The organism is Bartonella sp. MR90HLJMH, from assembly GCF_042194115.1.
GTDB lineage: Bacteria > Pseudomonadota > Alphaproteobacteria > Rhizobiales > Rhizobiaceae > Bartonella > Bartonella grahamii.
In genome coordinates, this window is record NZ_JBHIMM010000001.1 from 1 (window position 1) to 57,671 (window position 57,671).

General features: G+C 38.7%; 50 protein-coding genes and 2 pseudogenes (1 of these 52 running past the window's edge). 20 read left to right on the forward strand and 32 right to left on the reverse strand.

The features are described from left to right. Positions 1-229 precede the first annotated feature (229 nt). The 6 genes and pseudogenes from ACFIJ9_RS00005 (at position 230) to ACFIJ9_RS08740 (ending at position 6,017) form a co-directional block, all read left to right on the forward strand. Positions 230-373, forward strand: a complete 144-nt coding sequence (locus ACFIJ9_RS00005; RefSeq protein ID WP_375635289.1) for a TrwH protein — start codon at positions 230-232, stop codon at positions 371-373. After that, complete coding sequence (locus ACFIJ9_RS00010) at positions 370-1,071, forward strand: virB8 family protein (protein WP_375635290.1); 702 nt, start codon at positions 370-372, stop codon at positions 1,069-1,071. The genes ACFIJ9_RS00005 and ACFIJ9_RS00010 overlap by 4 nt, the downstream gene beginning before the upstream one ends. A gap of 13 nt (positions 1,072-1,084) precedes the next feature. After that, positions 1,085-1,891 (forward strand): P-type conjugative transfer protein VirB9, encoded by an 807-nt coding sequence (gene virB9, locus ACFIJ9_RS00015; RefSeq protein WP_375635291.1) that lies wholly within the window; start codon positions 1,085-1,087, stop codon positions 1,889-1,891. Beyond that, positions 1,891-3,048, forward strand: a complete 1,158-nt coding sequence (gene virB10, locus ACFIJ9_RS00020) for a type IV secretion system protein VirB10 (protein WP_375635460.1) — start codon at positions 1,891-1,893, stop codon at positions 3,046-3,048. The genes virB9 and virB10 overlap by 1 nt, the downstream gene beginning before the upstream one ends. Further along, on the forward strand, positions 3,023-4,084 hold the full coding sequence (gene virB11 / locus ACFIJ9_RS00025; protein ID WP_375635292.1) for a P-type DNA transfer ATPase VirB11: 1,062 nt from the start codon (positions 3,023-3,025) through the stop codon (positions 4,082-4,084). The genes virB10 and virB11 overlap by 26 nt, the downstream gene beginning before the upstream one ends. 945 nt (positions 4,085-5,029) lie before the next feature. Next, positions 5,030-6,017, forward strand: a pseudogene (locus ACFIJ9_RS08740) (integrase). A gap of 1,360 nt (positions 6,018-7,377) precedes the next feature. Here ACFIJ9_RS08740 and ACFIJ9_RS00030 read toward each other — a convergent pair. The 7 genes from ACFIJ9_RS00030 to rimM form a co-directional block, all read right to left on the reverse strand. Beyond that, a complete protein-coding gene (locus ACFIJ9_RS00030) occupies positions 7,378-8,157 on the reverse strand; it encodes a succinate dehydrogenase iron-sulfur subunit (RefSeq protein WP_375635293.1) in 780 nt (259 codons plus the stop codon). 15 nt (positions 8,158-8,172) lie between these two features. Continuing rightward, positions 8,173-10,017 (reverse strand): succinate dehydrogenase flavoprotein subunit, encoded by a 1,845-nt coding sequence (gene sdhA, locus ACFIJ9_RS00035; RefSeq protein ID WP_375635294.1) that lies wholly within the window; start codon positions 10,015-10,017, stop codon positions 8,173-8,175. Positions 10,018-10,023: 6 nt separating this feature from the next. Continuing rightward, positions 10,024-10,410, reverse strand: a complete 387-nt coding sequence (sdhD, locus tag ACFIJ9_RS00040) for a succinate dehydrogenase, hydrophobic membrane anchor protein (protein ID WP_375624899.1) — start codon at positions 10,408-10,410, stop codon at positions 10,024-10,026. Between the two features lie 18 nt (positions 10,411-10,428). After that, positions 10,429-10,830: a succinate dehydrogenase, cytochrome b556 subunit gene (gene sdhC, locus ACFIJ9_RS00045; RefSeq protein WP_015857037.1), complete on the reverse strand. Its 402-nt coding sequence runs from the start codon at positions 10,828-10,830 to the stop codon at positions 10,429-10,431. Positions 10,831-11,302: 472 nt separating this feature from the next. Further along, entirely contained in the window at positions 11,303-11,743 is a 441-nt protein-coding gene (rplS, locus tag ACFIJ9_RS00050; protein WP_375635295.1) for a 50S ribosomal protein L19, read from the reverse strand. A 209-nt stretch (positions 11,744-11,952) separates the two neighbouring features. Further along, positions 11,953-12,651 carry a tRNA (guanosine(37)-N1)-methyltransferase TrmD gene (gene trmD / locus ACFIJ9_RS00055; protein ID WP_015857039.1) on the reverse strand — a complete coding sequence of 233 codons (699 nt, stop codon included), beginning with the start codon at positions 12,649-12,651 and terminating at the stop codon, positions 11,953-11,955. Between the two features lie 286 nt (positions 12,652-12,937). Further along, entirely contained in the window at positions 12,938-13,495 is a 558-nt protein-coding gene (gene rimM / locus ACFIJ9_RS00060; protein ID WP_375635296.1) for a ribosome maturation factor RimM, read from the reverse strand. A gap of 132 nt (positions 13,496-13,627) precedes the next feature. Between rimM and ACFIJ9_RS00065 the strand changes: the two genes are divergently transcribed. Together ACFIJ9_RS00065 and ACFIJ9_RS00070 are read left to right on the forward strand one after the other, a co-directional pair. Next, positions 13,628-14,449 carry a SapC family protein gene (locus ACFIJ9_RS00065; RefSeq protein ID WP_015857041.1) on the forward strand — a complete coding sequence of 274 codons (822 nt, stop codon included), beginning with the start codon at positions 13,628-13,630 and terminating at the stop codon, positions 14,447-14,449. 3 nt (positions 14,450-14,452) lie between these two features. After that, positions 14,453-15,421, forward strand: a complete 969-nt coding sequence (locus ACFIJ9_RS00070; RefSeq protein ID WP_375635297.1) for a tyrosine recombinase XerC — start codon at positions 14,453-14,455, stop codon at positions 15,419-15,421. A 20-nt stretch (positions 15,422-15,441) separates the two neighbouring features. On the opposite strand, the gene ACFIJ9_RS00075 is transcribed toward ACFIJ9_RS00070, so the two are convergent. After that, the gene (locus ACFIJ9_RS00075; protein WP_375635298.1) at positions 15,442-15,714 is read right to left on the reverse strand and encodes a BolA family protein; all 273 of its coding nucleotides are present in this window, start codon (positions 15,712-15,714) and stop codon (positions 15,442-15,444) included. A 124-nt stretch (positions 15,715-15,838) separates the two neighbouring features. Here ACFIJ9_RS00075 and ACFIJ9_RS00080 point away from each other — a divergent pair, with 124 nt between their 5' ends. From ACFIJ9_RS00080 to cobT, 3 genes are all read left to right on the forward strand, one after another. Then, complete coding sequence (locus tag ACFIJ9_RS00080) at positions 15,839-16,459, forward strand: J domain-containing protein (protein ID WP_375635299.1); 621 nt, start codon at positions 15,839-15,841, stop codon at positions 16,457-16,459. 198 nt (positions 16,460-16,657) lie between these two features. Continuing rightward, positions 16,658-17,638, forward strand: a complete 981-nt coding sequence (cobS, locus tag ACFIJ9_RS00085; protein WP_375635300.1) for a cobaltochelatase subunit CobS — start codon at positions 16,658-16,660, stop codon at positions 17,636-17,638. A gap of 14 nt (positions 17,639-17,652) precedes the next feature. After that, complete coding sequence (gene cobT / locus ACFIJ9_RS00090) at positions 17,653-19,548, forward strand: cobaltochelatase subunit CobT (protein WP_375635301.1); 1,896 nt, start codon at positions 17,653-17,655, stop codon at positions 19,546-19,548. A gap of 50 nt (positions 19,549-19,598) precedes the next feature. On the opposite strand, the pseudogene ACFIJ9_RS00095 reads toward cobT, so the two are convergent. From ACFIJ9_RS00095 to rpmB, 8 genes and pseudogenes are all read right to left on the reverse strand, one after another. Further along, a pseudogene (locus ACFIJ9_RS00095) lies at positions 19,599-20,135 on the reverse strand (HaeIII family restriction endonuclease). Beyond that, the gene (locus tag ACFIJ9_RS00100; RefSeq protein WP_375635461.1) at positions 20,122-20,334 is read right to left on the reverse strand and encodes a HaeIII family restriction endonuclease; all 213 of its coding nucleotides are present in this window, start codon (positions 20,332-20,334) and stop codon (positions 20,122-20,124) included. Before ACFIJ9_RS00100 ends, ACFIJ9_RS00095 begins: the two are co-directional and overlap by 14 nt. Before the next feature lie 11 nt (positions 20,335-20,345). Continuing rightward, a complete protein-coding gene (locus ACFIJ9_RS00105; protein ID WP_375635302.1) occupies positions 20,346-20,495 on the reverse strand; it encodes a hypothetical protein in 150 nt (49 codons plus the stop codon). Positions 20,496-20,503: 8 nt separating this feature from the next. Further along, the gene (locus tag ACFIJ9_RS00110) at positions 20,504-20,944 is read right to left on the reverse strand and encodes a DNA adenine methylase (protein WP_375635303.1); all 441 of its coding nucleotides are present in this window, start codon (positions 20,942-20,944) and stop codon (positions 20,504-20,506) included. Between the two features lie 109 nt (positions 20,945-21,053). Then, positions 21,054-21,356, reverse strand: coding sequence for a DNA adenine methylase (locus ACFIJ9_RS00115; RefSeq protein WP_375635304.1), 303 nt, complete (start codon positions 21,354-21,356; stop codon positions 21,054-21,056). Between the two features lie 41 nt (positions 21,357-21,397). Next, positions 21,398-21,577: a transposase gene (locus ACFIJ9_RS00120; protein WP_375635462.1), complete on the reverse strand. Its 180-nt coding sequence runs from the start codon at positions 21,575-21,577 to the stop codon at positions 21,398-21,400. A gap of 337 nt (positions 21,578-21,914) precedes the next feature. Next, the gene (locus tag ACFIJ9_RS00125) at positions 21,915-22,598 is read right to left on the reverse strand and encodes a VUT family protein (protein ID WP_375635305.1); all 684 of its coding nucleotides are present in this window, start codon (positions 22,596-22,598) and stop codon (positions 21,915-21,917) included. Positions 22,599-22,717: 119 nt separating this feature from the next. Further along, positions 22,718-23,035, reverse strand: a complete 318-nt coding sequence (rpmB, locus tag ACFIJ9_RS00130; protein ID WP_015857048.1) for a 50S ribosomal protein L28 — start codon at positions 23,033-23,035, stop codon at positions 22,718-22,720. A 297-nt stretch (positions 23,036-23,332) separates the two neighbouring features. Here rpmB and ACFIJ9_RS00135 point away from each other — a divergent pair, with 297 nt between their 5' ends. The 3 genes from ACFIJ9_RS00135 to ACFIJ9_RS00145 all read left to right on the forward strand — a co-directional run bounded on the left by ACFIJ9_RS00135 (position 23,333) and on the right by ACFIJ9_RS00145 (position 26,964). Then, positions 23,333-24,115 carry an SURF1 family protein gene (locus ACFIJ9_RS00135; RefSeq protein ID WP_375635306.1) on the forward strand — a complete coding sequence of 261 codons (783 nt, stop codon included), beginning with the start codon at positions 23,333-23,335 and terminating at the stop codon, positions 24,113-24,115. Between the two features lie 727 nt (positions 24,116-24,842). Beyond that, positions 24,843-26,462, forward strand: a complete 1,620-nt coding sequence (gene purH / locus ACFIJ9_RS00140; protein WP_375635307.1) for a bifunctional phosphoribosylaminoimidazolecarboxamide formyltransferase/IMP cyclohydrolase — start codon at positions 24,843-24,845, stop codon at positions 26,460-26,462. A gap of 349 nt (positions 26,463-26,811) precedes the next feature. Then, a complete protein-coding gene (locus ACFIJ9_RS00145; protein WP_375635308.1) occupies positions 26,812-26,964 on the forward strand; it encodes a DUF1127 domain-containing protein in 153 nt (50 codons plus the stop codon). 911 nt (positions 26,965-27,875) lie between these two features. Here ACFIJ9_RS00145 and ACFIJ9_RS00150 read toward each other — a convergent pair. The 3 genes from ACFIJ9_RS00150 to htpX all read right to left on the reverse strand — a co-directional run bounded on the left by ACFIJ9_RS00150 (position 27,876) and on the right by htpX (position 32,144). Then, entirely contained in the window at positions 27,876-29,621 is a 1,746-nt protein-coding gene (locus ACFIJ9_RS00150; protein WP_273787605.1) for a heparinase II/III family protein, read from the reverse strand. 64 nt (positions 29,622-29,685) lie between these two features. Continuing rightward, positions 29,686-31,050: an RsmB/NOP family class I SAM-dependent RNA methyltransferase gene (locus ACFIJ9_RS00155; RefSeq protein WP_375628103.1), complete on the reverse strand. Its 1,365-nt coding sequence runs from the start codon at positions 31,048-31,050 to the stop codon at positions 29,686-29,688. A 47-nt stretch (positions 31,051-31,097) separates the two neighbouring features. Continuing rightward, entirely contained in the window at positions 31,098-32,144 is a 1,047-nt protein-coding gene (htpX, locus tag ACFIJ9_RS00160; protein WP_273787603.1) for a zinc metalloprotease HtpX, read from the reverse strand. Positions 32,145-32,227: 83 nt separating this feature from the next. Between htpX and ACFIJ9_RS00165 the strand changes: the two genes are divergently transcribed. Then, positions 32,228-32,443: a DUF1674 domain-containing protein gene (locus ACFIJ9_RS00165; protein ID WP_015857055.1), complete on the forward strand. Its 216-nt coding sequence runs from the start codon at positions 32,228-32,230 to the stop codon at positions 32,441-32,443. Between the two features lie 136 nt (positions 32,444-32,579). On the opposite strand, the gene rpsP is transcribed toward ACFIJ9_RS00165, so the two are convergent. The 4 genes from rpsP to ACFIJ9_RS00185 all read right to left on the reverse strand — a co-directional run bounded on the left by rpsP (position 32,580) and on the right by ACFIJ9_RS00185 (position 35,780). Further along, a complete protein-coding gene (gene rpsP, locus ACFIJ9_RS00170) occupies positions 32,580-32,954 on the reverse strand; it encodes a 30S ribosomal protein S16 (protein WP_273787601.1) in 375 nt (124 codons plus the stop codon). Between the two features lie 16 nt (positions 32,955-32,970). Then, positions 32,971-33,300: a chorismate mutase gene (locus ACFIJ9_RS00175; RefSeq protein WP_273787741.1), complete on the reverse strand. Its 330-nt coding sequence runs from the start codon at positions 33,298-33,300 to the stop codon at positions 32,971-32,973. A gap of 24 nt (positions 33,301-33,324) precedes the next feature. Further along, positions 33,325-34,893 carry a signal recognition particle protein gene (ffh, locus tag ACFIJ9_RS00180; RefSeq protein ID WP_375635463.1) on the reverse strand — a complete coding sequence of 523 codons (1,569 nt, stop codon included), beginning with the start codon at positions 34,891-34,893 and terminating at the stop codon, positions 33,325-33,327. Positions 34,894-35,123: 230 nt separating this feature from the next. Beyond that, the gene (locus tag ACFIJ9_RS00185; protein WP_375635309.1) at positions 35,124-35,780 is read right to left on the reverse strand and encodes a carbonic anhydrase; all 657 of its coding nucleotides are present in this window, start codon (positions 35,778-35,780) and stop codon (positions 35,124-35,126) included. 275 nt (positions 35,781-36,055) lie between these two features. Between ACFIJ9_RS00185 and ACFIJ9_RS00190 the strand changes: the two genes are divergently transcribed. Next, complete coding sequence (locus tag ACFIJ9_RS00190) at positions 36,056-40,765, forward strand: NAD-glutamate dehydrogenase (protein ID WP_375635310.1); 4,710 nt, start codon at positions 36,056-36,058, stop codon at positions 40,763-40,765. Between the two features lie 861 nt (positions 40,766-41,626). On the opposite strand, the gene ACFIJ9_RS00195 is transcribed toward ACFIJ9_RS00190, so the two are convergent. From ACFIJ9_RS00195 to ACFIJ9_RS00210, 4 genes are all read right to left on the reverse strand, one after another. Beyond that, on the reverse strand, positions 41,627-42,682 hold the full coding sequence (locus tag ACFIJ9_RS00195) for a DUF2125 domain-containing protein (RefSeq protein WP_375635464.1): 1,056 nt from the start codon (positions 42,680-42,682) through the stop codon (positions 41,627-41,629). A 422-nt stretch (positions 42,683-43,104) separates the two neighbouring features. Continuing rightward, positions 43,105-43,851 (reverse strand): glutamine amidotransferase, encoded by a 747-nt coding sequence (locus tag ACFIJ9_RS00200; RefSeq protein ID WP_375635311.1) that lies wholly within the window; start codon positions 43,849-43,851, stop codon positions 43,105-43,107. A 145-nt stretch (positions 43,852-43,996) separates the two neighbouring features. Then, a complete protein-coding gene (locus ACFIJ9_RS00205) occupies positions 43,997-45,556 on the reverse strand; it encodes a heme biosynthesis protein HemY (protein WP_375635312.1) in 1,560 nt (519 codons plus the stop codon). An 11-nt stretch (positions 45,557-45,567) separates the two neighbouring features. Then, the gene (locus tag ACFIJ9_RS00210) at positions 45,568-46,752 is read right to left on the reverse strand and encodes a mitofilin family membrane protein (protein ID WP_375635313.1); all 1,185 of its coding nucleotides are present in this window, start codon (positions 46,750-46,752) and stop codon (positions 45,568-45,570) included. Between the two features lie 385 nt (positions 46,753-47,137). Between ACFIJ9_RS00210 and tsaD the strand changes: the two genes are divergently transcribed. The 3 genes from tsaD (at position 47,138) to ACFIJ9_RS00225 (ending at position 50,750) form a co-directional block, all read left to right on the forward strand. After that, the gene (tsaD, locus tag ACFIJ9_RS00215) at positions 47,138-48,232 is read left to right on the forward strand and encodes a tRNA (adenosine(37)-N6)-threonylcarbamoyltransferase complex transferase subunit TsaD (protein ID WP_015857065.1); all 1,095 of its coding nucleotides are present in this window, start codon (positions 47,138-47,140) and stop codon (positions 48,230-48,232) included. Positions 48,233-48,841: 609 nt separating this feature from the next. Continuing rightward, the gene (locus ACFIJ9_RS00220) at positions 48,842-49,276 is read left to right on the forward strand and encodes an EVE domain-containing protein (RefSeq protein WP_375635314.1); all 435 of its coding nucleotides are present in this window, start codon (positions 48,842-48,844) and stop codon (positions 49,274-49,276) included. 793 nt (positions 49,277-50,069) lie between these two features. Then, positions 50,070-50,750: a response regulator transcription factor gene (locus ACFIJ9_RS00225; protein ID WP_375635315.1), complete on the forward strand. Its 681-nt coding sequence runs from the start codon at positions 50,070-50,072 to the stop codon at positions 50,748-50,750. 143 nt (positions 50,751-50,893) lie between these two features. Here ACFIJ9_RS00225 and ACFIJ9_RS00230 read toward each other — a convergent pair whose 3' ends face one another. The 5 genes from ACFIJ9_RS00230 to argH all read right to left on the reverse strand — a co-directional run bounded on the left by ACFIJ9_RS00230 (position 50,894) and on the right by argH (position 57,349). Then, positions 50,894-51,664 (reverse strand): class I SAM-dependent methyltransferase, encoded by a 771-nt coding sequence (locus ACFIJ9_RS00230; protein ID WP_375635316.1) that lies wholly within the window; start codon positions 51,662-51,664, stop codon positions 50,894-50,896. Between the two features lie 223 nt (positions 51,665-51,887). Continuing rightward, the gene (locus ACFIJ9_RS00235; RefSeq protein WP_375635317.1) at positions 51,888-54,317 is read right to left on the reverse strand and encodes a TIGR02302 family protein; all 2,430 of its coding nucleotides are present in this window, start codon (positions 54,315-54,317) and stop codon (positions 51,888-51,890) included. Positions 54,318-54,433: 116 nt separating this feature from the next. Next, a complete protein-coding gene (gene lysA, locus ACFIJ9_RS00240) occupies positions 54,434-55,708 on the reverse strand; it encodes a diaminopimelate decarboxylase (protein ID WP_375635318.1) in 1,275 nt (424 codons plus the stop codon). A gap of 9 nt (positions 55,709-55,717) precedes the next feature. Further along, positions 55,718-55,897 (reverse strand): LPS translocon maturation chaperone LptM, encoded by a 180-nt coding sequence (locus ACFIJ9_RS00245; protein ID WP_375635319.1) that lies wholly within the window; start codon positions 55,895-55,897, stop codon positions 55,718-55,720. Positions 55,898-55,948: 51 nt separating this feature from the next. Continuing rightward, positions 55,949-57,349, reverse strand: coding sequence for an argininosuccinate lyase (gene argH / locus ACFIJ9_RS00250; RefSeq protein WP_375635320.1), 1,401 nt, complete (start codon positions 57,347-57,349; stop codon positions 55,949-55,951). Positions 57,350-57,381: 32 nt separating this feature from the next. Here argH and ACFIJ9_RS00255 point away from each other — a divergent pair, with 32 nt between their 5' ends. Next, positions 57,382-57,671: the 5' portion of a TlpA disulfide reductase family protein gene (locus ACFIJ9_RS00255; RefSeq protein WP_375635321.1), read on the forward strand. It continues 406 nt past the right edge of the window; only the first 290 of its 696 coding nucleotides appear in the window; its start codon is at positions 57,382-57,384; its stop codon lies beyond the right edge, outside the window.

The following is a 57,671-nucleotide window of genomic DNA, read 5'->3' on the forward strand; positions in this document are numbered from 1 at the left end:
AATGCTGCTCGTAACAGATGCCCTTAATATCCATATGACAAAATAACGAGGATATCCAATCCTAAAGTAAAAAATATTCGCACTAAAATTGAGCTATTTTCATAAATTAAAAAATGAAATTAAGAAAAGATCAATTATCGCAAACTATACACTTTACTTTAGTGTCAAAATTATAATAATGACAATAAATATTAAGATGCATATAATGGTAAAAAAGAGTCATATTAAAATGAAAAATATCATTCTTGTAATTTTGATTGCAAACCTTTTATCGGCTTGTGTATTAGCACCAAAGCTCAAACAGCCCAATGATAGGAACCGTGTGCCTATTAATAAAACAATCCCTGCCGAAATTAAGCGAGGAGACAGATGAAAACAAAACAAGTAAAACCAGTGAAAGCCGAACAACTTAGCAGTTATTATGAAGAAAGCCGTGGCTTAGAACGTGATCTTATTAATGAATTTATAAGATCGCGCAGAACAGCATGGCGTGTAGCGAGTACTGTTGGTCTTTTTGGCTTATTCGGTATGATATGTGGAGTCGTTGGGTTTTCTCAACCAGCTCCAACTCCCTTAGTATTGCGCGTTGATAACACGACGGGTGCAGTTGATGTTATCTCAGTCATGCGTGAACACAAAGAAAGCTATGGTGAAGTTGTAGATAGATATTGGCTAAACCAATATGTGCTTAACCGCGAAAATTACGACTACGATACGATTCAACTGAACTATGACACAACAGCACTTTTAAGTGCGGCATCTGTTCAACAAGAATATTATAAAATCTATGATGGAGAAAATGCACGGGACAAAGTGCTTTCCAATAAAGCACGTATCACAGTCAAAGTACGATCAATCCAGCTTAATGGACTCGGTCAAGCAACTGTACGTTTTACGACTCAGCAACTTGACAGCAGCGGTGCTACTACCGGACCAAAACAGCACCAGATTGCAACAATTGGTTACACCTATGTCAGTGCACCCATGAAATCATCTGATCGATTGCTTAACCCCCTTGGTTTTCAAATAACAAGTTACCGTTCTGACCCAGAAATACTGTTAAATGATTAAGGAATTGATTGTTATGAAAAAACTTGCGTTCGTTGTTCTATTGTCTTCGTTTTCTTCTCTTTATACGGTACCTGTGCAGGCGCTCAAAAGTCCATCAAATTCACAATATGATCACCGCATTCGCTATATAACATATAACGAAGCCGATGTGGTTCAAATTGAAACAGTTCTTGGTGTGGCAACACATATTATTCTTGAAGAAGGTGAACAGTATATCACTCATGCCTTTGGCGATTCAGAAGCCTATGCCTTTGCTCATAAAGGGCGGCATATTTTTATTAAACCAAAAGCAGAACTTGCCAATACCAATCTCATCGTTGTAACTGACAAACGGAGTTACAAATTCCGACTACAGTTTCGAAATGACCGTGCAGGATCAACATATGAATTAGCTTTCCATTATCCCGATTCAAATGATGAAAAGTCAGAAGAAAACAACCGACGCCTTGCGATTGAACGTGGTTTTCACCAAAGCGTCAAAGGCTATAATCTCAGTTATACTATGAGCGGTCATCAAGATATTGCTCCGATAAATGCTTGGGACAATGGGCGTATTACTTACTTCAAATTTCCCGCTAACATGGATATGCCATCGATTTATGTCGTAGATGCTGAAGGCAATGAAAGCTTAATACCACGCACCGTTATCGGCAGTTCTAATGATATTATCGCCGTTCATAAGGTCAATCCTAAATGGCTCATACGACTTGGTAAACGCGCTCTAGCTGTTTTTAATGAAGCCTATGACCCCAATGGCGTACCAAACACAACAGGGACAGTATCTTCGGTGGTTTATCGTATCAATAAAGGAGGAAAATGATGTTTGACAATAAGGAAGGAGAGGGAAAAGGTACAAAACTGGATAACGTCGAGCAAAAACATATTGAAGGTACTTATGGAGGGTCGGAACTAGGTTCTGAACGTCGTCCGACAATTCCAGGTACCCGTGCATTGTTAGTGGTAGGACTTATTGTCATAGTAACGATACCGATTGCCTTGACTTGGAAAGCTTTTAAAATGCGTAATACCGTGGAAGTTGAGGAAGAAAAACCACAACAAATAGTACAGCAAATTATACCAAACTATGTCCCTCGGATTATAGAAGAGCCGAAGATTGTAGAAGAAGCAGAAAAATCAGCACAAATAGAAGATTCAAACCTGGATATTCCACCGGCTTTGAGTAAGCTTCTTCAAACAGCCATTCCTCCACATATGCTCCAAGATTCTGAAGAATTAGCACGCAAACGTATGCTCAGTTCTAGCCTTAACAGCGGTGGTAGCGAAGGATCTACAGATACAAATAACAAAGCATCGAATAATGATAGAGGTAGTGGCGTATTATTTGATAACCTTCAGCCCGTACGTTTAGGTCAATCACATGCGGTGCAAATTCGTAACCGTGACTTTTTGATTACGCAAGGAACACAAATAGATTGCACGTTAGAAACAAAGATCATTACATCACAACCCGGAATGACGACCTGTCATTTAACACGCGATATTTATTCCACAAGTGGTCGTGTTGTTTTGCTTGACCGTGGTTCTAAAGTCGTTGGTTTTTACCAAAGTGGCATACAACAAGGACAAACGCGTGTGTTTGTGCAATGGTTACGCATCGAAACGCCTTCTGGTGTTGTTGTCAATCTTGACTCACCTGGCACAGGTCCTCTGGGTGAAGCGGGTATTGGTGGCTGGGTTGATAGACACTTTTGGGAGAGATTTGGTGGTGCAATTATGGTAAGCATTATCGGTGATTTAGGAGAATGGGTAAAAGGAAAAGTTAGTAAAATCAGTAAAGAAAATAAAGAGAACTCACAAAATAAAGGTGCTCAGAATGCTGAATCTATAGCAATCGATGTTCTTCAAAACTCCATCAATATCACACCAACACTTTACAAAAACCAAGGCGAACGAGTAAATATTTTTGTTGCTCGTGATCTGGATTTCAGCGATGTCTACAGTCTTGTCACACGTTAACCCGATACAGAAAGATCAAGCAGTTTTTCAGCTTCTACAACCGCTTGATTGTTTCTTAGAAGATCCCTCGATCACTGAATTATCGATTTGCCGCCCCTGTGAAGTATGGACGAAAAGCTTTAAGGGTTGGCAAGTACATAGCGTACCAGAGTTAACAACCACTTTTTTGCAAACGCTCATTACAGCTATTATCGTTTATAACGGTATGGCTCCCAAAAGTATTAATTATGTGCTATTGCCTGGTGGACAACGTGGTACAATTATACAAACGCCAGCTGTCGTTGATGGTGCTCTTTCCTTTGTAATTCGTAAACATTCTCTTATAGTTAAGACGTTAGAAGAACTCAAAGAAGAAGGTGCATTTGATGATTTCTCCGACGTAAGTTTTAACAAACCTTCGCAAAAAGAAGCAAATAACTTGTTATCGAAGCAGGACTTCACACGGTTGGAGCCATTTGAAGTTCAACTTTTGCAACATAAACGTGATGGAAAAATTCTTGACTTTTTACAAGAATGCGTCTTTCACAAACGCAACATTATTATTGCAGGTAAGACAGGATCTGGTAAAACAACATTTGCTCGCTCTTTAATTGAAAAGGTCCCTGTAGAGGAGCGTATTATCACAATTGAAGATGTTCATGAGCTTTTTCTACCCAATCATCCCAATCATGTACATATGATTTATGGTAATAATGTAGGCCGTGTTTCAGCTGAAGAATGCCTAGATGCGTGTATGCGTCAGTCGCCCGACCGAATTTTTCTCGCTGAATTGCGAGGTAATGAAGCATGGGAATATCTCAATTCACTCAACACTGGTCATCCCGGATCGATTACAACAACGCATGCCAACAGCGCTTTGCAGACATTTGAACGATGTGCCACCTTGATTAAAAGATCAGAAGTTGGCCGGCAACTCGAGTTAGAAATGATAAAAATCGTTCTCTATACAACAGTTGACGTAGTGTTGTTCTTTAGAGATAGAAAACTCTCTGAAGTCTTTTACGACCCGATTTTTGCCAAATCAAAAATCGCTTAAGGGGAACTTCCTCTCTCGGTAATATGATGCGAACAAAAATAGCCGTCACTAATTGTTACGGCTATTTTTTAACTTTTCCTATTCTCTTTACTTCTCCAATGCATTTTCTACACTCTTCATGAATAAAAGAAGAAAAAAGTTAATATACAAAAACTTTACGAGAAAACCAAATTATACATAAGGCTCTCTCTATTTTCTTACCTTTAATCATTTTTTCCATTTATCTTTTGATAAAGGTATGTTTGATGCAAAAAGAAATAGCTATAAAATAAATATTTCAACAAAAGAAAAGAATAAATTTTGATTCACCTATCAATGAAAGCTTTGTAAAATAGGTACTTTCGATCATCACAAATAATTATCGTCATCAAGACCAAAACTTATCGTTTAAAATTCTAAGTGCTATTTTCAAGTGATTAATAAATATGTTTTTTAACCAAACAATCTCCAGATACGGAAAACCTCATACGAAATAAACTATCATTTCGATTTAGCATCTATAAACCACATTCTATTTGGTAATAAAAAGTATAGTGGCATATCAACGTCTTCTTCGGACGAAGAAAGATTCTTAACCTCCGACTGTTCGTAAACAACCAAATTTCTCTTAAGCAAGCTTTGCTAACCATATCACGTGGCTTATGTCCCCATCCTAAAGACGATATCCATAGATTACACAAGGTAAGCTCTACTCTGAATATTCCTGCTCTCTTCTCTGCGCCTCAAAAAACGAAAATTCCTAAAAGCACAGATCTAAAATCCCACTTCTTAAGATGCATCACATTGATTTATAAAGAGTGTTCATTATTTTGCATGTTGGATAAAAGATCTTAGTACCGTAGGATTCTCTCATTTCATGTCTCTTGCACATTACAAATAAATAAAACCGTGTAGAATGAAACTGTATAAAAAAGCACTAAAAATGCCTCTTATAAACCGTCCCAAATGCCAAAAACTGTCGCAACATTGGGAGTTGGCAAAGTGTATAATGGCGCCCAGCTTGCTCTTTTATGAAGTGTAAAGATAGAAATGCTCTACAAATTTTATATTGTTCATCGGGACTTTACCATTATACCATCCACAAGCCCTGTCGCGAAATGAGCTTGGGAACTTTAAAGAGAGGGTTCTTTAAAACAAGCGCGTAAATTGACAAGCCAAATGTATTTGGTTTGGGCGTTCTGTTTTGCATAAGGGTTATGATCTTTTTAAAGAACGAAAGAAACAAAAGCGTAAAGCAATGCGTAATCTCTATTATTTAAAAGGCATTACTCTAGACGCTTTTGAAAGTCATAAAACTGAACTAAAAATGACGACCAAAATGCAAACTGGTTTGCACCTTTACAGCTTCATATTCCCCAAAAATTAGGAGGCTGTATACCGGTTTCAGAGATTACGCCAACAGAGAGATAAGTAATACTCTTAACTCCCATCTGATAGGTAAAAGCTACAACAGCAAAAGCTCTTTTAGAGAAACAACGCCATAAAGTCATTAATAAACCGACAATGAATTGGAGAAATGTTCTAGATTTTTATCAAACACTCTGCAAAGCAACAATAATGATACAACTGGCTTTGCGTCTGCTTATTCTTACAGGTGCTCGTACCCATCTCTTGCATCAATTCGTGAAGATCAGATTGAAGGGGATATATGGACAATTCTTGGCTCGAGAATATGAACGGTCTGCGTGATACTACAGGAGATTTTCGCGTGCCCTTATGATCAGAAGCATTAAAAATTTTAAAACAAGCACGCTTGTTTTTTCGCAATGATTTCTTTTTTCTGTAACCGATCGTGGTCCTTATTAATGTGAATTTCCTATCACAATATATAAGAGAGATTAGACTAAAAACCTGTCCACGTAGATTTCGCTCTAGTTTACGTAATTGGCTAACAGACTCCACCTATCACACCTCAAAGGACGAAGCCTCTTAACACGCAAAAACTAATCTGCAAACAATCCGCCCCCTCGCCTAGCAGATTTCAAACCACTTTAATTACCACATCCTAAATACGATAGTGTTTTATGGCACAATAGAATAAATACCAAAACAATGACTGATTATACCGTTAATACTTGGAAACCTCTTTTTCATGTTAAGAAATATCTTTTATGCTGAAAAATAAAAAACACTTTTACTGCTTAAACAACTTTCTTAAGCATACATACAAGAACAATGAAATACCCTAACATAATAAATAAGATCTAAATCTAGAAATCTCTATTTTTGATAGATAAAAACATATAACATCAAAACCTCCGAAACTCGTCAAAATACAACATATTTTCTTTGATGATTGAATTTATTCAACTCAAACGAACCTACAAACACCGCTTATTCCACATTCGCAACATGTGTTCTTAGAATTCTTACTATCGTTTTCTAAATTTTTAGAGAAACCTATAAATTTGCTATTTTTTCAAACGTCTTATCTGCTCTTTAATGAATTTAAATCTATGACGTTACAATAATTTTAAATTACTTCCCCCTTAACTGTATGATCTATCTCTACAATAGATAGGAATTTTAAGTTCTCCATTTTTTAAGAACTATAAATTTTGTTTTTTAATGCTATTAACAATCCAATCTTTAAAATAAAAAATATGACCTTTAAATATATAAATGATGTTATCAAAAATTCCTAATCCCTGAATATTCGCAATGTTTTCGATATTATAATAAACGTATCGTAAAATGACAAACTGTCATAATGATCACTTCTTTGTATTCCATATGAATAATTTACATTCGTTATAATATTTGTATCAGCATTTATTTTTTGTGCTCTATTTATACAGAGTTATATTTTTATAAAAAATGATTAATTGAATCTGCATTAAAATAAAAACTTTGATACGAATTTAATAAAATAAAAACACATGGCATATTGATTTTATTGTTTTTACACAGAACACTATTTAAAGTATAGTTTACCCGAAAGACTAATGCCTTTTTAAAGGCAATAATAACTATGGTAACCACCTCATAAAAGCCAATAAATTTTTAGAGATTAAACCTCAAGAAGCGCAAAAAACACGCACAATTTTCTGTTTTTCTTTTTACTGTTCGTTAATCGGTCAATTTTCAAAGTAATATTCAACTATGAGTTTTCTGCTCAGCCATTGCAAGGATTGCTTCTACAAGGATTGCTTAATTTTTAGAGATTACTTCGCTTTTAGAATGATTATAGCTACTGCACCCTCATAAGCAGCCGATCTTCTTTTAGAGATTTAATTGCTAAAAGGAGATACAATTTTCTACCTTGCGCTTCATTTTCATCAAGCAATAAATTTTCAAAGGCGGCGTTCAACCATGAGTTTTTTAATTTCAGCAATCGCTTTCGCTGGATTTAATCCCTTTGGACAAGTTTGCGCACAATTCATAATCGTATGGCAACGATAAAGGCGGAAAGGATCTTCTAAATTATCAAGACGTTCACCACACATCTCATCACGTGAATCCGCAATCCAGCGATAAGCTTGAAGCAAAACAGCGGGTCCCAAATAACGATCACCGTTCCACCAATAACTTGGACATGAAGTCTGACAACACGCACACAAAATACACTCATAAAGGCCATCGATTTTTTGGCGATCGGAGTGACTTTGTAACCATTCTTTCGCAGGTTCAGGAGAAACTGTTTGCAACCAAGGCTCAATGACTCGATGTTGCGCATAAAAGCGCTTCAAGTCAGGAACCAAATCTTTAACAACCGGCATGGAAGGCAAAGGATAGACTTTAATGGGGTGTTTTACATCATCCATCCCTTTGGTACAAGCCAATGTATTGATTCCATCAATATTCATCGCACATGAACCACAGATGCCTTCACGGCAAGATCGACGAAGTGTCAAAGTTGGATCAATATGGTTTTTAATAAACAAAAGCCCATCAAGAATCATTGGACCACAAGCAGAACGATCTACGTAATAAGTATCCAGACGAGGATTATTCTCATCATCTGGTGACCAACGGTAAACATGAAATTCTGTCAGCTCTGTCGCACCTTCAGGTTTAGGCCAAACCTTCCCCGGTTTGACTTGAGAGTTTTTGGGAAGCTTAATTTGTACCATAATTCGTGTCTCCCCTTAATAAACCCGTTTTTTAGGTGCAATGCGCTTTAAATCGATCCCACCATCAGCTTCAGATGTTAACGGGTCCACATGGACAGGTCGATATGATAACGTCACCTTACCCTCTTTTGACAAATGTGAAAGCGTATGTTTACGCCAGTTTTTATCATCACGCTCTGGATAATCTTCACGAGCATGAGCGCCACGGCTTTCTAAACGAGCTTGTGCAGAATGAACAGTCACAATTGCATTCGCCATGAGATTTTCAAGCTCTAATGTTTCAACCAAATCAGAATTCCATATCAGAGAACGATCTGTAACTTTGAGGTCAGACAATTCCCCCCAGATTTTATTCATCCGTTGACATCCTTGTTGCAAAGAATCTTCTGTACGGAATACTGCCGCATCTTCTTGCATTGTGCGTTGCATTTTTTCACGCAATAGAGCTGTTGGTATCGCCCCTTGTGCAAAACGTAAACGATCAAAACGCGCTATAATTTCGTCAACAGCTTCTTCATTGATGGGTGGAATTTCTGCATTCCGATCAATAACTTCGCCCGCGCGAATGGCAGCAGCACGACCAAACACCACAAGATCAATTAATGAATTTGACCCCAAGCGATTAGCCCCATGAACAGAAGCACATCCTGCTTCTCCTACCGCCATCAGCCCTGGTTGAATACGATCAGGCGAATCAGCCGTCGGATTGAGAACTTCCCCATAGTAATTGGTAGGAATCCCACCCATATTATAATGAACCGTTGGCAAGATGGGGATAGGCTCTTTTGTTACATCCACACCTGCAAAAATCCGTGCTGATTCCGAAATTCCCGGTAAACGTTCGTGCAAGATTGCAGGATCAATATGATTGAGAACCAAATGAATATGGTCCTTCTTAGGTCCAACGCCACGTCCTTCACGAATTTCAAGTGTGATACAACGCGAAACCAAGTCACGTGAAGCTAAATCCTTAAAGGAAGGTGCATAGCGCTCCATAAAGCGTTCACCTTCAGAATTGATTAAATAGCCTCCTTCACCACGAGCTCCTTCTGTAATTAAGCAGCCAGAACCGTAAATCCCTGTCGGATGGAATTGCACAAATTCCATATCCTGAAGTGGCAATCCAGCGCGTGCGACCATTCCACCACCATCACCCGTACAGGTATGCGCCGATGTCGCAGAAAAATAAGCCCGTCCATAACCACCGGTTGCAAGCACAACCATTTTGGCAGAAAAACGATGTATTGTACCATCATCGAGATCCCATGCCACAACCCCCGTACAAACCCCATCCGTCATGATAAGATCGAGTGCAAAATATTCAATAAAAAATTGCGCATTATGCTTTAAGCTTTGTCCATAAAGCGTATGCAAAATGGCATGGCCTGTACGGTCAGCTGCTGCACAAGTACGCTGAACAGGTGGACCTTCACCAAATTGTGTCGTATGTCCACCAAAAGGACGTTGATAAATTTTGCCTTCTTGCGTCCGCGAAAAAGGAACGCCATAATGTTCTAATTCGTAGACAGCAGCAGGTGCATTACGCACCAAATACTCCATTGCATCGGTATCACCCAACCAATCAGAACCTTTCACGGTATCATATAAATGCCACTGCCAATTGTCAGGTCCCATATTTGAAAGCGATGCAGCAATCCCCCCTTGTGCTGCAACCGTGTGTGAGCGAGTTGGAAAAACCTTCGTAATACAAGCTGTCTTTAATCCTTGTTCCGCCATACCAAGTGTTGCACGTAATCCTGCACCACCTGCCCCAACAACAACAACATCAAATTTATGATCTACAGTGCGATAAGGGGCGTTACCTGCTCTAGCGCCCAGAGATGATCCTGTACCCGCCATACTTGTTTAACCCCCTAATGCAATTTTCAAAAGAGAAAAAATAATGACACCACCTATAAGAAAACAAAATGAAATATTTAACGTCAAAAAGAATATTCGGAAACCTTCACGTGGAATATAATCTTCAATCACCACTTGCATACCAAGTTTCATATGATAAAGGACTGAAAAAGTCATCAATCCCATCAAAATAGCCACAACGGGATGTGCAAGCCGTGCACGCACAATACTATAATCCTTGCCTACAAGCGAAAGAATAAGAACAATAAAAAATATCAAAAGCGGCAGATTGACAAGCCCAGTCAAACGCTGTAGCCAAAAATGCTCTGTTCCTTCATGAGCACTCCCATGCCCCCGTACTTTTCCAAGTTCCGTTCGAAAGTCTTTTTTCATATCTCTTTTCACCCCCAGCTAAACAACGCTATATCCAATAATCCAAATTACAAAAGTAACAATAAGAGAGATAAACACTGTCGCCCAAGCAGTGACTGTTGCCTTTTCTTTTGCCAAAAGGCAAGGCATCATATCCCAAACAATGTGGCGAATACCACCAACCATGTGATGAACCCCTGCCAAAGTATAAAGAAACAAGATACACAATCCAAACCAAGAACTATAAATCTCGTGAACCGTTCTGAATGTCTCCTCCCCACAAGCAATAGCAATTAACCAAACAGCAAGAAAGACCATTCCAACATAAAGTGCCATACCCGTAACGCGATGCGCAATGGACATAGCCATAGTAATTGTCCAACGATAAATACTTATATGAGGGGAACGAGGGCGCTCTTTTATCCTAGTTGTTTCTGTCATAAAATATCCTGACCTGGTTTTTACTGCAACCGCAATGAACGAGAAAGTCCGCATAAAACGACTAAATATATTATCTCGTTTTTACTTGTTTGGCATCTCAAGATACCAATATTACAGGTCGGTTGTCTCAAATAACGGATTAAAGGTCACGCATAAAAAAACCGATTACTCCACGGATATAATCCGCAAAACTCGCCTTAATCTAATACAATTTTATCTTCACGTCAAAGGTCTAACATCTTTTCTCAAATATAAATAGGCATTTTTTCAGATTAAACTTATCTTTTTGAGTATCCACGATATATGCAATGATATCTAAATTCACCCGTTATTAAGAATAAAAAGAGGCAAAAATTGATAGATTAAACATTTTTATGTCCCCTCCAAGCCTTTTAAAAGACAAAACGAATCACAAAAGACACAAAAAGCGACTTTTATGCCGCTTTTGCATAAAGTTTAGCCGATATAATCTTTACTCAGCAACTTGCTTTTCAACATCTGTGCTTACAGCTGCTGCTTCTACTTTCTCAACAACCTTTTCAGCTTTTTTCCGATAATCTCTCTTTTCAGCGATACGCGCAGCTTTACCTCTCAAACCACGAAGATAATAGAGTTTTGCACGGCGCACTTTACCACGGCGCACCAGCTCAACACCTTCAATCAACGGAGAATAAACAGGAAACACCCGTTCTACCCCTTCACCATAAGAAATCTTGCGTACTGTAAAGGTCTCATTCAACCCACCGCCTGAACGCGCAATACAAACACCTTCGTAAGCCTGAACACGCGTCCGCGTACCTTCCGTCACACGCACCATGACACGGACTGTATCTCCTGGCTGAAAGGCTGGAAATTGGCGCTTTTCTTCAATTTTTGCACATTGTTCAGCTTCAAGTTGTGCGATAATATTCATTTCTTTTATCCTTCATGTTCTTTATCGAACAGTCAGAGCGCTCAACTCTTACCAAAAAAGCCTTTATTAAGAATAAGGAGCTCTTTAGGCTATGCCTTACACAGGAGCGAATACACCATTCCTTCATTTAATTTTGGAACTACAGAAAACCTTTTATAAAAAAACTCTCTAAAAAGAGAGCCATGCAATACACCACCTTATCATATGAATCAAGTTTTCTGATGATTTTTATCATAACGCGCATAAAGATCAGGACGACGTTGACGTGTTAACAATTCGGCTTGACTTTGACGCCAATCTGCGATCGCTTTGTGATGACCTGAGAGCAACACAGGCGGAATACCCCGCCCTTCGAAAAGGGAAGGACGTGTATATTGCGGATGTTCCAGCAAGCCATTTTCAAAACTTTCACTCTTCGCAGAAGCTGCATTCCCCATCACTCCAGGCAAAAGACGTATAATAGCATCTAAGATAACCAATGCAGCTGTTTCACCCCCTGAAAGAATATAATCACCTATAGAGACTTCTTCTAATTCTCGTGCTTCTATGACTCGCTCATCAACCCCTTCAAAACGTCCACAAACTAACGTTACACCCGTATCACGAGCCAAGCTATGCGCATAAGCTTGGTCAAAAGGGCGCCCACGTGGACTCATCAACAATCTTGGCGAATCCTGTGGACAAAAATCAAGAGCAGCCGCCAATACATCCGCCCGCATTACCATACCAGCCCCCCCACCAGCAGGTGTATCATCAACGCTATGGTGTTTGTCCAAAGCAAAATCCCTAATCTGTACCGTCTCCAGTGACCAAATTCCGCGCTCCAAAGCTTGCCCTGCTAAAGAATACCCTAAAAAACCAGGAAACATTTCAGGATAAAGGGTTAAAACGCGCGCCTGAAACTTCATTTTATTTCTCATCCTTATTTTCTTAAACAGACTCTAATAATAGCAAAAATAGCACAAACAAGACTTTTAACGCTATAGCGTTAATATAAATCTCCTTGATCTGCGTCATATTCAATACGATCCTTCTAAATACTTGCACTAAAAAAAGACTCTAAAAATTCAGGACTATCTCAAGATAAAGTGTTTACAATATCTACTCAAAAGTACATTTTTAATATTTCCACACTCTCCACTTTTTATTGACGAAATTCATCGGTTATTTTTCCCTTCATCTTTATTTTTAGATTCAAGCTATTTCCTTTTTATCATTGTCTCCCCCATCACTTAAACCAGCTGCCATGGGATCAACAACAAGAAAACCAGAATCCATACAAATTTCTGGTACCGCCACCTTACTAAAGGGAATAAGAACTCTTTTACCCGTATTCAAACGTATTTCAAGCAAATCACCAGCCCCGAAATTAAAGAAACCACACACTTCACCCACGACTTTTCCCCCAAAATCTTGAACACGCAAGCCTATTAAATCAACTTGATAAAACTCATCCTCATCCAGATCATCAATTAATTGATTACGCATCACATAAAGGCGAATACCTTTTAAAGACTCAGCAACATTACGATTTTCTACCCCTCTAAAACGTACAATCGCCTTATTTTTTTGTATACGAAGAGTTACAATTTCATAAGAACGCCCCATATCATCATAAAGAGTGCTGTAGGACTTGAAACGCTGTGGCTCAGCACTTAGAATTTTAACAAAAACATCTCCTTTTATACCATGAGGCATACCAATAATGGCAAGATAGACTTTATTTTTAAGCTTTTCTTTATTATACTTCATGCAAAAATATTATCTCTCAAAAATGAACCCTTTAATCTTATAGTTTTCTATTCAATCTTGTTGCCATATGAGACAATCTTCTAAAAGAACTTTCTTGGTAACAAAAAACAAATTAATAAAGGAGAAAGTCTTATGGCAAATATTATGCTATTTTACAAAGATATCACACCAATCAACAAAGTTTCCCATAAAAATCTAAAATTTGCTCCTCCAAGTGATATGTCTTTTGCCAAGGATACTCACTGGGTTCCTTTAGCAAGTACTGAATATTTTCAAGCAGCACTAGACTATCCCATTTTATTTATGTGCGCCGAAGATGAACAAAAAAAACGGCACTACACATCCGCGGCTCTTGTCGGTCTTTCTAATGACGAAAATGACTATATCGCTTCTGATAAAAGTTGGAAAACCAATACTTATGTCCCTGCTTTTGTCCGTCGCTATCCTTTTGTTCTGGCACAAATTAGCAATGAAAAAGAACTTTCTGTTTGCTTTGATCAACAGTCAGGTATGTTTAATGAAGTTGCAGGAACAGAACTTTTTAATTCCGACGGCTCTATTTCTCCTTTTATGGAAGAACGTATTCGTTTTCTTGAAAGTTTTAAAATCGCTATGGAGAAAACCTCTGAGTTTATTGATGCTCTTGTGGAAATGGATCTTCTAAGCCAGAAATCTATCAATGTGAAAAACGATAAAGGACTCTCAGCGCAATTGGAACATTTTTGGGTTGTTGATGAAGAAAAATTGAATAAATTATCAGCAAGCCAACTTGCCAAACTTCATAAAAATGGCTTTTTAGGATTAATTTTTGCGCATTTGATGTCAACACACAATCTCTTAAAAATACTCTCTCTCAAAGGTGAAAAGCAACTTATCAATCGTGAAGAGCAACCCCAAAACAAGAATGGTCATTCTAACGATGAAAAATCTAAAAAGAAAGAAACTCTCAACTAGATAATGCCTATCAAAAACGACAAGAGAAAAGATGAAAATATTCCTCTCATTCCAGCAGACCATGCAATTTTAAACGCAAGGAAAAATTGGTTAGAGTGTCTCGTCCAAACACGTCGTATGTCGGCACAAACAGTGCAAGCCTATGAACGTGATACGCGGCAATTTTTGTCTTTTCTCTGTCAACACTTAAGCCATACACCAACCCTTACAGATCTTGCTCTTTTACGCATCAGTGACTTGCGTGCTTATCTTGCTTATCGGCGTACAAACAATGTAAGTGCTCGCTCTTTAAGCCGCGGAGTGGCAGGCATACGTTCTTTTTTCAAGTACCTATCACGTGAAGGAATCGTCAATGTTCCCGCGGCTCAACTTATCCGAAGCCCCAAACACCCAAAATCACTCCCAAAACCTTTAGCGATCAAATCAGCACTTCACATAGTCAAACAAGAAAACCAGCTAGAAAATGAACCTTGGATTAACGCTCGTAATGCGGCTGTCCTCATGCTTCTCTATGGCTGTGGAATGCGAATATCAGAAGCCTTAAGCCTCACACCAGAACAATTTTCTGATCCTGAAAAAACAAGTTTATTTATAACAGGAAAAGGCGGCAAAACACGCCTTGTTCCTCTCATCAAAATTGTTTACGAAGCTGTACAAAATTATCTCAAATGTTGCCCATATCCTTTAGTGGATAACCAACCCATATTTCGCGGGGCACGAGGCGGCCCCCTACAGCCCGCCATTATTCAGAAAACTGTACGCAACTTACGAGCAAGCCTTGGTTTACCAGAAACTGCAACGCCTCACACACTGCGCCATTCTTTTGCCACCCATCTTTTATCACGGGGAGGAGATTTACGCACGATTCAAGAACTTCTTGGGCACGCTAGTCTTTCCACCACACAAATCTATACCCATGTCGATACAGACCATTTGTTAGAAATTTATCAAAAGGCCCATCCCCGTTCCTAAAAAACGTCTCATCAAAAAAATTAGAGTGTTTCAACCTCAAGTGCCAAGGCATGGACACAAGTAGCTAACTCTTTTTGTAAAACTTTATAAATCGCTCGATGTATTTCTACGCGTGTCATATTGGAAAAAGAAGAAGATAAAATTTTCACTCGAAAATGTGTTTCTCCTTTACCATCAAAAGCATGTTCATTGTGAGGATGCCCCTCATGAAGATGACTTTCGTTAATCACTTCAAGCTTTTGCGGATGAAAAGCATCCTGAAGCTTTCTCTTGATTATTGTTTCTATAAACATTTTTCATTCCTCAAACAAAATGAACGTGCAAAAATACACCTTTTTCATAATAAAATAAGTGTGAAAACAAATTTTTCAAAAGTCAATTCTTGTAAAATTAATCAATTTTGCATAAACCAAGAGTATGACAATAACATCTAAATTATTCGATTCAATTCGCATAAGCTCAAATAAAAAACAAAAAGCTGAGCCAGAAGCGCAACAGTGTCAGTGGGAAGGTTGTGAAAAAACAGGGTCCCATAAAGCACCAGCAGGTCGAAATCACGAAGGACAATATTTATATTTTTGTATTGAACACGTACGCGCCTATAATAAAAATTTTAATTACTTCTCTGGTCTTAGCAATAAAGATATCGCAAAATTTCAAAAGGATGCTCTCACAGGACATCGTCCGACATGGCCTACAGATCTGAGCAATGGTACATCGAAAAAAACAGCCGCTAATTATGCAAAGATTCGCTCTGGAACAGCTGCCTATCAAAATCGCATGCGCGATCCCTTCACGCTTTTTACTGAGCGGCATTCAACCAATAATTTCTCACGAAAATTAAAGCCCTTAGAAGCAAAAGCTTTTGATACACTGGGACTACAGGCAAACGCTTCAGCAGAAGACATCAAAATGAAATATAAAGAGTTGGTAAAAAAGCACCATCCTGATTCCAATGGTGGTAATCGTGCTTCAGAAGAGCGCTTTCGTGATGTTTTACATGCTTATAATTTGCTAAAAAAATCTGGTTTGTGCTAAAAACATGTACTTATATGAGCCTATTTTCATTTAGACCATCATTATTTGCGCAAGATATTATTTTTTTGCAAAACATTATAGAATACGTAAAAATCTTCCTTCACATCTAAGGCTTTCATTATAGAGCATTGCATAAATGCTCTAACTCTTGTATCGTTTTCTAATGAATAAATAGCGTCCCTCCCTTCTAAAAACACAATGACAAATCTTACCGTTGAAAATTTGCCCGATATTACACTTTGTGCTCGCGATCTATTTCATATTGAAACAGATATGGAAATCCCTGCTTTTAGCACAAAAAGTTCCCATGTTCCTGATATCGATCCTGATTATCTTTTTGATCAGCAAACAACTTTAGCGATTCTCGCAGGTTTTACCTTTAACCGTCGTGTAATGGTTTCTGGCTATCACGGTACAGGGAAATCAACGCATATTGAACAAGTTGCTGCACGTCTCAACTGGCCTTGTCTTCGCATTAATCTCGATAGTCATGTAAGTCGTATCGATCTTGTAGGAAAAGACGCTATCGTTTTAAAAGATGGTTTACAAATCACTGAATTTAAAGAAGGCATTTTGCCATGGGCTTATCAAAATAATATTGCTCTTGTTTTCGACGAATATGACGCGGGGCGTCCCGATGTTATGTTTGTTATCCAACGCGTTCTTGAAACTTCTGGAAAACTAAGCTTACTTGATCAAAGCCGTGTCATCTCTCCACATCCAGCCTTTCGTCTTTTTGCAACAGCAAACACCATTGGTCTTGGTGATACAACCGGTCTCTATCATGGTACCCAACAGATCAATCAAGCTCAAATGGACCGCTGGTCTATTGTTACGATACTCAATTATTTACCCCATGATAAAGAGGTTGATATCATTTGTTCAAAGGTCAAATCTTTTCAAACGGCTGAGGGGAAAAAGACAATTTCACAAATGGTTTATGTTGCTGATATGGTACGCCAATCTTTTATCAATGGAGATCTTTCAACTGTCATGAGTCCACGTACCGTTATTACTTGGGCAGAAAATACAACAATTTTTCAAGATGTCGGCTTTGCCTTCCGATTAACCTTTCTCAATAAATGTGATGAACTCGAACGTGCCACTGTTGCAGAATTTTATCAACGCGCCTTTGGACAAGAGCTTCCCGAATCACTCATTCATGGTGTTTCGCCTTAAGGAATTTGTCACTCATGGCTACCAATATTGGCGACAACAAAAATCCGGTAAAGGACTCTTCCAACAACACTCTTAATGCTGAAGCTTTTAAAAAAGCACTTTCCACCTGTATGCGTGCAATTGCAGGCACAAACAACCTTGAAGTTTCCTTCAGTCATAACCGACCATCTTTAAGCGAAAGTTGTGCACGTTTACCAGAATTACCTCAATACGCAACGAATAAAGACATCACCATTACTCGCGGATTAGGTGATTCCATGGCTCTACGCAAAGCATGGCATGATAACCGTATTCACATGCAATTTGCTCCACTAGAATCAGAAGCACGTGCTGTCTTTGATGCCCTCGAACAAACACGTGTTGAAGCAATTGGCACTTTAGCCATGGAGGGACTTGCAAAAAATCTTGATATCATGCTCGCCGATAAATACAAAAGAGCCCATTATGATAAAATTAGCAACCAAAGTGAAGCCCCCATCCAAGAAGCGATTGCACTTTTATTACGTGAAAAAGTAACAAAGCGCACAGCTCCAAGAGAAGCAGGTCCTGTCTTAGAATTGTGGCGTCAAGAACTCGAACAAAAAGCAGCGGCAGAACTCAATGAGCTCCCACATCATATTTACAACCAACAAGCTTTTGCGCAGATTGTTCGCCAAATGCTTGTTACACTCAAAATGACAGTGCAACAAGCTGAAGCTTCTAACAGTAAAAACAATAAAAAATTAAAAAACGAATGTGCACCTCAAGACCAAGCAGAAGAAGAGAGTAAAAACAAAAAACACGCTCAAAGTGAAGAACAAACCAGCACTGAACAAGAAAGTGATGTGCAAGACGACGGAAAAACACAAGCGACACAATCAAACAACAATGATCAAGCTGACGGCGAGCAAAAAAATGGACCTTGGCAAGAAAAGCCGAGCAGACCCAAACACCTTTTTTCCGATTCGGAACAAATGGAAAGACTTGGCAATTATAAAATCTTCACCCATCAATTTGATGAAATTTTGGAAGCAACAGATTTTTGTTCTGAAAACGAGTTAGATCACTTACGCCGTTATCTTGATAAGCAAATCAATCATCTTCAAAACATCGTTGGACGTTTAGCAAACCGTCTCCAGCGCCGCTTGATGGCGCAACAAAATCGCAACTGGAACTTTGACCTTGAAGAAGGATATCTTGATACAGCACGGCTTCCACGTCTAATTATTGACCCCATGCAACCCCTTTCTTTTAAAATGGAAAGCAACACCCAATTTCGGGACACGGTTGTTTCACTCCTCATTGATAATTCGGGCTCAATGCGCGGACGCCCCATTAGCGTTGCCGCAAGTTGTGCTGATATTTTGGCACAAACTCTTGAACGTTGTGGTGTCAAAGTTGAAATTTTAGGTTTTACCACTAAAACTTGGAAAGGAGGAAAATCGCGCGAACAATGGCTTACCCAAAACAAACTCCATAATCCTGGACGCCTTAATGATTTATGCCATATCATCTATAAAAGTGCTGATACCCCATGGCGTCGCGCACGACGCAATTTAGGTTTGATGATGCAAGAAGGATTATTAAAAGAAAATATCGACGGAGAAGCTTTAATTTGGGCTCATCAACGCCTTTTATCGCGGCGTGAACAACGTCGCATCCTCATGGTCATTTCTGATGGTGCTCCTGTTGATGATTCGACACTATCGGTCAACGCCAGCAATTATCTAGAAAAACACTTACGCGCAGTGATTCAAGAAATTCAAACACATTCCCCCATCGAACTCATTGCCATTGGAATTGGTCATGATGTCACACGTTATTATCAGCGTGCTGTAACAATTATGAATGCTGAAGAACTCGCCGACGCCATAACAAAACAATTAGAAATACTTTTTAGTGATAAAATGCCTCATATTCATAAGAAATAAACCTAACTTGAAACAGCCAACAGTTACATCTTAAAAAATTATTTCTATCATTAAACCATCGGAATTTGATGACTAACAACCTGGGAAGATAATTCCACAAATTGAACATCAAACTTTAAAGAAGTTTCTACTTTACTGGATGCATTATGAATTCTAAAAGAAATGCTCTAACCATCTTCAAAAATTATAATGAGTTTGTTTTTACTTTCTGGTTTTAGTGCAACTGATAAAATTTTGCTTGGAATTTTCCATTTACGATCATATCCCAGAGTGCCATTTAAATTAAAAGACTGAATAATAACCCGTTTTTGTTTAGATCTTGTATCTATCATAATCTTATAAAAATCATAAGAACCTATAACATACTAAAACAATAGCTTCACAAATTTATCTTGATAATCTAAACAAAGCCTTTAAAGTTCTTTAGAAAAAGCTTCCAGGATTGGAAGATAAACTCTTCTGTCTTTATCCTCTATATATCTAAAAAACATCTTCTTATCTCTGAGCTCTGCTAAATAATCAAAAATAGGTCTAACTTCATTGAAATAAAGGCTGCTACAGGGGGTAACCTGTCTATTCTTTACCAAAATCTATTTTACCGGAAAGGTGAGGATGTTTGATAGCGCTATGATTATGTTTTGCAGAAATACCAATGTGATTTTCAGGAACTTTTAAAATAATATCACGGACATCTCCTTTGATCCCAACAAAATCTTCCTGAAGAACAATAGTTTTCGTGTTTCTAATATTTTTATCATGTAACTGTAAGAAAACAACTGCTTCAATAGAAGCAAGATTTAAAAGCCTTTTTCAGTATCATTAAATAAATTATAAAAAGACTCGACTATTTGAAAGGACGAGTTAAACTCTATAGAAGCCTTTGTTGCTTTTTTAAAACCCATAGCCAAAGCATATTCAAAGGCTTTTCCATTTTCTACCTGATTCATGCAATTTCCTAAAGATCCTTACTTAAAGTTACGAGTTCATTTGATTTTTTATTGTTTCCCATACCGTCAGTCCATTCAGGGTTAAGTATTGTATGTCCTTTATAAAGTTCTCTAACTTCCACACAATCATTATAAGATAAAACCCATCCTTGACGCTTTCTTAAAAGTTCAGCAAGAGATTGATGATCAAAAGAATTATGTTTATCGCCTTTTTGACCATAAAGTTTTTGATTAATAAGATATGGAGGATCACAATAAAGAAAATCGTTAAAGTGTTTAGGAATACTTTCTGTAAAATCTCTATGTTCCACTGTGAAATTTTCAATCTTAAAATCTTTAAGCCGTTCAATAGAACGATAATTGAATCGAAGATGTCTTGGAGACATACCGCCAGAAAGTGTTGTTCCTGAAAAAGAAGAGCGATTAAGAGTAAGAAAAAACGACAGCAATTTCTAATTGATTTTTAATATTCCCAAAAGTTTTTTGGAGATTATAAAACATTACGGGAGTCATATCTTCATATTCTCTCACTTTTTCTGCAAGAGCTAAAGCATCTCTCTAAAGCATCTGCCAAAAAATAACAAGCGGCTTAAAAGCATCATAAGCATAAACCTTTGTTCCTCTTTTTGCTAAGGTTAATTCAATTGCCCCTCCTCCTACAAAAGAAGAACATAAAGTTTTTTGTTTCCTTATATAGTTATTAATAATCATAGGAACAGCACGACTTTTCCCTCCCGGATAACGAAGAGGTGATTTTACAATAGGCAACTCCCTAGTCTCTCTCTGTTTTTTCGAGGAAGTTAATACCAAATTATCCAATAAAGCCTTTGTATGATCTCTTTGATTTATCATTTTGTTCATATTATCAGCTCCAAGTATCGCATTTTCTAACCTACAATTATCTAAAATAAATACTTGAAGCGTTTGCCAAATTCTACAGAGATCGCATTATAACGAATTGTAAATTCATTAACATATCTGCACAAACATTTGTTACTAAAATAATGATAAATAGCAGTATAGCCAAATTTTAAAACTGTCAAAAAGGACTTGATACCATTGGTATTTATTTTTCTATTTATATACTACCCAAATGTATATCGAAATGTTTTTTCCTATATAAGAACCAAGTTTCTTATAGCTCAAATAATCATAAGTAAGACATCAAAATTCTTAACAAGACATTTTTTGGCCTTTATAAGAGCTTTATTACCTGTTTTTAATACTGATAAGATGCTCTTATCTCATACTGAATCAGTCAAAAATATCTCCTTACACATCATAAGCATAGATGATGTATGGATAAATACAACTTGAGAAAAGAAGCAAAATCCCTTTTTTGAATCCACTCAAATTCTATTCTTAGAAGACATAACGCACAACCTTTTCTTCTTTAGCAAAACAAAAGGACAAAGATCATTATTTGTTACAAACAAAAGAAGAATCATCCTTTGAATGACTTTGATAAAGAGGAAGCTTTACAATATTAAGAATTGTTCCATAGGGAATCAACATAAACAGGCTCATAACAATTTTTACCGAAAAATCACCAAAAGCAAGCGAGAGCCAAACTGGCATGCCTACCCCTCCCAAAACAGTACTCTCCACCAGTGAACTATCAGCATAGCCTGTTATCTTATCAAGAACAGTAAAAGAGCTAGAAAAAGCAAGAGCAAAAAACAGTACTGTATCCAAAGCCGAACCAACCAACGCTGCTGCTAAAGGTGCTTTCCACCATGTTTTACGTCGCAAAGGAGTAAAAACAACAATATCAATGAGTTGCCCAAATAAAAATGCAAAACTAGAAGCAAGTGCAAGCCGTGGTGTCGCCAATATCCAAGAAACAAAGACACCCGCAAAAAAACCAGCATAAACCACACGCCGCGCAGCAGATGGACCATAAAAACGATTGGTCAAATCATTGATCAGAAAAGCAAATGGATAGGTAAAAGCCCCATAAGTCAACAGCTCATTTAAATCAAACCAGTAGACAGGATATTGAACAAAAATATTAGAAGCAGTGACAGCAAGGCACATTGCTAAAATAGAAAAAACAATGTACCTCTTCTTTTGCTGTTCTCGTAAAGGACTGCTTGAGGGCATTTTTTTTAACCTATGATACGGAACCAATAAAATTAAACGATCAACCTGAAAAAACTTAACTTCTAGAACAGAAAACCGGAATAAAAGCGTCAATAAACCAAAAAGAATGGCGCTAATAATTACGCTGCTTGTTCAGCCTTTTGCTCACCTTCTTGCTCAGCTTTTTTCTTAATGATTTGTCGTTTTAGCAAACGCGCACGTTGCGACAACTCTTTATCATCTGCTTTGACCAAAAAAGCATCAAGGCCACCACGATGCTCAACAGAACGCAATGCACTTGCTGAAATGCGCAAGCGATAACTTTGCTGTAACACTTCTGAAATCAATGTCACATTGCAAAGATTTGGTAAAAAACGACGCCGAGTCTTATTATTCGCATGGCTAACATTATTACCATACAGAACCGTCTTCCCTGTCAATTCACATGCACGAGACATAAACTTCACCCTTAAACTCTAAGAAACTTTCAAATCCCCATACCCAAAGGACACAATGAACGCAAAACACGCACAATGCAACCTTGAACGGGCATCATTGGGAAGTCTCTTTCTAATAGGGGGTCGACAACAAAAGGTCAAGTCTTTTATAAAACCTTTTTCATATCTTACTGGCTCATTCTTCATCTTTTTCCTCAATAAGGCGTGCAAATTCCACCAAAAAGCGTACAAAATGTTTTTTTTAAATACATACCATGTTAGAATAAAAACTTATTGTCCCGAAAGGAAGCATAAATCATGAGCAAAAAAGAGCCCCCCATGACAAAGCTTCAGGAAGATTCTTGCCGTTTTTCTTCTTTTTTGTTTGGAACTTTATGTATTTGTTTTTTTCTTCTCTTCAGTGCATTAGGTATATGGCAAGTACAACGGTTGAACTGGAAAACAAATCTCATCACCAGTGCCAATCAGCGCATTCATTTGCCCCCCATAAAAGCCCCCCCAAAAAATCAATGGTCAGATGTTACTTTTGAAAAAAACGAATATCAACCTGTTGTTACCACAGGAAAATTTTTAACAGATAAAAATATTTTAGTCACTGCTGCCGCTCAAAATACTACAGGCTATTGGGTTTTGACTCCTTTACAAACTGCTGATAATACACTGATCTTTATCAACCGTGGCTTTATCCCTATGGATGAACGTAACAATTTTCGAAACTCAGAGCAATCGCATACCAATGCCTCATCTCAGCGAAATTCTACCACGGACACAGAACAAACAACGATTATAGGTTTATTACGCATGAGTGAAAAAAATGGATTTTTCCCGCGTAAAAATAATCCTGATAAAAATTTATGGTATACACGCGATCTCCCCGCTATGGCACAAAAACTTGGTTTGTCCACTGTTGCCCCTTATTTCATTGATGCCAGCAAAACATCTCCACAAGCAAACCTTCCTGTCGTTGGTCTTACGATTGTACATTTTCGAAATAATCATCTCGTTTATGCAATCACGTGGTTTATTTTAGCTGCTGGTGTGTTAGGAGCTTTTCTTTTTCTGCTACGGCAAAAAAACTAAAAAAAGACCTCTTCCATCTCAAGTAACAAAAATTTTTAGAATCTTGGAAACTGATAAAGAGAATAAAAGCTACCAATTTGCGCCTTTGTTAAATAAAGATCATAGGCATACAATGGACTTTATACCATCCACAAAGGATTTACGCGATACTCTTCAAAAAACCATCATAAAACGAGGGCTTTAACAGGTTAATTCATTAAAAATTGTAATGCACAAAAATGTGAAGCAATGCATTATCTCCACTCTTAAAAAAATTCACTCTAAAACATTATCATAAACGCTTTTGAAAAACATACAGCCAAATTTAAAATGATAGGAAAGATAGACACTCATTTTTACCTTTATAATTTTATATTCTTGCTTCGTTAGGTTGTTTCCCATTTCAGAGATTACTCCAATTGATATACGCAATACTTTCGCCTTCATCTAGCATAAAAGCTAATATAGCAGAGAACATACGGATGCGTTTTTTGTTTCAAAACTGCTATGAAGATAAAATATTGAGTTATAAGCAACAAAAAAACATTTAATGTCTCAATGAGACTTTATACACCCACCACCACACCCCAAATGAGAGTGTTTTTACAGGATAATAGAAAAAGGTGAGGCATCCCATATTCTAAAAAGACAGTTTATCCTTTCAGTGTATTTTGCTAAAGGCTTATGCTATAAATCTATAAGCGTGTTTTACTAGAATTTTAACTCTTTCATTTTTAAGGCTTCTGTTATGGGTGTTATTGCCAAAAATTTTCCCATACCTGATCTTCATCGGGTTCGTCGTGTTCTCTTTTCTGTGTCTGATAAAACGGGTGTGGCTGCTTTTGCACAAGCCCTTCATGCTACTTACAATGTTGAATTGATTTCAACAGGGGGAACAGCCAAAACCCTCATAGCAGCTGGTTTACCCGTAAAAGATGTTGCTGAAGTTACCGGATTTCCTGAGATAATGGATGGGCGTGTAAAAACACTCCATCCTTTGATTCATGGTGCTTTGTTAGGGGTAAGAGAAGATCCTAGCCATAGGGAAGCTATGGAAAAGAACAGCATTCATGGAATTGATCTTTTGGTGGTGAATCTTTATCCGTTTGAAGAGACGATCTTATCGGGAGCCGATGGGCAAACGATTCTTGAAAATATTGATATCGGTGGACCGGCGATGATTCGCGCCGCGGCAAAAAATTATGCTTATACTGGTGTTGTAACAGCGATAAAAGATTATGATTCGATTCTAGCTGAATTAAAACAGCATAATGGATGTTTAAGCTTATCTATGCGTCATCAGCTAGCAATGCGCGCTTATGCACACACCGCCGCTTATGATACGGCAATAGCATCGTGGTTTGCACGGGATTTAAAAATTGAAATTCCATCGTGGCAGAGTTTTTCTGGTCATCTTGAGAATGTTATGCGCTATGGGGAAAATCCACATCAACAGGCAGCATTTTATCGCAATAATGGAAAACGTTTTGGTATTGCAACAGCAAAACTTTTACAAGGCAAAGCGCTTTCTTATAACAATCTGAATGATACAGATGCAGCCTTTGAGCTTGTGGCAGAATTTGATCCGCAAAAAACCGCTGCTGTCGCTCTTATTAAACATGCCAATCCTTGTGGTGTTGCGGAAGGAGAAAATTTGAAAGAAGCTTATTTGAAAGCTCTTATGTGTGATAATGTATCGGCATTTGGTGGAATTGTTGCTTTAAATCAAACCCTTGATGAGGAATGTGCTGAAGAGATTGTTAAAATTTTCACAGAAGTGATTATTGCTCCTGATGCCACAATGGCGGCACGTGAAATTATTGCCAAGAAAAAAAATCTTCGTTTGCTCATTACAGGTGGAGTTCCTGATCCACGCTGTGGAGGACTTCTTGCGAAAACACTTGCAGGAGGCATTTTAGTGCAATCGCGTGATAACGTGGTGGTTGATGATCTTAAATTGCAAGTAGTGACAAAGCGTGCACCAACTCAAGATGAAATGCGTGATCTTCAGTTTGCTTTTCGTGTAGCAAAACACGTTAAATCAAATGCTATTGTATACGCGAAAAATAGCGCAACAGTTGGAATTGGAGCCGGACAAATGAGCCGCATCGATTCAGCAAAAATTGCTGCAAGTAAAGCAGCAGAAAGTGCGCAAAGAGCAGGCTTAACAGAAACTCTCACAAAAGGATCGGTTGTTGCATCAGATGCATTTTTTCCTTTTGCAGATGGTTTATTAGCAGCAGCTGAAGCAGGAGCAACAGCAGTTATTCAACCAGGAGGCTCCATGCGTGATGAAGAAGTTATCACGGCTGCTGATGCGCAGGGTTTAGCGATGGTTTTCACAGGAACACGACACTTCCGCCATTAATAATTTTGCTGATTCTCTCTATTATATGAGACAAATGTTTCAAGGAATTTTTCATAATCATCGTATGACTATTGATCACTATTGAAATGGAAGCAGTTATTCAATCCAAAGAATCTACTCGTGAAGACGTTTATCACCACAGAAAATGCACATAATTTAACCATTATTTAGGGATAAGATATTGTTGTTGTTAATACTTTAATGGCTTCCCTTTCACATGAGCAAAATGTTAAAGGGATATTATCTTGTATGTAGATGCATACCTGTTATGATATTATAACACAACTCTTTTTAGTAATATGCTCTATTCTTAAACCAAAGAGTGAAATGAAAAGTTTGAGTAGAGGATATGAATATTCTACGTTTTTATAGTAATTGGCGCCGTTATCGTCGAACAGTTAATGCATTAAGGTGTCTTTCAACATATGAACTCAGCGATCTTGGAATTTGTCGCGGTGATATTAATTTGATTGCACGACGTTATTCGCGTAAATCTTTATAAACGTTGTTTGAAGCATTTGAGAGAGTGCTTTGCTGTGAAAAAACGTGCATTTTGTGGCTTGTTATTATGACTTCATTTATAATAACAAAGAGCAGAAGGGTTGTTTTTCTCGGACGTTGCTATGTGTTGTTTCTTGAATTCTCAGTGCTTCTATGATGTAAAACATTTGATTTATAATGATAATTTAGCGTTATTCATATTGAATTAGAACCCCGAATACCGTAAGATTCTCCCATTTAAAATCTATGTATGTTGAATACAAAAACCATTCGCTTGCACGTTACAAGCGGGGGATCCTGTGTGGATAAAAACTATTAAGAAAAGGCTAAAAATGCCTCTTATGAATCATCTCTAGTGCCAAGAGCTGTTACAAAAATTGGGCACTAATAAATAGTGTGATGATGCTAAATTGCTCCTTGCGTAAAGATGGGGTGCTTCATGGATTTACCGTTATACCCATCACAGACATCATCACGAAATAGGCTTGGAAGTATTAAGGGATTTTTCTTTAATATACGTCCGTGAATACGCAATAAATAGCGCTCTGTTTTTCGTGAGGGAGCGTAACCCTATTAATGCAACTCTCTCAGAGATAAATATTAATCCCAACAGCACACTTAAGAACTTATCGAAGATAAGCAACAGCTTTATTTTCTCTCCACATCTTTAAAGAATGAAGATCCTTAACCAGTACTCATCTATCAACAGTGGTCTGTCAAAAACTCTTTTTTCGGGAGCCAATCCCTCTTAGCATCACCTCATGAGATTCTATGAGCAAACCTTGCCTAAAAACATCCAACCTATACTCTAATAAAATGCTTCATGTATAAAATTTATATGATCTTCAAATTTTGAGAATATTACCACAATAAACGATGATGTTTTGCGACACGAAGATAAAACGCAATATACTATGGGTTGGAATAATGTTCTGATTTTTTATCAAACGCTTTACGGATAAAACGCCAACGAACTTTTTCCTGAAATGCAGGACGAAAATATAAAACAATCTGTTGTGTCCGCTGTGGACCTGTTAATTCTGCAAAATCAATCGAATCTTCAAGACAAATATCTGCGTCAGGCGATACAAAATACCATACTTGTTCGCTCTTCACGTTCTCGTTCTTTACAGCTAAACACACACGTTTGCCATCATAGTTAACTTCAACTTGTGGATGAAGATGAAACCGAACAGCAACATGATCTTGTTCATTTTGCACACTCTTGTGTCTCTTTCCCCCTTTATTTGGCATAAAAAAGCGATCAAAACCTTCGATCATATCTCCATTTGTTGCCAAAATAAGACCACGCTCATGAATAAGATTAAAGGGTCGCACATAACCATTATGACTCGCAATAAAACCCGTCTTCTCTGAATCCTCTATACGGCGCACTTGAACATCCGTTGGTCCATCAAACAAAAATGGCGCGCCATTTTTCTTTTTCTGATAAAAAGCACCCACTGAACAATCATTAAGCGTAGCTGTTGAATGTGCTGCAGTAACACGCCCTAAATGTCGATAATCTTCCCGACCATCAGGATTAACACCAGTATTGATAATAAAACGGTGCCCTTGTGAAGACATTTCAAAAGACAAACATCCCGAACAAGCCTGCTGTGCTACAAAGCGGGGTGGAAACTTTCCTGTATCTGCAAGCACTGTTGTTTGATTGGCTTTTAAGCGCTGAAATCCTGAATAACGGGCATAACTAAAAGGATGCCCTCCTGTTTCATCAAGCTCCAAAAGGGACGATAACCGTTCCGACACAAGGGGACCAACCCCATTAAAATGAGCCAACGTTTGATCCTCATGGATAAAGAATCGTAAAGCTGGCAACATACGCTCAACAGAATCAATCAAAATACGTGGTGCTGTTTCATTGCTACGCATAAAAAGATGCCGTAACGACAATAAATCCGATAACAAATTCAGCAAAATAACAGGACTACGAGAAATATGCCCACCATCAACTAGGATTTGACGGGAAAGCTCTTTTATAAGTGTGGTTTGTACCTTTTTTTTCACTGCCACAGAAACAGGCAAAGCAAGAGATGCGAACGTCAAAGCCGCTGCTGCTTGTAAACGTCGGTCATCATGCTCCATACTGCAAATTGTTACGCGCAAATAACGAAATTGCAAACCAAGCGCACGTAAAAAGCGTTTTTCAAACCGCTCACTTGCTCCTTCTAACAACATTTTCGAGTGACAAATCCATGAAATCAAGCGCCGCGCCACAACAGGACCACTCCAAGCAAGCCCTTTTACCTTCTTGCCAGCATGGTCAAACCAATCTTCTAAAAGAGAACGTGCGTGTGCAGAAGCTAAATCACTTCCTGCTGCCTCCATATGGCGCAACCAATGAAAATCATGTAGAGCTGCTTCCCATTCTAGCGTTGGTGGAACCAATGCAAACGGCGAAACAGCACCAGAATGAACAATGTGACCAGCAAAAGCAAAACGACCATGATAAAATTCATGCGCCATCATAGGATCAGCCACATGCAAATCCATGGGATGCGCTAAAATTTTATGAGGACGAAACCCTGAAAACCGCCAACGAAACAATGGTCCAACCCATAAACGCCGCATAACATTCTGTATCGTATCGATACAGGCTGCCACTTTTACCTGAGGAGCTTTTACCGCAACCGCCAAAATTTCATCTCCATTTATGCTGATTCAAATACAATTTCGACCATTTTTGTAAATGAAGCGTTAATTAAGCAATTTTTCGTAAGCGTGCAGCAAAAAAACCATCCATTCCTAAAAATGCGGTTTTCTCAGCATCAAAATTTTTATGACAAAAATCCGCAGGCGTTGTACGTAACATCCCCCCACAAAGCAAATGTGCCAGTGCTCCCATTTCCTCTGGATAAATAGGTTCTAAAACAATGTCATTGCGTGTCGATAAAATTTTTTCAATAAGATCTTCACCTTCTTCTCTTGCCAATGAACAATTGGAAAAAATAATCCGTCCCCCCACCTTTACCAAGGAAATTGCTGCGACAAGTAAATCATTTTGCAACGCCGCTAACTTGACAATATCATCCCTCGATTTCGTCCATAAAATATCTGGATGACGACGGATCGTTCCAGTAGAAGAACAAGGAGCATCGAGAAGAACCGCATCAAAAAGCTGTGTGGGATGGAAATTTCTCACATCGCCCTGCCAAATGTGAACTGAAAAATGAAGCCGTTCCATATTTTCTTTTAAACGCTTTACGCGGTTAGCAGAAAGCTCAATTGCTGTCACCTGCGCTCCTTGTAAAGCCAATTGTGCTGTTTTTCCCCCAGGGCTCGCACAAAGGTCAGCAACTCGTTTACCCCGAAGTGTTCCTAATAAACAAGCAGGCAACGCTGCAGCAAAATCTTGAACCCACCAAGTTCCTTCACTATAGCCTGGTAAATCAGAAACAGAACACTCCAGACGATTCAATCGAACAGAACCATTGGGCAACACCACACCACCAAGCCTTTCAGCCCATCCAACACTATCAGATTTCACTGTCAAATCAAAAGGGGGTTCCACACTTTGAATTGCTATAATCTGATGCGCCTTTTCTGTTCCATAAGCTGACATTAAAAGCTGTCTAAACCACGCTGGCACACCTTCAATGGAAGGAATTTGTTGGCGTAAAGACACCGCCTCACGTGCAATATTGCGTAAAAGAGCATTCACCACCCCTGAAAAACGGCGCATTCGAGGGTCAAGTTTCGCCACACGCACAGCTAAATCAATAGCCGCATGATCTGGAATATCAAGATAAAGAATTTGTGCAACACTGATATGCAAAAGATGCTGGAGTGAAAGTGCTTGTGAAGGCAAAGGACGCGCTAAAAGGCGTGAGAGAGCTGCCGTAATCTGCCCTCGATGACGCAATGAAGCTGTTAAAATAGCCCGACATAACAAACGATCTCGTTGTGAAAGCTTTAAATATTGTGGATGTCCGTGTTCATTATCCGTCAAACCAGACAAAGGCGTGTGCTTATCAACTACCGCCCCCAAAAGACGCACACACACCTGCCGAACAGCTAATCCTGGAACATTTTTTTCAGACACATGCCCCGCTTTTTTGTGTTTCAAAACACCACCTTTATATCACTGTTTCCTTAAAAACTCCCTCAATAACTCTATGAACGAGATCTTTTTGAATTTTCATAACGAAGCCAAGAAGGACGTTTTGTAACACGCTGAAAAGAACTGTTTTCTTGCTCACCTAATGCATGAGCCTGACCACTATGAAAATCTCCATAGTTCATCCCGTTGCTTTTTTCATGTATAGTGTCTTCTTTATTCCATCCCACACTTTTGGCAAGAGCTCCTTTCATCTCTTCTGCTTGCTGATAAAGAGCAGCAATACGATTTGCAGTTGCTGGATGTGTAGAAAAAAGACTATCCGCTCCCTCACCGCTCAAAGGATTAATAATAAACAGATGCGCAGTTGCTGGATTATGCTCTGCTTCTTCATTATATACTCCACGTCCCCCATCAGCAATCTTACGCAATGCCGAAGCCAACCATAAAGGATTACCACATATTTCAGCCCCTCTCCGATCCGCAGCATATTCACGCGTACGACTAATCGCCATTTGCACCAGCATCGCTGCAAAAGGTGCCACAAGCAGTGCAATAAATCCTCCAATTGCCCCAGCGCCATGAGAATCTTCTGAAGAGTTACGCGGTCCTCCCATAAAGAAAGCAAAATTACCAAGCATTGAAATTGCCCCTGCAATCGTTGCTGTTAGAGTCATTGTTAAGGTATCACGATGCTCAATGTGTGCGAGCTCATGCGCCATAACGCCGGCAATTTCCTCTGAACTCAACCGCTCTAACAATCCAGTACTTGCAGCAACAGCAGCATTTTGCGGATTACGTCCCGTCGCAAAAGCATTTGGCTGTGCATTCTCAATAACATAAACCTTTGGTTGAGGAAGAGAAGCCCTTTGCGCTAAATCGCTTACAATCTTATAATAAACTGGTGCTGAATGCTGATCAACTTCACGCGCCCCGTACATGCGTAAAACGATTTTATCCGAATTCCAATAAGAAAAAAAGTTTAAACCACTTGCCATCAAAAGAGCAATGACCATGCCACCGCCCCCTCCAACAAGATAACCAACTCCCATAAAGAGAGCAGTTAAAAAAGCCAAAAGCATGGCTGTACGCATTATATTCATTACTCAAAAAACTCCATGATAAAAGTCAATCAATATTATATGATGGTGTTTTCTTTCTGCTTCTTCAATGGAATAGGTGTAAAATGAATAAAAAAGATGAGAATACAAGCAAAAAAAATGCAACTGTCGTTAAACAGCAATCTCTTTCTCCCGCAGCACAACGCGCCCTTAAAGAAGCTGAAGAAAGGCGAAAAAGCGCAGCAAAAAAAGAACAACCTTTAGAAAACGGCGGACGCGGCGGAAAAGACCCTTCCCGCTATGGAGACTGGGAAATTAAAGGCCGCGCTATTGACTTTTAAAACCATTGATTTTTAAAAAACCAGCGCTGTTTAAACAAGCAGCTTTTTAAAGAAAATCCGTTTTTGATAGACAAAAACGGATAATATTTATTTTTCTAAAGCTTTTAAAGACACGTTGATTAAACAATCATGCTTCTCATGCTGAAGCAGATTCTGCTTCAGCCGCTGCCGCTGCTTCTTCTGCCGCTTGCTTTGCCGCTGCTATACGTTCTTGTGCTTTTTTACCCGGTTCACCTTTATGTGGATTATTACGGGTTGGACGCTTTTTCAAGCCAGCTGCATCTAAAAACCGTAAAACGCGATCTGTTGGTTGAGCCCCTTGTCCAAGCCAATATTGGATACGTTCTTCATTAAGTTTTACCCTCGGTCCATCTTTAGGCAACATTGGATCCCATGCACCAACACGTTCAAGAAACCGCCCATCGCGCGGACTACGAACATCTGCAACGACGATATGATAGTAAGGACGTTTTTTTGAACCTCCACGGGACAAACGAATTTTCAATGCCATATTTTATCTCCTATTGTCAGCTCTGGCTTTCGTTTAAATTAACTTTTTTTGTTTTTTGCTCTTCAGCAATAACTTCATGATGACGCACAACTTCTTTAATAATAAATTTTAAAAATCTTTCAGCAAAATCAGGATCAAGATGACTATCTATAGCCAATTGCCGCAAACGCTCTACCTGATATTGCTCACGCAGAGGATCTACTTTAGGCAAATCATAACGCGCTTTTAAGCGCCCAACAGCTTTCGTACAACGAAAACGCTCTGCTAAGATATGAATCAAAGTTGCATCAAAATTATCAATAGATGCTCGTAAATGTGCCAATTCGTTTAATACTGTTTCCTGCATCATATTCCTTTCCCTCTTTACATCTTATTTTTTCTTAGGATGCTGAGGAAATTTTCCCCTATCAGCAATGTCATTGGAAAGACCAGGAAATGTAGGTCCACGCTTGGGAAGTCCGGGTAAGAGCTTCCCTCCATTACCATTTTCAATTTGCTTTTGAAGTGTTGAGAATTGCTTTAGATCCAATCCCGACAAATCAGGCATAGCTGGAGAATCCCCCCCCAAATTTCCCATACCACCAAAACCCATTTTGGAACCAAGTCCTCCCAACATTTTTCCCATAAAACCACTTTTTCCTTTACCACCCATAGCTTTCATCATATCAGCCATTTGGCGATACATTTTCAAAAGTTTATTAATATCAGCTGCCGTTGTACCAGATCCCTTAGCAATTCGTTGTTTGCGGCTATGTTTTAAAAGCTCTGGATTCGCCCGCTCTTGCGGTGTCATAGATGAAATAATGGCCAATTGACGATCAAACAAACGATCATCAAGCCCCGCGGCCGCAATCTGCTCTTTGACCTTCCCCATTCCTGGCAACATGCCCATAATACCGCCCATTCCACCCAGTTTTTTCATTTTCTGCAACTGTTCTGCAAGATCATTCAGATCAAATTTTCCGGCTTGCATTTTTTTTGCAAAAGCAGCAGCTTTCTCATGATCCATTGTTTCAGCAGCTTTTTCAACCAAAGAAACAATATCCCCCATTCCGAGAATACGATCAGCAATACGGCTGGGATGAAACTCTTCTAAAGCATCTATTTTTTCACCAGTTCCAATTGCTTTAATTGGTTTACCTGTAACCGCACGCATAGAAAGAGCAGCACCACCACGCCCATCACTATCCATACGTGTTAAAATAATCCCTGTAATCCCTACACGCTCATCAAAAGAACGAGCAAGATGAACGGCATCTTGCCCTGTCAAACTATCAGCCACCAACATAATTTCATGAGGAAGGGAACATGCTTTAATTTCAGCCAATTCGAGCATCAAAGCTTCATCAATATGATTACGTCCTGCTGTGTCAAGAAGAAGCACGTCATAACCACCCAATTTAGCAGCCTGCACGGCACGTGATGCAATATCAACGGGCAGCTGTCCCGCAATAATAGGCAAGCTTGCAAGTTTCGCCTGTTCTCCCAATTGGCGCAACTGCTCCTGTGCAGCGGGACGACGTGTATCTAATGACGCCATAAGAACTTTTTTATTGTGCTTATCAGTGAACCGTTTCGCAAGCTTTGCTGTTGTAGTTGTTTTTCCGGAACCTTGCAAACCAATCATCATGATAACAACTGGAGCTGGTGCATTTAAATCACTCAGAACGCTTTCATTTCCAAGAATATGAACCAATTCATCATGAACAATTTTAACCACCATCTGGCCTGGTTTAATTGATTTAACGATTTCGGCCCCAACGGCTTTTTCCCGAACCCTATCGGTAAAAGAGCGTACAACATCAAGAGCAACATCAGCTTCCAATAAAGCGCGACGAATTTCACGCAGCGCCTCTACAACATCCTGATCCGATAAAGCGCCACGTCCCGTCAAATGAGACAGGATAGAACCAAGTCGCTCTTGCAAGGATTCAAACATCATTTACCTCATTGTTGCATAACAAACAAACCAAAATAGCATCCGAGAACGCATCGCGCCGTCGGATGTTGACCTCTGAGATCTCTTTATACCCTTAAACTGGGGTCTCAGTCGGTGGCTCCAAGTTAATTTTGTCACTGAAAGCTTGCTCCTTCAAACAATAAAACCCCAGCTTTGTCAAGTTTTATCATAAAATGTCTTTTTATACGAAGAAATAAAAACAGCAAATACTATACTTCAAAACTTTCAACTTCAACACGCATAAAACAACCTGTTTCCTGTTCCATACTCCATAATTTCCCGCTAGAGATATCAAACCAAACCCCGTGTAATGTCAAAAAACCTTGATCTTTGCGAAGCTTTATCCACGGAAACGTCTCTAAATTTCTCAACGAATGGCGAATAGAAAGCTGCTCTAATGCCGTCTGTTTTTCTGGCCAAGACAGCGACTTATTATTCAAAACGATTTCTGCTGCTGGTGCTAAGAGACTTATCCATTGACCAATAAAATCATTTGATGATAAAGATTTACATGTCTCTTTAAGAGCAGTACGAATGCCTCCACAATGGGCATGACCAAAAACGACAATATGTTTCACCTCGAGCAATTGCACAGCATATTCAAGAGCTGCTGATGTTGCGTGATATTGATCATCAGGAGAAAAAGGAGGAACCACATTTGCCACGTTGCGCAAAGTGAAGATTTCCCCTGGCTTAGCATCAAAAATCATTTCTGGCACTGCACGCGAATCACAACAAGCAATGACCAAAACTTCAGGTTTCTGCCCTTCAATCACCAATTGCTGATAATGTGCTATTTTATATAAAAAATGATTGTTTATAAAATTTTGGTAACCACTTAAAAGTCTTGCTGGTAAACGCGCCATTCTCTCTTTACTTCTGCTTCTTTTTTTACTTTACATTTTGTATATTTAAAAAAACAAACTATTAACATACAAAAATACTAAAAATGCCCTTTCTCTGACGCAAAATATTTCTTTAAAGTACAAACTATTACTAAAAAATAGCAAAAACAAACTCATTCTTTCCAAATAAAGAGCTGTTTTCTTCAGGAAGAAGGTGTTACAGTATACGAAAATATGATGGTCAGCTTTCAATAAAGAGAAGAGAAGACCCCTAAGAGCAAAAAGGGAGAGTGGATGTGTTGCAACCAAAAAAAACAGAAACAAAAAACACCCAAGATAAAATAGAACAAATCCTTTTTGCTCAAACCGATGAAGAAGATATTGTTTATTACGAAAATAAAGAACTTCAAAAAGCCGCAGCCGTCGCAGTAAAAGCTTTTAATCTCCATCAGACGGGAAAAAATACTATCTACTTTGAACAAAATTTGACCCGTAATAACAAGCCTATAACCGCTATCACGCTTGTCAATGATAACAAACCCTTCCTTCTCGATTCTATTTTAAATGTTTTCAATCAACACAAAAACCATATCTATTTGATTGCGCATCCTATTCTTGATTGTGCTTCTGGAAAACGCATCAGTCTGATGCAAATTCACATCGAGTCATTAAACAAACAGCAAATACAAAAACTTGAAAATGAACTCACCTTAGTTCTTGGACAGGTGAATGCTGCTGTACAAGACTGGAAGCCTATGCTTGAAGAAGTTAAAAAGCATATTCATGCCTACCAAATAAGTCTTCCCCCGCACTACAAACAAGAAGGCGAAAAAGCTATTGAATTTCTTCACTGGCTAATGGACGATAATTTCATTTTCCTTGGTATGCGCACCTACAACTTCATCAAAGACCAAAAACCCCTAAAATCCTTTACAGCGAGTAATATTGAACTTGGTATACTCACGGATGCTTCTATTCATATTGTTGACGATGAAAGTATGAAAGAACCTCCTCAAGAAGTTTTATCCTTCATGGAAAGCGATAATCTGTTTATCGTGACAAAAGCTAACAGCCGCTCCAAAATTCACCGTTCTGTTTGGCTCGACTATATTGGTCTTAAAATCTTTGATAAAAAAAACCAACTCTGTGGAGAATTACGCATTGTAGGGCTTTTTACCTCCTCAGCTTATACACGTTCTATTTTGCAAATTCCTTTCTTAAAAGAAAAAGCCCAAACTATTATTCAACGTCTTGGACACAATCACGCCGATTATTCAGGAAAAGCACTTATCAGTGCTTTAGAAACCTATCCAAGAGATGAAATGTTTCGCTCTGATGTTGATACATTGACAGAAAACACCAAACTTATTCTACAATTAGATGAGCGCCCACGTTTACGGGTTCTTGCCCACACTGATTCTTTTGGGCGCTTTGTTTCTATACTTGTCTACGTACCGCGTGACCAATATAGCAGCAGCCTGCGTGAAAAAGTTGGCGAACATTTTGTTGAGCTCTATAAAGGCGACTTTTTTGAATCTTATCCGCTATTTTTGGAAAGCACCCTTATACGTGTCTATTATATCATCCATCGCAAAGGAAACGAAACTGTTCCCCTTCACGAGCGCTCCACACTTGAACAACATGTACGTTCGATTGCACGAAGTTGGGAAGACAGCGTTCAAGCCATCGCTCTTGCCCAGAAAACAACAGAGCAACAAACACGTCTAGCCAGCGAATTTCCCAACAGTTATCGTGATTTATTTTCAGCTGAAGACGCTATTAACGATGCCGGACATATTTTAAATCTTCATGATGAGAAGCCCCTTTTCGTGAACTTTTATCACGCACAAAACAAAGAAAAACGTACCATTTCTCTTCGGCTTTTTCACCGCCATGAAGCTCTTGCCCTTTCCAAACGTGTACCACTCCTTGAAAATATGGGATTTCGCGTTATCGCTGAACAAACCCTTGAATTACCAGATGGCTATGGGCACTCTGTGTATCTTCATGATATGCAGCTAGAAAGCACTTTCCAACTCTGTATCGATTTTGAAAAAAACGGTCAAAAACACGCCGAAACCTTTGAGGCCATTTGGGCACAAAATGCTGATAATGACGCTTTTAACGCGCTCACCCAAACAGCTGAACTTGATTGGTATGAAATTGTTATTTTGCGCCATTATGGGCGCTATCTCCAGCAAGCTGGTATTCCTTATTCGCAAGATCGCGTTGCCCAAACTTTAAATGCTTATCCTGACATTACCCAAGATCTTTATACTTTATTTCATTTAAAATTTCACCAAAGCCATACAGAAAAAGAACGGGAAAAAAGCCAACAGGTTATTCAAAAGCGTATTGGAGAAAAATTACGGAAAGTATCTGGTTTAGATGATGATCTCATCTTACGCCGTTATTGCAACCTTATCGATGCGAGTTTACGAACAAATGCCTTTACGCCTCTTGACGATGGAAGTCCACGGCGTATTTTAGCCACCAAATTAAATCCGCGCCAAATTGAGGGTTTGCCTGAACCACGCCCTTACCGAGAAATTTTTGTTTATGGACCGGAAGTTGAAGGGGTGCATTTGCGTTTTGGACCTATCGCTCGTGGCGGAATCCGTTGGTCTGACCGTGCATTAGATTATCGCACCGAAGTCCTCAGCTTAGTCAAAGCCCAACAAGTTAAAAATGCGGTTATCGTTCCTGCAGGTGCAAAAGGTGGTTTCTATCCCCATCGGCTTCCCCAAACAAATGACCGTGCTCTCATCGTAGAAGCAGCACGACAAGCTTATACAGACTTTATCACAGCTTTGCTCTCCATTACAGACAATCTGATTAACGGCAAAATAAGTTCTCCCCCCAATGTCATCTGTCATGATGACCCTGACCCCTATTTTGTTGTCGCAGCAGACAAAGGAACAGCAACTTTTTCTGATACCGCCAACGCCATCAGCCAAGCAAATCACTTTTGGCTCGATGATGCTTTTGCCTCTGGAGGCTCAGCAGGTTACGACCACAAAGCCATTGGTATTACAGCCAAAGGTGCATGGGAAGCTGTCAAAAGACATTTTAGAGAAACATTTGATCAGGATATTCAAACAACGTCCTTCACCTGTGTCGGTGTTGGAGACATGTCTGGCGATGTCTTTGGTAATGGGATGCTGCTTTCCAAACAAACAAAATTGATTGCCGCTTTTGATCACCGCGATATCTTTATTGATCCAGATCCAAGCATAGACGAAAGCTATGCAGAGCGTATGCGCCTTTTTAAACTTCCTCGCTCCAGCTGGCAAGATTACGATCAAAGCAAATTATCAAAGGGCGGTGGCATCTTCTCACGAAAAGAAAAAACCATTACTCTCTCACCTGAAGCAGCACAAGCCATTGGTTTTGAAAAACAAACAGGAACACCCTTTGAAATTATTTCTGCTCTTCTCAAAGCCCCTGTTGATCTTTTATGGTTCGGCGGCATTGGTACTTATATCCGCGCAGCAACAGAAAATGATGCCCAAGTAGGTGATCGTGCAAATGATGCGATACGCATTACCGGAGAGCAAGTGCGTGCAAAAATTATTGGCGAAGGGGCTAATCTTGGTGTTACACAACGTGGACGGATTGAATATGTCTTAAATGGTGGTCGATGCAATACGGATGCCATTGATAATTCTGCTGGTGTGAATTGTTCTGATATTGAGGTCAATCTCAAAATTGTTCTTGCATCAGCACTACGCGCCAAAACATTAACCCGCGAAGAACGCAATAAGCTCTTGAAAAAAATGACACCTCAAGTCGAGCAACTCGTCTTGCGCAACAATTATCTACAACCCCTTGCTCTTTCTTTGGCGGAAAATCAAAGCACTACTGATTTGCCCTATCAAATACGCTTTATGCACGATTTAGAACAAAAAAAGCTTCTAGATCGTAGAGTTGAAATACTCCCTGATGAGCAAATTTTACGACAAAGAACAACCCAAGGCAAAGGTCTTCTCCGTCCAGAACTCGCTGTTATTTTTGCGTATGCTAAATTAACCTTAAAAGAAGAAATTGCTAATAGCCCCATTGTTGATAATCACTATTTCAATACAACCTTGCTGAACTATTTTCCAACACAAATTCAAGAAAATTTTAAGAAGGAAGTCATTAACCATCAATTGCGTCGTAATATTATAGCAACGCTGATTGCCAACGATATTGTAAATCGTGGAGGCCCCACTTTTGTTAATAGACTACACGATGCAACAGAACAAAAAGCTGAAAATATTATTCGCGTTTTCATTGCCATTCGCGATGGTTTTGAAATTCCTCAATTGTCTGAGCAAATTGATAAGCTTGATAATAAAATACCCGGTCTTGTCCAAAACAAATTCTACGCAGCAATGACCCCAATGCTCTTTGAAACAACCAATTGGGGTTTACACAACATAGATCTCTCACGTCCATTAGAAGAAATTGTAAAAACAATAAAGCAAGCCCGTAGCGTTATTGAACAAGAGCTTATGCATTCTCACGACAACGATATTAAGCAAAAAATTGAAGAAAAAGCATTACACTACAGCGAAGAGGGAGCACCAAAAGCATTAGCGAAACAATTAGCTCTCTTAGAAGCTGCTTCAACAATCTGTGATATTTCTTTAATTGCAAAAAAAAGCAACAGTGATCTTATTAAAACCGCAGAGATCTATTTTTCACTTGCGCAAATCATTCGTATAAACCGCATTAACGAAGCAAGTCGTATAATTCCTGTAGTAGATTATTATGATAGTATGGCTTTAAGCCAAGCAAAAGAAAATGTTTCTGAAAGCTTACGGCAAATCGTTATGAAAATCCTCAAAAATTATGGAAAGAAAAAAGATCCTTTTGACACTTGGAAAAAAACAGAAGAAGATCATATTCACAAAATTACAAACCACATTAGTGCCCTTATTGAAAATGATCTCAATATTTCTCGTTTTACTTTTGCAGCAGGATTGATTTCTCAACTACAAAATACCGGCTTTCAAACCTAAAGCAAATACAAAACGACCCACTCAATCTCCCGTTCTATCCATCCATGACTAATCAGTAAGGAAAGAACGGAAGCGCTATCCCGCATTTTTAGACAAAGCACTTAAAATAAAAAATAAATTCAAATTTTACTGTCAAACATCCTTCAACATAAAAATATAATATATTGATTTACAATCATAATTTTATTATTTTTATGTTGAAGGAGAAGCTGATATTCTAAGTTTGTCTCATTTCAAATCTGTTTATATTCAATCAACTAAACGCATTTCCCCTTGCATATTGCAAATGGGAAAACCGTATAGATAAAAAATATTAAAGAAAGAACTAAATGCCCCTCATAAACCACCTCAAATGCCAAAAGCTGTATAAACATTAGGAGTGGGAAAATATAAATATGATGGTGCCCCCCTTAGCTTCTTACTCCATAAATGAAAAGATGGACGTCCATTTTCCCCTTTACAACTTCATATTCTCATCCAACTAGGCTGTTTTACCTATTTCAAAGGTCACCCTAAACAGACATATGCAATATACTCAAATTCCATACATAAAGAAAAAAGGTTCCTAACACGGCACCACACTACCTGTATAAAAAGGCAATTCAGCATACTTTAAAATGCCACTTTTTCCACACAAACACTGTTGCTATATGTAGTTTGACATAAGATTTTGTACTAAGTGAAAAGAGGTGGGATTAGTTAGGAGTAAGTGGTAATTTTTTATTTTTACAGCTATTTTTTTACCATTAAATACGCATTTTGTTAAAATAGATTTTGACACTCTAAAATTGCAAAAAAGTGTGAAAATCAGAAAAAATCGAAATTTGGTGGTAAAAATGAAAAAAGGCTTGGGTATAAAACCTAAAGTGGAGCGAGACGACCAAGTTTTAAAAAACCTAATTTTACCCACCCATTGTTAATGAGCAAGGGGAGAACGGGAGCGCCATCGGCATTTTTAGGCAGTGCACCCAAAATAAAAAATAACGCTTGAAGATTATTGTCCTGCGCGGGAAATAAGCGCTGCAAAGTGTTAAGAAGCTTCATGGGCTGAATATGGACAAGTTCGAATTCTGCTGTCAAATATCCTTCTTCATCAAAAGAAAAAGGTCCACTAATACGTAACCCACCGCCTGTATGAAAAGTCAATTCACCTTGCTTTAAAAGCCCACTTTTTCCATACAGTCGCTGTTGCCAATTTTTTCCTTCATCTTCAGACAAAAAAGAGATGTCATTTAAAATCACTTTCAAGTTACCATCAATTTTTGGGACATCAACAAAAGAAGATGTAAAAACCAGAGAAACATCAAAACCGTCAAAAGTTATATTTCCCAATAAATCATTATTTTCATGTTTCAGATCAAAGCGCAAAAATTCTGCCGTTATTTTTTGAGGCGTATCTTTTGTCTCTAACGGCTGAGTAATCATGTCATGCGTATTTTGCAAAGATGCCTGATCTTCTACATTTTCCTGTGTCGTTTTTTTATCTGTTGTTTGTGCTCCTAATGCTTCTTGAGGTTTTTTATCTTCAAGGGAAGAGGAAAGTGGTGAAATTTCAAGCCCTTCAGCTATAAACTTCAATGTTTTACCCGTTTTCCAATAAGGTTCTGTTTCAATAACCAAATTGCGCCAACGCGATACTATAGAAGTTTGTCCGGAAAAAACAATGGATGCAGGAGAATGAACATTAAACTCGACCAAATGAGGTGCATAAATTGGTGCACCAGCCGTCAAACGCCCCGTCGATAAAGAAACCCCATGTAAAGGCCAAGAAAATTGAAAATTGTCGCAAACAACACCGATACGTAAAGGATAACCATCCTTGCGCACATTCTCACATACCGCCGCCATATTATAGGAAGACGCTTTTGCAAATATATCAGAAACTTGCTCTTCTATTTTACGTGAAAAAAAAACCAGAGTGCGCTATAAATAAATATCAGAGCAAGACAAACGAGCCCACAAATTAAATAGCTCAAAGAAAATCTCTTTTGTGATGACGGTATTTGAAAGGATTTAGACAACATTAAAACTTTCTTTATCTCTTAACTTCCTCCCCACCCTAAAAAGGACAAAGATTCTTAACCACAGTCAGTTTATAAACAATACAACTTCTTAATCGACCGGATTTTATCTACTGATCACTTCAAGGAGTTCCTATACATCGTTCTAAAGTACAGTATCTCATAAGCCTAATCAGCAAGATCTTTTTAAGAAAATCCGTTACACTTTCTAACAAAAAATACCTCATGTGTAAAGTTTTACATGAGTTTTCTATCTCTACCTTAAACGATACTGTTTTACAGCACAACAAGAACGATAATGAATAGTGTTTCTAACACTCACACAAATGCGGGCGGTACACAAAAAATCTGTCGTAATGCACCTTCAAACCATTGGCTTAAAGCTTGATCATAAATTAAACGACCTTTCAAATGTGCACAAGCAGGTTGAGCACCTTTTTCAGTCAATTTATGTGCCGAACGCACGACCAAACGCCGCATCATAGCACGTGTAAACTCAGCATGAAATTGCAAACCCCATGCATTGTTTCCATAACGAAAAGCTTGTGTAGGATATGTATGCCCTGTTGCCAAAAGCATTGCCTCTTTCGGTAAATCATAAATACCTTCCTCATGGAAATGGTAGACCATTTCTGGCCAATTCATCAATTCCTTCCCTTGAGGGGTTGCTTCTAGTGGATACCAGCCGACTTCTACAGTCCCATCACTTCTTGTACCAACGCGCCCCCCTAGATTTCGCGCTAACATTTGTGCTCCAAGACAAATACCCAAAAAAGGCTTATTTTCCTTTAGTGATAACGAAATCCAATCAATTTCCTCACCAATATAGGCTTCGCTGTCATTCACACTCATCGGTCCCCCTAAAATAACAACACCGGCATAATGCTCTAATGTATCAGGGAGTTTTTGTCCAAAAATAGGACGATAAATATCAAGAACAAAACCATTTTGTTGTAAAAATTTTCCTAAACGACCAGTATAGGTAGACCGCCGATGAATAACAACAGCAATCCTTGGTTTGTTATTTTTTTGTTTTTTATCAAGACATCTCTGATTTAAAAACATTTTTTAACCAATCACCTCTGCAACTAAGCAAAACTTCATTTTTAAAGCATAAGAGAATAATTTTATTGGACAAGACTAATGATGTTTTTTCTTCTAGGTTAATTATTTCTTCTTAGAAAACACTCATATATCACATTGGCGCAATTTAAAATAAACGAAATTTTTTCCTCGATAAAGATGTTTCTTCTTCTGTTTTCACCCCTGGATCATCAACATTTAAGTGAGTTTGACTGAACATTTTTACATCTTGTTCTTTTATATCTTGTTTCTCCACCTGCACATTATGCAAAAGAGAATCGTCTATGGGTGTTAATTTTTCAAGCTTCTTATCTTCAACACCATCACTTTTTCCCATAACATACTCTTTGCCTTGCTTTTTCGGCACAATATTGTCCGCCTCTAATGTGAGAGAAGGCATACAGGGAGGCGCCTTCCATTCAAAACCGCCCAAACGTCCACTGATTGGAGAAACCGCTGACCAAGAAGAAAAAATGGACCCATCACACATCCATACTGGATCACGTTCAGCACGAAGTGCTAAAGAAAGCCATTGACGCACAGCACCTTGATTGTTTCCCTGTGCCTCTTCAATATCTGCCAACAATAAATAAACACTTTCCCGTGGATGACATTGTAATGCTTTTTTTGCCTGCTCTCTCGCTAATGCTGTTTCACCAGCATCTAAAGCTGCTTTAGCAATAAGGAAAGCCGATTCAAATGCATCTTTATTATAAGAAGCAAGTGTCCTAGCCCTTTTCAATCGCCCAATAGCTCCTTCTTCTCTTTCGAGATAAAGCGCCGCCAAATCAGGATGAGGATCCTTTTGCCAAGCCGCTATAATCATTTTATCCGCTTTACGCGTTTCATTTAACTTATAAAGAATATCAGCAGCAATAACTATTATTGGAACAAAATCAGGTGCCAATTTATGGGCTTTCAAAATGGCTTCACGTGCGTGTACAGGATGTGTATCAAACAAAGAAAGTGCCTGCCCACTTAATAGTAAAACCTGTATATGCTGCCGCTCTGGAGTCGCGCGAACAGAACGCGGAAGAGCTTTTTGCGCTCTTTCAAAAATAGTAAGTGCCTTATCCCATTTACCCTCAGTACTTAACCGATCAAGCACCGCCTGATGCGCCCATAAAAGTGCTGGCGATAAAGTCAGCGCCTCTTCGGCATATTGTTGCGCTGCCTCATAAGCTTTACTCTTCATCGCTTCACGAAACAAACCATAAAGTCCAACCAATTTTGTCGAATCTTCCTTTCTCATCCCCTCATAAAGACCGATGGCGCGAACAGAGTTATTTTGTAAAGACAAGGTTTGCGCTTGTAAGAGTTTTACCAATGGCTCTTGTTTTCCTGCAAGATATTTAGCAACCTGTGCTTCCATTTTTTGCGCAACCATACTATCACCAGCAAAAGTTGCAAGAATCCCCTTTGAAAGAGCTTCATAACCGCGCTTTTGATTGCGTTTATACAAATAATTGGAAAGAGCACGCGGTAAGGAAAAAAAGAAAGACAATAACCACCATAAAAGCACCAGCGTTACAAAAAGCAAAATAAGCACACTTAACACTGTAAGCAATGAAGCAGAAAATCTGAAATGCAAAAATGTAAGAACAAAAATACCATTGTGATTAGCAACCCACGCGAAAGCTAAACCGAGGATACAAACAACAAAAATATAAATAAAAACACGTATCATCTTGGGCCTATTTACATCTTTGTTGCCTTAAAAGATCCTTGTTGCACAGACAATAACAATTGCTGCAACAACTGTTGAATAGCAATATGTCTTTCAAGCTGCTTAACAAAATCCATTGAAACATCTTTTGCACTTTGAGGCAATGATTGCCATTCGCTCAAAGCCTTTTCGTAATCACCAGCTTGAATGGCAACTTCCATGCGTGCCGCAATAGCCCCCAGCGTCGTCCCTTCAACATTGCCAATCGGTCGCGAAACAATGAGCCCTTTTATCCACGCTAAAATTCGGTCAAAAAAACCAGCATCTGACGCAACAATATTTTGCGTACCAACAATTGCATCGGCAACATGAGAAAAATCAACAGAAAGTTGTGCTGAACTTGGAAGACCCACAGTAGCTGTTTTTTGCAACACATCAAGTCTATCAATCGAAGGCGATAATTGCTGTAACAGCTTTAATTCATTATTATAAGATCCACCACGCTCTATAGCATTTTTTAATGAACTAATTGCAGTAAAGAGCGCGGTATCTATTTCTTTTTTCTCACTATTTTTAACAGCAGTTTCTTCCTGTATAGCTTCTAACTGTTGTTTTAACGCAGCAAGATCATTTGCATTGCTCTGCCCAACAGACAAAGCCGTCTCTATCTCTTTCGACTCTCTAACAAAAGTTTGTATAGTTTCTTCAAGAGCTTTTACTTTTTCCTCTAAAATCGCAAAAGCTTTTTTGATTTCTTCTTTCGATAGTTCATCGTTTTTCGTTGTTTTAAACTGTTGTGATGAAAAAGAAGAAAACTCTGTTTTTAACGCATCGATTTCTTGAAACACCCGTCTCAATTGTTCCTTTGTGTCTTCACCTTGACTTTTTGCGGCTTCAGCAATCTGCAAAGCTTTTTCCCCTCCAGCAGAATTTTCCACAAAAGAAGAAGGAAAAAAACCAGCCCATTGAAGCCCCATAAAAATTCCCAAAGCAATGAATCCCCCCAAAATCCCAGAAAAGGACAAGAAAAACCAAGTTGTACGAGAGCTACTTTTATCCTGACCTTGCATATTCTGTTTTTCTCGCGCATGAGACTCTACAGAATCGTGGATTTTTTCCTCTGAATCATGGGGAACAGCTTCATGTTCAATAACTGGTTTCTTACGGCGCGTACCAGCATAATGTGGTTTAACTTTTGGTTTTGAAGAATCGACCATCTCTGTCACTTTTTGTGCACACTTTTTTTAATGATAAAATAATAAAATGAAAAAAGTTTTAAAAATGAAGCTTTTCTCAAATATCTTCGTTTGTTTTACATTCTTTTTATAAAGAGTATAACTTTATAGAGATTTTCCAAATCTCATTTTTTTCAATAATATTTACAATTATAGACTTTAATAGACAAGTTTTAAAAAACACATTTGCATTTTATACTCAAAAATACAGCTTTATTTTTTAATCAACAATATCATGAAATTCAAAGAAAATGCCAAAACACATATTTTTTCATAGAAAAATCAATTCTGAGAGAAATACTTTGCATCTTTTTCTGTTCATGGTACGCACGCAGGAAAGAAGCTTCAATATAAGGTTTTGTTTAAAATGCGTCTGCTGGGAATAGAAACAAGTTGTGATGAAACGGCAGCGGCTGTCATTGAATATAACAATGAATCAAACAGCCGAATTCTTTCCAATGTTGTTTGGAGCCAAATTGATCACCATGCACCTTACGGCGGTGTTGTTCCTGAAATTGCTGCTCGTGCCCATGTTGAAGTTCTTGATCATTTAATTCTGCAAGCACTAACAGAAGCAAACACAAAATTAAAAGATATTGATGGCATTGCAGCCACCAGTGGACCAGGTTTGATAGGAGGATTGTTGGTAGGCGTTATGAGCGCAAAAGCTCTCTCTCTTGCCACTGGCAAACCATTTATTGCGGTAAATCACTTAGAGGGACATGCTTTAACAGCTGTGTTAACGCACAACGTTAGCTTTCCTTATTTATTACTTTTAGTTTCAGGGGGTCATACACAAACAATCATTGTTCATGGAGTAGGTAACTACCAACGTTTAGGAACCACCATTGATGATGCATTAGGAGAAGCCTTTGATAAAACTGCAAAACTTTTAGGTCTTCCTTATCCTGGTGGACCAGCACTTGAAAAAGCAGCTTTATTTGGTGATAAAAATCGCATCCCCCTTCCACGCCCTTTAAAAGGTGAAAAACGGTTAGATTTTTCTTTTTCAGGACTCAAAACTGCTGTTCGACAAGCCGCAACAGCCATAGCTCCTCTTACGGAAAATGATATTGCTGACATTGCCGCAAGTTTTCAAGCCGCCGTGACCGATACAGTACATGATCGTATTCACCTAGCCCTACAACACTTTACCCACCAATATCCTCTCTCTCATGATCAAGGAAAGCGTTCTCCTGCTTTGGTTGTCGCAGGCGGTGTTGCTGCAAACCAAGCCATTCGTTCTACGTTGCAAGAACTTGCCTATCAACATGGTTTTGAATTTATAGCTCCTCCTCTTTCCTTGTGTACCGATAATGCTGCAATGATTGCTTTTGCCGGTGCACAAAAACTCGCACGAGGAGAAACAAGCTCTCTTGACATTGCACCCCGTTCACGCTGGCCATTAGATGAAAAAGCCACGCCCTTGATCGGGATGGGACGCCGTGGAACAAAAGCATAATAACACTGACGCCCCACACACATCTTAAAGAACGAAGATTTCTACTCAATCCGGTCTGTAGATAGTCCGAATTCCCTATCGAGCGGATTCCACCTGCTTCCCACTCACACAATTCACTTAATCCAAAGCTCGACACGCAAACCTAAATATGCACCACACATTCTAAAAAATTTCATGTTTCAAAAAACTGCCTTATATCATTACACTTCAAATGACGGTATTTTACGGCATAATAAGATCTATTCTCTCCCACGAAGTATAGATATGAAAACCATTCTTTGACCTCATCATCTTTGATCATCTATTCGTTTCATTGCCGTTGTAATCTTGAAGCTTTTTAGAATCAATTTTCTTAATTTTCTCCAAAAAACTCTTATAGTGACCGCATTTCAAACCATAGCTGAAAAGATAAGCAAAGAGCAAAATACCCTTATACAACATGAAATATCAATGAATCGCGTTTCTCTGCTACACGTTATTTTGAAACAAGAAAAAACAAATAATGCCCGTTCTTTACCCCATTTTAAAAATCATCGTTGATGGTGTTACAAAGATGCTTATAAAAATGCACATGATGAATGCATAACAGTCTATGAAAAAGGAGAACTCATGGCTTATTGGCTTTTTAAATCTGAACCCCATAAATGGTCATGGGAGATGCAAAAGAAAAAAGGAGCTGATGGCGAACAATGGGATGGTGTACGCAATTATCAAGCCCGTAATAATATGCGCGCCATGAAATATGGCGATAAAGGTTTTTTTTATCACTCAAATAAAGGTTTAGAAATTGTAGGCATTGTAGAAATATGTGCTGAAGCACACCCTGATTCTACAAGCTCTGATCCACGCTGGGAATGTGTGGATATCCGCGCACTTTGTGACATGCCAACACCTGTTTCATTAAAACAAATTAAAGCCAATCCCAAGCTAGCAAATATGGTACTGGTTAATGCCAGCCGCTTATCAGTGCAACCCGTGACAGAAGATGAATGGAAAGAAGTTTGTTTGATGGGCAACCTTAAGATGGAAATGCTTTTATCTTAAAACAATAATTTTTATTCATTAGCTCATATAAAAAGATGCTTCATAGCATTGCATAAAAAACCTCTTTATGATGCATCTTTTCGGCATTGCTAAAGACAAAGCTTACTCAACGATTATAATAAGCAACACCACAAACATCACACACAGACCCCTTCGCACACAAATGCAACGAAAAAACAAAACTGAACGTGGATAAAAAACAATAAAAATAACCGTGAAATTCTCCTAAACAGTGCATATGTGTAAGGTGTTGCACAGTTATCTTCACGCTTAAAAAACGCATCATATTGAGTGTTCATTGTTTTACATGTTGGATGAGAGCCCCTCATACCGCAGGATTCTCTCATTCCCAACCTGTTTATATTAAATCAATCAAAAGCTATTTTCTTTCACATTACAAGCAGGAAAAGTCCCGTATGGATAAAAAACGTGAAAGAAAGGACTAAAAATTCCTCTTATGAAGAGTCTCAAGTGCCAAGGACTATCCGCAACACCCACGAGCTGGCAAAGTGTATGATAGTGCCGGCTTTATTTCTCCATAAGCGTAAAGATGATAACACTCAATAGCTAAAACACGTTCTAGAGCATAAACAAATGCTTCCAACCAATACGTAAAATACTCTGCAGACGGAAATACCTTCTTTTCGGCAAGCAACCATAGAAATTATAAAAGTTTATTTTTTAGAAACGCTCTTTTTTAATTTTCCTGTTTTAATTTTTCTTGCATGAAATCTCATTTTTCATGAAACTACTCTTTACCAATCAGTGCCTCAACATGCCTATAAGGAAAAACATGAACCACTATACTCTTTTAATTGTTGAAGACGATAATCTACGCCCCATTTTAGTAGAACAATTGCAAATGCATCAAGAGTTTGAAATTTTCCAAGCAAAAACAGCAGAAGAGGGAATGAAAATAATCCAAGAAGAAAATATTGATCTCGCTATTTTGGGACTTGAACTTCCTGATCTTGATGGTTTCAAAGCCGTGAAAAAATTACGCATCCAAGGATTTCGTGCCCCCATTATCATGATAACAAATCATGATACAGACTGCGATAATATTTTAGATCTTGAAACAGGCGCCAATGATTATGTGACAAAACCCTTTCGCTTTGCGGTGTTATTAGCGAGAATTCGAGCACAGTTGCGCCAATATGAACAAAATGAAGACGCAACCTTTCATTTTGGCCCCTATACTTTTAAACTAAGACAAAAACTTCTTCTTGATCAATGCAACAATAAAATCTGTCTCACAGAAAAAGAAGCAGCAATTCTTAAATGTCTCTATTATGCTAATGATAAAATTGTCAGCCGTGAAACATTGTTAGAACAAGTTTGGGGTTATAATGAAAATATTGTTACCCATACTTTAGAAACCCATATCTATCGTTTGCGACAAAAAATCGAAAAAGATCCCTCCAATGCACAAATTCTCATGACAGATCAAAATGGTTATCGTTTAAATCTTTAATTCGAGATTTACTATTTCAAAAACAATTTTAATATCTTAAATGAAAACAAAAACGAGATGAAAAAACCTTCACATATAATGTGCAAAAATTGAAATAAGGGAAGCCTTCTATATTTGCGATTCTTATGCCAATGGCAAAATGATTAATTATCTTTATAAATTAAAATATTTCGCACTTGTGGTGATAAAGCAGGAATAAAAACACGTCGCGATTGACGACGCTGTACCAGCAAACCTTGATAAACACGTTTTTGTGCCTGACACATTAAGAGTCCACCAAAATAAGGCAAAAGATAGCGTGCAAATGGCTCATAAAAAAATGAGAACAACCGCGAAACATAACCCGTAGAGGGCATATAATGTACAATTTCTTGTATTGGCCCAGAAACAAAATTTGTTTTTTCGAACAAACGTGTAATTTGTTGCCGACTATAAGGCTCGCCATAACCAAAGGGCGTAGTAATACTGCGCGCCCAAAAGCCAGAGCGATTAGGTACAATAACGATCAAGTGGCCATTGGGTGCTAAAACACGCCATATTTCATTCAACGTTTCAAATGAATTTTCTGTATATTCTAATGCATGTACCAATAAAATACAATCAACTGACGCATCAGGAAGCGGCAAATCTTCTTCAAAAACAAGCGCTGTAGCAACTTGCTCAGCACAAGGCCAAGGCGAAGCACCCTGGGAAGCTGGCATAAAAGCAAAACATTGTTGGGCACGTTCACGCAATGTAGAAAGATAAGGAAGTGCATAACCCAACCCCATAATCCGTTTATCCGTAAGATTAGGCCACCATAAATTCAATTGGTCACACAGCGTCTTTTGCACACGCAGCCCAAGTGCAGAAGCATAAAAATCTTTCAGCGTAACGATATCCAATTCAACATACCATGTAGAAACAAATTCCAAACATTACAGATTTTCATATACCCAAATTATATGGACTTCTGCTCTTTTTCCGCAATAGCGAATTATTTCAATATTTCATATTTTAAACTTAAATGATTAAAAAATCAGTACAGCAGGATGATTATTGCGTTACAAGCGCTTTAATCATTTTCTTGGAGATGAACCCCATAGAGGTTCTTCATACACTGTTTCTGACATCAATTAAGAAAAAAGCCAACACTGGTTAATTAAAATGAAGCAATCTTTCAAGATAGTTTTTTTCTTCTTCTGGAATATGCTCTTTACCAAGACGTTTGCGAATTTCATCCAAAATCTGCCGCGTACGCATTTGATCACTTTTTTGTGGTAGTGCCTCACCTTCTTGTCCTTCATCTGTTTTTGAAGAAAGTGGACGTCCTAACGGATCTTTAGGACCAGAATCAGCATTTTGATCATTTCCCGTTTCTTTGAGTGTCTCGCGCATTTTTTTCAAAACATTTTGTGCACCTTGCCTCAAAGATTCCAAAGCGTCAGACTGATTTTGTATAGATACCTGATGATTTCCATTATCAAGAGCATTTTCCGCAGAATTCATTTTTTCTTCTGCCCTTTTCAATGCGCCTCCTGTTTCAAATCCTTGTTCTGATAATTCTTTTTCTAATGTTGATAATTCAGACTGCAATTCAGCTTGACGTTTTTTTAAAGATTTTTTCTGTGTTTCCGGCACATTTTCTCCGCGTTTTTGTTCCATCTCTAACTGATGTGTTTCATTGAGAATTTCTTGCTGACGACGCATTAAATCTCCAAGCTGGTCCATCTTTTCTTTCATTTGTGCAGATTGGCTTTTTTCTCCCTCATTTTGATTGCCTTTTTGCACATGCAAATGATCAAGCGTCTGTTCAACTTCCGCCAAGAGTTGTTCAGCTGCTAAAGAAGAGCCCGTTTTAGCCATTTCCTCAATTAAATTTAGCTTTTCTTGTAGTGTAGCTTCAGAAAGATTGGTGCTTTTTGAGCTTTTAGAATTTTTAGAAACTTGAGTATCTGGTGCTTTTTCAGCCAAAGCACGAATATACTCATCCATAGCTTGACGTAAATCTGCCATAAGGCGTTCAATTTCTGCCGCTGAAGCACCGTAACGCAATGCATCACGTAAAGCAGCTTGTGCTTGTTTTAAATTTTTTTGCACGGATTCAAGCTGATTGTCTTCAATACCCAAAGCAATTTGCCATAAATAATCCACCACACCACGCAAATCCTCTTCTGTTTGTGCTAAAGAAAGTCTTGTCCACGCACTTTGTAGAACAAGAAAATGCATTACATTTTGCACCCCCCTTTCTGGACGCACAAGCAAAGCAGAAAGCATATCCAATACACGCTCTCTCGCAGAAGCATCAAGCGCTAATAAACGACGCAATTCACTCACCGCACGCGCGACAGGATTTGAAAAAACGTGTTGCGGTAATGTCATAACAAAAGTTTTGCTACGCCCTTTCTGCCCCGCACCATCTTCTGCCACCAAAGTAATTTTGACTTGCGAACCCGCCCATGGATGCGCTGATATATCTTGCACCATCCGCATTTTCCCCTTTCCACCACGCGGAAGAAGAAGCTCTATTTCCGGAGCATTATAAAGAGAAGAAGCACTTTTATTCTGAGGAAGAAAAGGCTCTATTTCAACAAAAGCCTTTGTCACACCATAATCATCATCCACCACATATCGTAACTCTAACGATCCCGTTAAAATCCGCCCTGGTTTTTCCAGCCAATGAATTGTCGGAAGCGTGTCCTTGATCATCTGCAAATGCCACTGCTGTTTTTTACGACGTGATGATACAAATAAATTCATTGAATGATTTAAATGTGTTTCAAAATGAGCGATTGGATCATTCAAAGCTGTTTGTTCCGTTTTCTCTGAAAACGAAATTTCCCTCCCATCTTCTACAGACTTTGCTTTTACTGTAACGCCAGCCCCATTGACAACACGCACAACAACATTACTCCCTTCAGGGATTTCTAGTTGTGTTTTCTCATCTTTTGTCAAATAAATCGGTGCCACACCGGTATAAGCAGGTGGTGTTACCCAAGCATCAATCCGCATGAATTTTTCATCAACAACAGGACGAAAATCAAAGGCATCAGCCAAACGCCCCCCTTGTGAACCAAAAGAAAAACTAAAAGCGCAAACAAAAAGAAGAACACACAAAGCCCTCAAAGCCAAAGGATCATAATCCGCACTATTAAGAGAGATAAATCCAGTTTTTAAATGGTATAATTGTTTTGCCATTCGGCGTTGATGTTCACGCCAAATAACAGCACTAAAATCTTCATCATTTTCAGAACATAAACGATCTATCTGAATATTCAAAGGCTGATGTCTAAGATCATTGACGCGTTCAAGACGGCAATTCACTTCCCGTATTGTGGGAAACCGAAAACGAACAAGAAAAAATAAACTCGCTCCAGCACAAACAAGTATAACCCCAAGTAAGAGCAAATGTGACCAATAGCCCAAAATGCCAAAAAGTCCCAACCAGCTAAACGAACAAAAGAGACTAACAACGAGGAAAAATGGCAACAACCGTACCCACATCCGTTCAAATGAAAGGATTCCCCACATCAAAATGCGCACACACAAAAGCTTCATTGCAAAGCCTTTGATGTTTTTATTTTTCATAAACAAGCATTTATCCCCTTTTATCGTGGTGCATTAAGATCATAAACCCCATACAAGACAATTTCTAGAAAATAAATTGTTTCATCAAAGTTTAGTAAAAATAAGACCAAAAACACTTAAGAATTCTCAACCCAATCAGGAATATGATCACATCCCATCAATTGAGCATAATCAAGACGTGGACGAATAACCGCATAACACGTATCTTGAACGAGAACTTCTGGGACCAAAAGTCGGCTATTATAAGTACTCGCCATCACAGCACCATAAGCTCCAGCTTGCGTAATTGCTAAAAGATCACCGGGTGCCAAAATCGGCAAGTAACGATCTAATGCTAAATAATCGCCAGTCTCACAAACAGAACCAACAATATCTGCACGAATAAGGGGAGCGTCTTTTGCTGCTTTTTTCACAAGGACGACATTTTGCCAAGCATCATAAAGCGTTGGACGCATCAGATCATTCATCGCCGCATCTACAATAACAAAATTCCGCCCTTGTCCCCTTTTTAAATAGAGAACAGATGTCATCAGTACACCAGCTTGACCCACAATGCTCCGCCCCGGCTCCACAACAATATTAATCCCTAAAGGAGCAATATATTTCTTTACCAGCGCAGCATAATCAAAAGGAGAAGGTACAGTATGTTGTTCACAACCATAGGCAATACCAAGCCCACCACCGATATCTATATGCGTTATTGCATAGCCATCGCTCCACAATTGACGCACACAATCTGCAATAAGAAGGAATGCCTCTTCAAATGGCTTTAAGTCACAAATCTGACTGCCAATATGCATATCAATACCGCAAACCTGCAATCCAGGTAAAGAGTCCGCTTTTTTATAAGCCTCTCTTGCCAACAACAATGGAATACCAAATTTATTTTCAGATTTTCCTGTTGTAATTTTCTTATGGGTCTTCGCATCAACATCTGGATTAATGCGCAATGAAACACGTGCTATCTTTGAAAGCGCAACAGCACGTTGAGATAACTGTTCAAGTTCCGGCTCTGATTCAACGTTAAAACAATAAATATCCTGAGCAAGAGCAAAATCTATCTCTCTCATGGTTTTACCAACACCAGAATAAACAATACGATGTGCCGGAATACCAACAGCAAGGGCGCGCCGTAATTCCCCTTCTGAAACCACATCAGCTCCCGCTCCATTGTTCGCTAAAAGCCGTAAAACTGCTTGATTAGAATTGGCTTTAACCGCATAAGCAAGCAGACTAGGCATCCCTTGAAATGCCTTTTTATAGTCTTTAAAACGTGTAACCAATGCATTGGCGGAATAACAATAAAAAGGAGTCCCCACCTCCTGCGCAAGAACAGCAAGTGAACAACCCTCAGCATGAAGCATACCTTGATGGTAAGAGAAAAAATCCACACTTTCCTCCTACTTTATCAAACGATCAAGAATAAAAGGTTTATCACCTTCACTTTGAGTAACAGATGTTCCTTGCACAGACTTTTCCACACTTGTAAGAGGCATTTCCAATGACCCTTTACGCCCACACCCAGCGACACAAACGCCTCCTAAAAGGACAATCATTAACCCCTTTAATATAATTTTCATCTGTCCTCTTTCCTCATCTCGATCTCTTTTTTACCTTTAAAATACAATCACTCAAGCGCTCACAAGACGCTTTTTCCAATACGTAATTTGCCGAAGAACCTCTGAAGGTGCTGTTCCCCCAAAGCTTTTGCGACTTTCAACAGATTTTTCAACGGTCAAAACATCAAAAAGTGTCGCATTGATATTAGGACAAATTGCTTGAAGTTCATCCAATGATAAATCCTGAAGGCGACACTGTTTTTTTTCTGCTAATGCCACAGCACGCCCTGTAATATGATGTGCTTCGCGAAAAGGAATCCCTGATTCGCGTACAAGCCAATCAGCAAAATCGGTTGCAGTTGCATAGCCAGAATCAGCGGCTTGTTTCATAGCTTCTTTATTAACTTTCAAATCAGCAATCATCCCTGTCATTGCTGCTAGTGATAATTCCAAACTCAAAGCCCCATCAAAGACATATTCCTTATCTTCTTGCATATCCTTCGAATAAGCAAGGGGTAACCCTTTCATCACCGTTAACAGCCCCATTAATGCGCCATTCAACCGTCCTACTTTAGCCCGCACAAGTTCGGCAGCATCAGGATTTCGCTTTTGCGGCATGATAGACGAACCAGTTGAAAAAGCATCTGATAAACGAATAAAATAAAACTGTTCACTTGACCAAAGAATTATTTCTTCTGCTAAACGTGAAAGATGTGTTGCACAAAGAGCGCCAGCGCTTAAAAATTCCAATGCAAAATCACGATCTGAAACACTATCAATCGAATTGCGTGTTGGTTCTCGAAAGCCTAGCGCTTTTGCTGTCATAAAACGGTCAATTGGAAAGCCTGTCCCTGCTAAAGCAGCCGCCCCTAAAGGCGATTCATTCATTCGCTCAAGAGCATCACGCATCCGCGATAAATCTCGACCAAACATTTCAACATAAGCCATCATATAATGGCCAAATGTTACCGGTTGTGCTGATTGTAAATGCGTAAAGCCTGGCATAAAGGTATCAACATGTTGTTCTGCTCGAATAAGCAATTGCTCTATCAATCCTTTTAAAGCTTGTGCTATCTTTTGCGTTGCTTCACGCACCCACAAGCGAAAATCAACAGCAACTTGATCATTGCGTGAACGCGCCGTATGCAAACGCCCTGCTACAGGACCAATCAATTCGCTCAGCCGCGCTTCAATATTCATATGAATATCTTCAAGCTTTCGTGAAAAAACAAATTTACCGTCTTCAATTTCTTGGCGAATAAGTTTCAAACCATGAACAATTTTTTTATAATCTGATTGTGAAATGATTTTCGTTTGCGCTAACATAGCCGCATGAGAAAGGGAACCTTCAATATCTTGTCGATAAAGTTTTTGATCAAAATCAATTGAGGCATTAATTTCTTCCATAATTGCAGAAGGACCTGCCGCGAACCGACCACTCCACATTTGGTTCTTTAACTTCTCATCTGTCATATTCTGAAAACACCCATACAAAGGACAAAATTATGATTTCTCAAATTTTCACCAGCGAAAAAAACAATAAAAAAAGGCAATTCTCCCTTGCATTCTTTATCATTGCATTGAGTTTATACGCAACCACAAACTACGATAACAAAAGAGAGTCTTTCCTTTTCAATTTCATTTCAGCAGCAAAAGCACAAAAAATAAACATTGATAAAACACGAGAAGAAAAAATGATGGCAATCCGAAAAGCAGCAAAAGGCTTTTTTAGCCACATACGATTTGCTGATACGCCCTCAGATATGAAGAAACTCTCTTTCAAGGATATTCAAGG

Coding starts and splice junctions, on each gene's coding strand:
- ACFIJ9_RS00005 (WP_375635289.1), top strand. CDS start 230: ATGAAAAATATCATTCTTGTAATTTTGATTGCAAACCTTTTATCGGCT.
- ACFIJ9_RS00010 (WP_375635290.1), top strand. CDS start 370: ATGAAAACAAAACAAGTAAAACCAGTGAAAGCCGAACAACTTAGCAGT.
- virB9 (WP_375635291.1), top strand. CDS start 1,085: ATGAAAAAACTTGCGTTCGTTGTTCTATTGTCTTCGTTTTCTTCTCTT.
- virB10 (WP_375635460.1), top strand. CDS start 1,891: ATGTTTGACAATAAGGAAGGAGAGGGAAAAGGTACAAAACTGGATAAC.
- virB11 (WP_375635292.1), top strand. CDS start 3,023: ATGTCTACAGTCTTGTCACACGTTAACCCGATACAGAAAGATCAAGCA.
- ACFIJ9_RS00030 (WP_375635293.1), bottom strand. CDS start 8,157: ATGGTACAAATTAAGCTTCCCAAAAACTCTCAAGTCAAACCGGGGAAG.
- sdhA (WP_375635294.1), bottom strand. CDS start 10,017: ATGGCGGGTACAGGATCATCTCTGGGCGCTAGAGCAGGTAACGCCCCT.
- sdhD (WP_375624899.1), bottom strand. CDS start 10,410: ATGAAAAAAGACTTTCGAACGGAACTTGGAAAAGTACGGGGGCATGGG.
- sdhC (WP_015857037.1), bottom strand. CDS start 10,830: ATGACAGAAACAACTAGGATAAAAGAGCGCCCTCGTTCCCCTCATATA.
- rplS (WP_375635295.1), bottom strand. CDS start 11,743: ATGAATATTATCGCACAACTTGAAGCTGAACAATGTGCAAAAATTGAA.
- trmD (WP_015857039.1), bottom strand. CDS start 12,651: ATGAAGTTTCAGGCGCGCGTTTTAACCCTTTATCCTGAAATGTTTCCT.
- rimM (WP_375635296.1), bottom strand. CDS start 13,495: ATGAAGTATAATAAAGAAAAGCTTAAAAATAAAGTCTATCTTGCCATT.
- ACFIJ9_RS00065 (WP_015857041.1), top strand. CDS start 13,628: ATGGCAAATATTATGCTATTTTACAAAGATATCACACCAATCAACAAA.
- ACFIJ9_RS00070 (WP_375635297.1), top strand. CDS start 14,453: ATGCCTATCAAAAACGACAAGAGAAAAGATGAAAATATTCCTCTCATT.
- ACFIJ9_RS00075 (WP_375635298.1), bottom strand. CDS start 15,714: ATGTTTATAGAAACAATAATCAAGAGAAAGCTTCAGGATGCTTTTCAT.
- ACFIJ9_RS00080 (WP_375635299.1), top strand. CDS start 15,839: ATGACAATAACATCTAAATTATTCGATTCAATTCGCATAAGCTCAAAT.
- cobS (WP_375635300.1), top strand. CDS start 16,658: ATGACAAATCTTACCGTTGAAAATTTGCCCGATATTACACTTTGTGCT.
- cobT (WP_375635301.1), top strand. CDS start 17,653: ATGGCTACCAATATTGGCGACAACAAAAATCCGGTAAAGGACTCTTCC.
- ACFIJ9_RS00105 (WP_375635302.1), bottom strand. CDS start 20,495: ATGAATCAGGTAGAAAATGGAAAAGCCTTTGAATATGCTTTGGCTATG.
- ACFIJ9_RS00115 (WP_375635304.1), bottom strand. CDS start 21,356: ATGAACAAAATGATAAATCAAAGAGATCATACAAAGGCTTTATTGGAT.
- ACFIJ9_RS00125 (WP_375635305.1), bottom strand. CDS start 22,598: ATGCCCTCAAGCAGTCCTTTACGAGAACAGCAAAAGAAGAGGTACATT.
- rpmB (WP_015857048.1), bottom strand. CDS start 23,035: ATGTCTCGTGCATGTGAATTGACAGGGAAGACGGTTCTGTATGGTAAT.
- ACFIJ9_RS00135 (WP_375635306.1), top strand. CDS start 23,333: ATGAGCAAAAAAGAGCCCCCCATGACAAAGCTTCAGGAAGATTCTTGC.
- purH (WP_375635307.1), top strand. CDS start 24,843: ATGGGTGTTATTGCCAAAAATTTTCCCATACCTGATCTTCATCGGGTT.
- ACFIJ9_RS00145 (WP_375635308.1), top strand. CDS start 26,812: ATGAATATTCTACGTTTTTATAGTAATTGGCGCCGTTATCGTCGAACA.
- htpX (WP_273787603.1), bottom strand. CDS start 32,144: ATGAATATAATGCGTACAGCCATGCTTTTGGCTTTTTTAACTGCTCTC.
- ACFIJ9_RS00165 (WP_015857055.1), top strand. CDS start 32,228: ATGAATAAAAAAGATGAGAATACAAGCAAAAAAAATGCAACTGTCGTT.
- rpsP (WP_273787601.1), bottom strand. CDS start 32,954: ATGGCATTGAAAATTCGTTTGTCCCGTGGAGGTTCAAAAAAACGTCCT.
- ACFIJ9_RS00175 (WP_273787741.1), bottom strand. CDS start 33,300: ATGCAGGAAACAGTATTAAACGAATTGGCACATTTACGAGCATCTATT.
- ffh (WP_375635463.1), bottom strand. CDS start 34,893: ATGTTTGAATCCTTGCAAGAGCGACTTGGTTCTATCCTGTCTCATTTG.
- ACFIJ9_RS00185 (WP_375635309.1), bottom strand. CDS start 35,780: ATGGCGCGTTTACCAGCAAGACTTTTAAGTGGTTACCAAAATTTTATA.
- ACFIJ9_RS00200 (WP_375635311.1), bottom strand. CDS start 43,851: ATGTTTTTAAATCAGAGATGTCTTGATAAAAAACAAAAAAATAACAAA.
- ACFIJ9_RS00205 (WP_375635312.1), bottom strand. CDS start 45,556: ATGATACGTGTTTTTATTTATATTTTTGTTGTTTGTATCCTCGGTTTA.
- ACFIJ9_RS00210 (WP_375635313.1), bottom strand. CDS start 46,752: ATGGTCGATTCTTCAAAACCAAAAGTTAAACCACATTATGCTGGTACG.
- tsaD (WP_015857065.1), top strand. CDS start 47,138: ATGCGTCTGCTGGGAATAGAAACAAGTTGTGATGAAACGGCAGCGGCT.
- ACFIJ9_RS00220 (WP_375635314.1), top strand. CDS start 48,842: ATGGCTTATTGGCTTTTTAAATCTGAACCCCATAAATGGTCATGGGAG.
- ACFIJ9_RS00225 (WP_375635315.1), top strand. CDS start 50,070: ATGAACCACTATACTCTTTTAATTGTTGAAGACGATAATCTACGCCCC.
- ACFIJ9_RS00235 (WP_375635317.1), bottom strand. CDS start 54,317: ATGAAAAATAAAAACATCAAAGGCTTTGCAATGAAGCTTTTGTGTGTG.
- ACFIJ9_RS00245 (WP_375635319.1), bottom strand. CDS start 55,897: ATGAAAATTATATTAAAGGGGTTAATGATTGTCCTTTTAGGAGGCGTT.
- argH (WP_375635320.1), bottom strand. CDS start 57,349: ATGACAGATGAGAAGTTAAAGAACCAAATGTGGAGTGGTCGGTTCGCG.